Annotated in this window: 43 protein-coding genes, 3 tRNA genes, 2 pseudogenes and 1 riboswitch; of the genes and pseudogenes, 20 read left to right on the top strand and 28 right to left on the bottom strand. The window is 65.5% G+C overall.

Annotated features, from left to right (window positions below; all coding sequences use genetic code 11):
• The 4 genes from CR105_RS25025 to CR105_RS25010 form a co-directional block, all read right to left on the bottom strand.
• The coding region (locus CR105_RS25025; protein ID WP_229414067.1) for a GTP-binding protein at nucleotides 1-226 on the bottom strand (226 nt) is incomplete at its 3' end.
• 87 nt (nucleotides 227-313) lie between these two features.
• Nucleotides 314-388, bottom strand: a tRNA-Thr gene (locus tag CR105_RS25020).
• Nucleotides 389-426: 38 nt separating this feature from the next.
• Nucleotides 427-500, bottom strand: a tRNA-Gly gene (locus CR105_RS25015).
• A gap of 55 nt (nucleotides 501-555) precedes the next feature.
• Nucleotides 556-640 (bottom strand) — tRNA-Tyr (locus CR105_RS25010).
• Nucleotides 641-879: 239 nt separating this feature from the next.
• Here CR105_RS25010 and CR105_RS25005 point away from each other — a divergent pair.
• Complete coding sequence (locus CR105_RS25005) at nucleotides 880-4,140, top strand: EAL domain-containing protein (RefSeq protein ID WP_229414117.1); 3,261 nt, start codon at nucleotides 880-882, stop codon at nucleotides 4,138-4,140.
• 68 nt (nucleotides 4,141-4,208) lie between these two features.
• Here the strand turns inward: CR105_RS25005 and CR105_RS25000 are convergent, their stop codons facing one another.
• The 3 genes from CR105_RS25000 to CR105_RS24990 form a co-directional block, all read right to left on the bottom strand.
• Nucleotides 4,209-5,750 (bottom strand): HDOD domain-containing protein, encoded by a 1,542-nt coding sequence (locus CR105_RS25000; RefSeq protein WP_099793326.1) that lies wholly within the window; start codon nucleotides 5,748-5,750, stop codon nucleotides 4,209-4,211.
• A gap of 46 nt (nucleotides 5,751-5,796) precedes the next feature.
• Nucleotides 5,797-7,428, bottom strand: a complete 1,632-nt coding sequence (locus CR105_RS24995; RefSeq protein WP_099793324.1) for a tetratricopeptide repeat-containing response regulator — start codon at nucleotides 7,426-7,428, stop codon at nucleotides 5,797-5,799.
• 171 nt (nucleotides 7,429-7,599) lie between these two features.
• Nucleotides 7,600-8,634, bottom strand: coding sequence for a DUF3369 domain-containing protein (locus CR105_RS24990; RefSeq protein WP_099793322.1), 1,035 nt, complete (start codon nucleotides 8,632-8,634; stop codon nucleotides 7,600-7,602).
• Between the two features lie 333 nt (nucleotides 8,635-8,967).
• On the opposite strand from CR105_RS24990, the pseudogene CR105_RS28735 reads away from it, so the two are divergent.
• Nucleotides 8,968-10,099, top strand: a pseudogene (locus tag CR105_RS28735) (methyl-accepting chemotaxis protein); the annotation flags it as partial.
• On the opposite strand, the gene CR105_RS24980 reads toward CR105_RS28735, so the two are convergent.
• Both CR105_RS24980 and CR105_RS24975 read right to left on the bottom strand, forming a co-directional pair.
• Nucleotides 10,018-10,989, bottom strand: a complete 972-nt coding sequence (locus CR105_RS24980) for a J domain-containing protein (protein WP_099793320.1) — start codon at nucleotides 10,987-10,989, stop codon at nucleotides 10,018-10,020. The pseudogene CR105_RS28735 and the gene CR105_RS24980 overlap by 82 nt on opposite strands.
• 53 nt (nucleotides 10,990-11,042) lie before the next feature.
• Nucleotides 11,043-12,191, bottom strand: coding sequence for a class I SAM-dependent methyltransferase (locus CR105_RS24975; protein WP_099793318.1), 1,149 nt, complete (start codon nucleotides 12,189-12,191; stop codon nucleotides 11,043-11,045).
• Between the two features lie 69 nt (nucleotides 12,192-12,260).
• Between CR105_RS24975 and CR105_RS24970 the strand changes: the two genes are divergently transcribed.
• From CR105_RS24970 to CR105_RS24950, 5 genes are read left to right on the top strand one after another with little or no spacing between them, the layout of a single operon-like run.
• A complete protein-coding gene (locus CR105_RS24970) occupies nucleotides 12,261-13,037 on the top strand; it encodes an SDR family oxidoreductase (RefSeq protein ID WP_099793316.1) in 777 nt (258 codons plus the stop codon).
• A 9-nt stretch (nucleotides 13,038-13,046) separates the two neighbouring features.
• Nucleotides 13,047-13,445 carry a dihydroneopterin aldolase gene (locus CR105_RS24965; RefSeq protein ID WP_099793314.1) on the top strand — a complete coding sequence of 133 codons (399 nt, stop codon included), beginning with the start codon at nucleotides 13,047-13,049 and terminating at the stop codon, nucleotides 13,443-13,445.
• Nucleotides 13,442-14,362, top strand: coding sequence for a tRNA 2-thiocytidine(32) synthetase TtcA (ttcA, locus tag CR105_RS24960; protein WP_099793312.1), 921 nt, complete (start codon nucleotides 13,442-13,444; stop codon nucleotides 14,360-14,362). Before CR105_RS24965 ends, ttcA begins: the two co-directional genes overlap by 4 nt.
• Before the next feature lie 8 nt (nucleotides 14,363-14,370).
• The gene (locus CR105_RS24955) at nucleotides 14,371-14,787 is read left to right on the top strand and encodes a PPC domain-containing DNA-binding protein (protein WP_099793310.1); all 417 of its coding nucleotides are present in this window, start codon (nucleotides 14,371-14,373) and stop codon (nucleotides 14,785-14,787) included.
• Between the two features lie 8 nt (nucleotides 14,788-14,795).
• Nucleotides 14,796-15,311: a SixA phosphatase family protein gene (locus CR105_RS24950; RefSeq protein WP_099793308.1), complete on the top strand. Its 516-nt coding sequence runs from the start codon at nucleotides 14,796-14,798 to the stop codon at nucleotides 15,309-15,311.
• 138 nt (nucleotides 15,312-15,449) lie between these two features.
• Here the strand turns inward: CR105_RS24950 and CR105_RS24945 are convergent, their stop codons facing one another.
• The 4 genes from CR105_RS24945 to CR105_RS24930 all read right to left on the bottom strand — a co-directional run bounded on the left by CR105_RS24945 (nucleotide 15,450) and on the right by CR105_RS24930 (nucleotide 23,783).
• Nucleotides 15,450-17,600, bottom strand: coding sequence for a TonB-dependent receptor plug domain-containing protein (locus CR105_RS24945; RefSeq protein ID WP_099793306.1), 2,151 nt, complete (start codon nucleotides 17,598-17,600; stop codon nucleotides 15,450-15,452).
• On the bottom strand, nucleotides 17,597-18,787 hold the full coding sequence (gene ampC, locus CR105_RS24940) for a class C beta-lactamase (RefSeq protein WP_370660706.1): 1,191 nt from the start codon (nucleotides 18,785-18,787) through the stop codon (nucleotides 17,597-17,599). The genes CR105_RS24945 and ampC overlap by 4 nt, the downstream gene beginning before the upstream one ends.
• Nucleotides 18,788-18,867: 80 nt before the next feature.
• On the bottom strand, nucleotides 18,868-21,765 hold the full coding sequence (locus CR105_RS24935; RefSeq protein WP_218968752.1) for a TonB-dependent receptor domain-containing protein: 2,898 nt from the start codon (nucleotides 21,763-21,765) through the stop codon (nucleotides 18,868-18,870).
• 254 nt (nucleotides 21,766-22,019) lie between these two features.
• On the bottom strand, nucleotides 22,020-23,783 hold the full coding sequence (locus CR105_RS24930) for a M14 family metallopeptidase (protein WP_099793304.1): 1,764 nt from the start codon (nucleotides 23,781-23,783) through the stop codon (nucleotides 22,020-22,022).
• A 131-nt stretch (nucleotides 23,784-23,914) separates the two neighbouring features.
• Between CR105_RS24930 and CR105_RS24925 the strand changes: the two genes are divergently transcribed.
• Entirely contained in the window at nucleotides 23,915-24,310 is a 396-nt protein-coding gene (locus CR105_RS24925; RefSeq protein WP_099793302.1) for an MAPEG family protein, read from the top strand.
• Between the two features lie 301 nt (nucleotides 24,311-24,611).
• A complete protein-coding gene (locus CR105_RS24920; protein WP_099793300.1) occupies nucleotides 24,612-25,055 on the top strand; it encodes a nuclear transport factor 2 family protein in 444 nt (147 codons plus the stop codon).
• A gap of 54 nt (nucleotides 25,056-25,109) precedes the next feature.
• Here the strand turns inward: CR105_RS24920 and CR105_RS24915 are convergent, their stop codons facing one another.
• Nucleotides 25,110-26,663, bottom strand: coding sequence for a dienelactone hydrolase family protein (locus tag CR105_RS24915; RefSeq protein WP_099793298.1), 1,554 nt, complete (start codon nucleotides 26,661-26,663; stop codon nucleotides 25,110-25,112).
• A 139-nt stretch (nucleotides 26,664-26,802) separates the two neighbouring features.
• On the opposite strand from CR105_RS24915, the gene CR105_RS24910 reads away from it, so the two are divergent.
• Nucleotides 26,803-27,528: an autoinducer binding domain-containing protein gene (locus CR105_RS24910; protein WP_099793296.1), complete on the top strand. Its 726-nt coding sequence runs from the start codon at nucleotides 26,803-26,805 to the stop codon at nucleotides 27,526-27,528.
• A 301-nt stretch (nucleotides 27,529-27,829) separates the two neighbouring features.
• Here the strand turns inward: CR105_RS24910 and CR105_RS24905 are convergent, their stop codons facing one another.
• Together CR105_RS24905 and hppD are read right to left on the bottom strand one after the other, a co-directional pair.
• The gene (locus tag CR105_RS24905; protein WP_099793294.1) at nucleotides 27,830-31,387 is read right to left on the bottom strand and encodes an indolepyruvate ferredoxin oxidoreductase family protein; all 3,558 of its coding nucleotides are present in this window, start codon (nucleotides 31,385-31,387) and stop codon (nucleotides 27,830-27,832) included.
• A gap of 39 nt (nucleotides 31,388-31,426) precedes the next feature.
• On the bottom strand, nucleotides 31,427-32,551 hold the full coding sequence (gene hppD, locus CR105_RS24900; protein WP_099793292.1) for a 4-hydroxyphenylpyruvate dioxygenase: 1,125 nt from the start codon (nucleotides 32,549-32,551) through the stop codon (nucleotides 31,427-31,429).
• 128 nt (nucleotides 32,552-32,679) lie between these two features.
• On the opposite strand from hppD, the gene CR105_RS24895 reads away from it, so the two are divergent.
• Complete coding sequence (locus tag CR105_RS24895) at nucleotides 32,680-33,186, top strand: Lrp/AsnC family transcriptional regulator (protein ID WP_099793290.1); 507 nt, start codon at nucleotides 32,680-32,682, stop codon at nucleotides 33,184-33,186.
• A gap of 91 nt (nucleotides 33,187-33,277) precedes the next feature.
• Nucleotides 33,278-33,907 carry a LysE family translocator gene (locus tag CR105_RS24890; RefSeq protein ID WP_099793288.1) on the top strand — a complete coding sequence of 210 codons (630 nt, stop codon included), beginning with the start codon at nucleotides 33,278-33,280 and terminating at the stop codon, nucleotides 33,905-33,907.
• Between the two features lie 2 nt (nucleotides 33,908-33,909).
• On the opposite strand, the gene CR105_RS24885 is transcribed toward CR105_RS24890, so the two are convergent.
• Entirely contained in the window at nucleotides 33,910-34,836 is a 927-nt protein-coding gene (locus tag CR105_RS24885; protein WP_099793286.1) for a LysR family transcriptional regulator, read from the bottom strand.
• Between the two features lie 108 nt (nucleotides 34,837-34,944).
• Between CR105_RS24885 and CR105_RS24880 the strand changes: the two genes are divergently transcribed.
• Nucleotides 34,945-36,210 carry an SGNH/GDSL hydrolase family protein gene (locus CR105_RS24880; RefSeq protein ID WP_099793284.1) on the top strand — a complete coding sequence of 422 codons (1,266 nt, stop codon included), beginning with the start codon at nucleotides 34,945-34,947 and terminating at the stop codon, nucleotides 36,208-36,210.
• A 55-nt stretch (nucleotides 36,211-36,265) separates the two neighbouring features.
• On the opposite strand, the gene CR105_RS24875 is transcribed toward CR105_RS24880, so the two are convergent.
• The 6 genes from CR105_RS24875 to CR105_RS24850 all read right to left on the bottom strand — a co-directional run bounded on the left by CR105_RS24875 (nucleotide 36,266) and on the right by CR105_RS24850 (nucleotide 43,618).
• The gene (locus CR105_RS24875) at nucleotides 36,266-36,925 is read right to left on the bottom strand and encodes a GNAT family N-acetyltransferase (protein ID WP_099793282.1); all 660 of its coding nucleotides are present in this window, start codon (nucleotides 36,923-36,925) and stop codon (nucleotides 36,266-36,268) included.
• A 43-nt stretch (nucleotides 36,926-36,968) separates the two neighbouring features.
• Nucleotides 36,969-38,486, bottom strand: a complete 1,518-nt coding sequence (locus CR105_RS24870; protein ID WP_099793280.1) for a DAHL domain-containing protein — start codon at nucleotides 38,484-38,486, stop codon at nucleotides 36,969-36,971.
• 120 nt (nucleotides 38,487-38,606) lie between these two features.
• Nucleotides 38,607-39,902, bottom strand: coding sequence for a multifunctional CCA addition/repair protein (locus tag CR105_RS24865; protein WP_099793278.1), 1,296 nt, complete (start codon nucleotides 39,900-39,902; stop codon nucleotides 38,607-38,609).
• A gap of 5 nt (nucleotides 39,903-39,907) precedes the next feature.
• A complete protein-coding gene (locus CR105_RS24860; RefSeq protein ID WP_099793276.1) occupies nucleotides 39,908-40,621 on the bottom strand; it encodes a glutathione S-transferase family protein in 714 nt (237 codons plus the stop codon).
• Nucleotides 40,622-40,660: 39 nt separating this feature from the next.
• Nucleotides 40,661-41,629 carry a complex I NDUFA9 subunit family protein gene (locus CR105_RS24855; protein ID WP_099793274.1) on the bottom strand — a complete coding sequence of 323 codons (969 nt, stop codon included), beginning with the start codon at nucleotides 41,627-41,629 and terminating at the stop codon, nucleotides 40,661-40,663.
• A 30-nt stretch (nucleotides 41,630-41,659) separates the two neighbouring features.
• Nucleotides 41,660-43,618, bottom strand: a complete 1,959-nt coding sequence (locus CR105_RS24850) for a lytic transglycosylase domain-containing protein (RefSeq protein WP_099793272.1) — start codon at nucleotides 43,616-43,618, stop codon at nucleotides 41,660-41,662.
• A gap of 36 nt (nucleotides 43,619-43,654) precedes the next feature.
• Between CR105_RS24850 and CR105_RS24845 the strand changes: the two genes are divergently transcribed.
• From CR105_RS24845 to CR105_RS29525, 4 genes and pseudogenes are all read left to right on the top strand, one after another.
• Nucleotides 43,655-44,260 carry a 5-formyltetrahydrofolate cyclo-ligase gene (locus CR105_RS24845; RefSeq protein ID WP_099793270.1) on the top strand — a complete coding sequence of 202 codons (606 nt, stop codon included), beginning with the start codon at nucleotides 43,655-43,657 and terminating at the stop codon, nucleotides 44,258-44,260.
• 236 nt (nucleotides 44,261-44,496) lie between these two features.
• On the top strand, nucleotides 44,497-44,946 hold the full coding sequence (locus tag CR105_RS28030) for a hypothetical protein (protein ID WP_180288306.1): 450 nt from the start codon (nucleotides 44,497-44,499) through the stop codon (nucleotides 44,944-44,946).
• A gap of 145 nt (nucleotides 44,947-45,091) precedes the next feature.
• Nucleotides 45,092-45,226: a hypothetical protein gene (locus CR105_RS29300; protein ID WP_267873917.1), complete on the top strand. Its 135-nt coding sequence runs from the start codon at nucleotides 45,092-45,094 to the stop codon at nucleotides 45,224-45,226.
• Nucleotides 45,223-45,596: pseudogene (locus tag CR105_RS29525) on the top strand (ORF6N domain-containing protein). The gene CR105_RS29300 and the pseudogene CR105_RS29525 overlap by 4 nt, the downstream one beginning before the upstream one ends.
• Before the next feature lie 339 nt (nucleotides 45,597-45,935).
• Here the strand turns inward: CR105_RS29525 and metF are convergent.
• The 4 genes from metF to metK all read right to left on the bottom strand — a co-directional run bounded on the left by metF (nucleotide 45,936) and on the right by metK (nucleotide 49,957).
• Nucleotides 45,936-46,769: a methylenetetrahydrofolate reductase [NAD(P)H] gene (gene metF, locus CR105_RS24825; protein ID WP_099793264.1), complete on the bottom strand. Its 834-nt coding sequence runs from the start codon at nucleotides 46,767-46,769 to the stop codon at nucleotides 45,936-45,938.
• Nucleotides 46,759-47,109 (bottom strand): phage holin family protein, encoded by a 351-nt coding sequence (locus CR105_RS24820; RefSeq protein ID WP_099793262.1) that lies wholly within the window; start codon nucleotides 47,107-47,109, stop codon nucleotides 46,759-46,761. The genes metF and CR105_RS24820 overlap by 11 nt, the downstream gene beginning before the upstream one ends.
• Nucleotides 47,110-47,205: 96 nt before the next feature.
• Nucleotides 47,206-48,621: an adenosylhomocysteinase gene (gene ahcY / locus CR105_RS24815; protein ID WP_099793260.1), complete on the bottom strand. Its 1,416-nt coding sequence runs from the start codon at nucleotides 48,619-48,621 to the stop codon at nucleotides 47,206-47,208.
• A 26-nt stretch (nucleotides 48,622-48,647) separates the two neighbouring features.
• Nucleotides 48,648-48,712, bottom strand: a riboswitch (S-adenosyl-L-homocysteine riboswitch).
• A gap of 78 nt (nucleotides 48,713-48,790) precedes the next feature.
• Nucleotides 48,791-49,957, bottom strand: a complete 1,167-nt coding sequence (gene metK, locus CR105_RS24810; protein WP_099793258.1) for a methionine adenosyltransferase — start codon at nucleotides 49,955-49,957, stop codon at nucleotides 48,791-48,793.
• A 188-nt stretch (nucleotides 49,958-50,145) separates the two neighbouring features.
• Here metK and CR105_RS24805 point away from each other — a divergent pair, with 188 nt between their 5' ends.
• From CR105_RS24805 to dapF, 3 genes are read left to right on the top strand one after another with little or no spacing between them, the layout of a single operon-like run.
• On the top strand, nucleotides 50,146-50,997 hold the full coding sequence (locus tag CR105_RS24805) for a lysophospholipid acyltransferase family protein (RefSeq protein ID WP_099793256.1): 852 nt from the start codon (nucleotides 50,146-50,148) through the stop codon (nucleotides 50,995-50,997).
• Nucleotides 50,994-51,863 carry an LpxL/LpxP family acyltransferase gene (locus CR105_RS24800; RefSeq protein WP_099793254.1) on the top strand — a complete coding sequence of 290 codons (870 nt, stop codon included), beginning with the start codon at nucleotides 50,994-50,996 and terminating at the stop codon, nucleotides 51,861-51,863. The genes CR105_RS24805 and CR105_RS24800 overlap by 4 nt, the downstream gene beginning before the upstream one ends.
• Nucleotides 51,864-51,922: 59 nt before the next feature.
• Complete coding sequence (gene dapF / locus CR105_RS24795) at nucleotides 51,923-52,786, top strand: diaminopimelate epimerase (RefSeq protein WP_099793252.1); 864 nt, start codon at nucleotides 51,923-51,925, stop codon at nucleotides 52,784-52,786.
• 923 nt (nucleotides 52,787-53,709) lie between these two features.
• On the opposite strand, the gene CR105_RS24790 is transcribed toward dapF, so the two are convergent.
• On the bottom strand, nucleotides 53,710-54,754 hold a 1,045-nt coding region (locus CR105_RS24790; RefSeq protein WP_143752813.1), incomplete at its 5' end, for a tetratricopeptide repeat protein.

Genomic DNA, 54,754 nt, shown 5'->3' with positions numbered 1-54,754 from the left:
GGCGGTTGGCCGTCTCGTACTCGACGTGCGCGGTGTTGATGGTGATGCCGCGCGCTTTTTCTTCTGGTGCCGCATCGATCTGGTCGTATGCTTTTGCTTCGCCGCCGAATTTCTTCGACAGAACGGTCGCGATCGCAGCCGTCAGGGTCGTCTTGCCGTGATCAACGTGACCGATGGTGCCGACGTTGACGTGCGGCTTGGTCCGTTCGAATTTACCTTTTGCCATTTTAGACTCCTAACGATTTTGAGAATTGCCCAGGCACTCGCCTGACTTGTCTGTTGAATTTACTGCGACCTGCGTACTACTGAATTCTGGTGCCCTTTACGTGGATTGAACACGTGGCCTCTCCCTTACCAAGGGAGTGCTCTACCACTGAGCTAAAAGGGCTAATGTATTGCGATGTACTACATGCATTGCAAGACCACTGGAGCGGGTGAAGGGAATCGAACCCTCGTCGTAAGCTTGGAAGGCTTCTGCTCTACCATTGAGCTACACCCGCGAGGTAACGCCTGAACTCTTCTTCACTGTACCGCTACAACTTCCTTGCAACATCTTGGTGGAGGGGGCTGGATTCGAACCAGCGTACTCATAGAGAACAGATTTACAGTCTGTCGCCTTTAACCACTCGGCCACCCCTCCGCGAGGAACCGCAGAGTATGAAGCAAGCACACAACACTGTCAACTAATTTTGCGGGATACTTTCCGCGGAATCGGCGACCAACTTGCTTCGGGGCGTGATTGTAACCGCACCTGCGGCAACAGTGCAAGGGCCGATGAATCGGCCGCAATTTCGTCTAGAATTATCCGCAGCGGCCGGCCATCTCCATCGCATGATTTTTGTGGCTGCAAAGCTACATCGCATTCTCGAGGGTTTTACATTGCACTCCCCTTCCGGCGCGCGGCACAAGGCATTCGCGGCCAACCTGTGGCTGGCATTGGCATGCCTGGCGGCCGAATGGATCGGCCAGTTGCTGGCCGACCACCCGGGCCAGCCGGCGCCGCTGTCGCTGGCCGCCGGCATCGCCGTCGCCGCCCTCTACAGCCGCGGCTGGCTGATGCTGCCCGGGCTGGTCGGGGCGATCTTCCTGCCGGCGCTGCTGCCGGCCTTTCCCGGCGCGGTCGTCACCGGCACGCCCGGCCTGCTGCTGGCGGCAGCGTCACTGCTGCAGGCGATCGTCGGCGCGGCGCTGATGCGGCGCTGGGTCGATCCGGCCATCGCGTCCGGGCGCGCGGTGCTGCGCTTCGTGCTGCTGACGCCACTGATCTGCTGCATCCGCGCGACCGCCTCGATCGTCGTGCTGGCGATGCTGGCGCCGCAGGAAATCGCCGCCGCCGGCGTCGGCCTCAACTGGCTGACCTGGTGGATCGGCGACGCCATCGGCATCCTGCTGGCCGCGCCGGTGTGCTGGGCCGCGATCGGCCGCCCGCGCGCGCTGTGGCGCCCGCGCCGGCTGCTGGTGGCGCTGCCTTTGATCATCGCCGCCGCCGCCTTCATCGCCATCTACCGCCAGGCGCTGCGCTGGGAGCACGAAGAACAGCTGCACACCTTCCGCATGAAGGCGCAGGAGGTCGGCCAGATGATGCAGGCGGCCCTCAGCGAGCATGAGCGCTTCATTGCCGGCGTGGCCCGCGCGATCGACGATCCGGGCGTGGTGCGCACGCGCGGCGGGCCGGCCGGCGTGCTCAATCCGGACAATTTCTTCGACATCGCCGGCGCCTACCTGCACCAGCGCCCGGAGCTGATGGCGATGGCCTGGCTGCCGCGCGTCACCGGCGCCCAGCGCGCCGACTTCGAGGCTTGGGGCAGCACCTATTTCGGCCGCCGTTTCGAGGTGCTCGACATCACCGACGACGGCGTCAGGCGCGCCGCGCCGCGCGCCGATTACTACCCGGTGCTGCTGATCCAGCCGGCCAGCGGCGAGGTGCTGCTGGGGCGCGACTTCATGTCCGAGCCGCTGCGCGGCGCGGCGCTGGCGGCGACGCTGGGCAGCGGCCGGCCGGCCGCCAGCGCGCCGGTCAAGCTGAGCCAGACCGGCACCCGCGGCGTGCACCTGCTGCAGCGCGTGGCCGGCCTCGACACCGAGCCGACGGGCGTGCTGAACCTGGCGCTGCGGGCCGACGCGTATGTCGGACGGGCCCTCGCGCAGTCGGGCTTTGACCACTTCCTGGTCGCCTTTGCCGACATCACCGAGCGCGCCAGTCCGGTCACCATGACCGACACCATCGGCGCGCGCACGGACGGGCCGCGCTACCGCAGCGAGCTCGCATTCGGCGGGCGCCGCTACGAGTTGCGGCTGGCGCCCGACGACGCCTACCAGAGCTCGCAGCCGAGCTGGCAAAGCTGGAGCGTGCTGACCGGCGGCCTGCTGCTGACGGCGTTGATGGGCGCGCTGATGCTGGTCATCAGCGGCGAGCGCACGCAGATCCAGGCCCAGGTCGACGACGCCACCGCGCGCTTGCGCGAACGCGAGGCGCGCCTGCAGGCGATCCTCGACAACGCCGCCGACGCCATCATCACGGTCGACCGCGACGGCGCGGTGCTGTCGGCCAATCCGGCCGCCGGCGCGCTGTTTGTCTACCCGCCCGAACAGCTGTGCGGCCTGCGCGTCGACCACCTGCTCGACATGCCGGAAGGCGACGGCGCCGCCCTGCCGTGCCTGGCGCAGTCGGGCGGGGTCGCGCGCGAACTGGCCGGCACCACCAGCGCCGGCAACCGCTTCCCGCTGTCGCTGTCGGCCAGCCAGGTGACGCTGCGCCACGAAGACATTTTTGTCTGCATCATCCACGACCTGACCGAGCAGCGCCGCGCCCAGGAACACATCTACCAGCTGGCCCACCACGACACGCTGACGGGGCTGGAAAACCGCTTCGCGCTGAACCAGCATCTCGAGCAGCTGCTGGCGCAGGCGCGCCGCGCCGGCCACGCGGTGGCGCTGCTGTTCCTCGACCTCGACCACTTCAAGAAGATCAACGACTCGCACGGCCACCAGACCGGCGACCTGCTGCTCGTCGAGGTGGCGCAGCGGCTGCGCGAACTGCTGCGCGACGTCGACATCATCGCCCGTCTCGGCGGCGACGAATTCATCGTCGTGATGGCCGGCGCGCTGACGCCCGAGCTGGTCAGCGCGGTGGCGGTCCGCATCGTGCAGTCGCTGTCGGCGCCCTACCACTTCTCCGGCCAGACCATGTACAGCGGCGCCAGCGTCGGCATCGCCATGTTCCCCGACGACGCCGCCAACGCCGCCACCTTGCTGCGCCATGCCGACACCGCGATGTACGTCGCCAAGAGCCATGGGCGCGGCAATTTCCAGTTCTATTCGCCGGCCATGAATGTGGCCACCCACGAGCGGCTGCTGATGGAAAACCGCATCTGGGTCGCGCTTGGCCAGCAGCAGTTCGAACTGTACCTGCAGCCGCAGGTGTCGCTCGACAACGGGCGCGTGGTGGGCGCCGAGGCGCTGCTGCGCTGGGACCATCCGGAGCTGGGCCTGACGGGGCCCGAGCGCATCATTCCGGTGGCCGAGGAGTCGGGCCTCATTCTCGCGCTCGGCGACTGGGTGCTGGCGCGCGCGGTGGCGCTGATGGCCGAGTGGAAGCGCGACGGCTTTGCCGGCCTGCGCATGGCGGTGAACCTGTCGGCGCGCCAGTGCCACGGCCGCGAACTGCTGCCGCGGCTGGACCGCCTGCTGGCCGACGCCGGCGTCGATCCGTCGCTGCTGGAACTGGAGATCACCGAGTCGGCCGCGATGCACGACCCGGAGCACACGCGCCACCTGCTGCGCGCCTTGCGCGAGCGCGGCATCAACGTCGCCATCGACGACTTCGGCACCGGCTATTCGTCGCTGTCGTACCTGAAGCTGTTCGCGATCGACCGCATCAAGATCGACGGCAGTTTCGTGACCGACATCGAGACCGATCCGAACGACGCGGCGATCGTCACCGCCACCATCGGCATGGCCCACGCGATGGGACTGACGGTGCTGGCCGAAGGCGTGGAGACGGCGGCGCAGCGCAATTTTCTGCGGCTGCACGTGTGCGACGAAGCGCAAGGCTACCTGTTCGCGCGGCCGATGCCGCCGGCGCAGTTCCGCGAGTTCATGATGCGGGCCAAGGGCCAGGCGCTGGGGCCGCTGTCCTGAAAGCCGCCGGGGTCAGGTCTGACATTCGGACATTTGGAATTTCAAATGTTCGAATGTCAGACCTGACCCTATGGCGACAAGGCGACCAGCACCTGGCCCTTGAGCGCCTTGATCAGCGAGGTCTCGTCCGGCGGCACGCCCTCCGGCGCGGGGTGGATGCGGTCGGCATAGAACAGCCCAAGCTGCACTTTGCCCACCACCAGCGGCAGCACGATGAAGCTGCGCGCGTCGGGCAGCAGGTTGCGGTGCCAGATCGGCAGCAGGTCGCGGATCTTGATGCTGCCGGCATCGGCGATCATCAGGTCGGCGTCGTTCTCCATCGCCAGGTGGAACAGGTCGCGCGTCGGCGCCATCGGGAACACGAAGCCGGCCTGGCGCCGCTGATGGTCTTCGCCGAACGCCACGCGGGCGCGGAACTGGCCGCTGCGCGGGTCCTTCAGGCAAACCGTGGCGAAGCGAAAGCCCATGCTGCGGTACAGCGTCTCGAGCACCGCCAGGATCACGTCATTGAGCTTGGCGTCGCCGCCGGCGCGCATCTGCGTCACGTCCTGCACCCCGGCCAGCAGCAGCTCGCGCGCGTTGTGCGGCTTGCCGCTCGGATGAAAGGTGTCTTCGGCGGTTTCGCCGGCGTCCATCGTCGCCAGCAGCAGCACGTTGGGCAAGCCGTCGCCCATCGGCGCTTCCTCGATGCGCGGCTGCGGCTGCATGTTCATGCTCTGCAACAGGCTCGTCATGTGCGCCTGCACCGACGTGAACATGTCTTCCATCTGGTCGGCGTCAAGATTGAGGGCGACGCCGTAACGGGTCAGCAGCGAGCGCGCATCGGGCGTGGCGGCCGGATTGACCGAGCGCGCCAGCAGCTTCGACACTTCCATGCTGAACGACGCCACCTGGCGCATCCATTCGGCGCGGCTGGCGGCCGACTTGTGGATCCCGGACGGCAGCGGCGCCAGCGAGCGCACGATCGAATCGGGGATCTTCCATTCGGCCAGCACCGCCTCGGTCAGCGCGTCGTAGCTGCAGCCGAGGATCATCTGCGAGGCCTGGCCGATGGTGTGCTTGCCGCCGGCGGCCAGCGCGCTGATCTCGCGGTAGCGCGCATGCTCGTGCGAGGCGACCAGCAACGGCGCCAGGTTCTTGAACAGCGCCGCGATCGACGCCTCCTCGGCGCCCTGGTAGGAACTGGTGCGCGCCATTTCGCGTCCGACCAGGCTGGCGCACAGGGCGTTCTCCAGTTCGAGCCGCACGCTTTGCGCATGCGCGCTGTTCGACAGCGCGTCGACCAGCAGCATCGCCAGCGCGGTGGTCTTGACGTTGTCGAAGCCGAGCAGCGAAATGGCGCGCGAGATGGTCGTCACCGCGGTGCCGGACGCGGTGCGGTAAGTGGGGGTGTTCGACAGGCGCAGGATGCGCTGGGTCAGCGCCACGTCCGACAGCACGTAGTACGCCAGGTCGTGGGTGCCCTTGTCGTCCGACGACGCCATCTGCACCACGCGCGCCACCGACGTGCCGAGCGCGAACATGTCTTCGTCGCCGCAGACTTTATGCAACAGCGCGGCGCGCACGCGGCGCGTCTCGTTCTGGCTCGGCGGATTCGATTCAACTGCCATTACTGTTTCCGTATTCTTCTATGGTCGAATGGCCGCGGCAGGCCGGTCAGGCCTTTTTCACGCGCGGACCCTTGTCGTATTTTTTGAGGATCTGCTGGTGCAGGCCAGCCAGCGCCGGCAGCTTCGGATTGATCGGGTCGAGCCGGCGCACGCTGTCGATCAGGGTCACCGCGGACTGTCCCAGGCGATCTTCCCAGCCGGTGTTTTCGAGGCACTTCAGGACCGCGACGGCGGCGTTGAAGACAACCTGCGGATTGTCGGGCAGCTTGTTGACCGCTTCGATCATCAGCGCCACGGCGCCTTTGTAGTCGCCTTCCTTTGCCTTGTTGGCGCCGGCGGCCACCATGTCGACCACCTGCTGGCGGCTTTCCTGCGCGGTGCTGGCGGCCAGGTCGCCGCGGCCGGCCTTTTCGAACACACTCATTGCCTTGGCCATGACGGCGTTGTTGGAGGCGTTGCGCATGACGTCGCGCATGACGTCGGCCGCGCCGTCTTCCATGTTGTTTTGCAGGCAGTTGCGGGCCAGTTCCATCTTCATGTCGGCCGACAGTCCCGGCGCATCCTTGCAGGCGACCAGCGCCGCCTCGAGCGACTCGTTCAGGCGCACCTCGTTGCCGGTATATTCATGCACCATCGCCGACGAGATCGCGCTGCACACGCTGGTGTTTTTCTGCCCGCCCATCGACTTGTCGAGGTCGCGGATGACCGCCGCCGCCTGCACCGGATCGCCCTTGCGCACCAGTGTCTGCACCAGTTTCACGTGGTCTTCGGGGTCCCGGAATTCGGAATACTTGGCCTTGCTGACGACCTGCTTGAGCACCTTTTCGGCCGTGTCGGTGTCGCCCGTTTCGAGCGCCAGTTCGCCCAGCTTGCGCAGGCGCCGCACCGCGTGCGGCGACACCGCCACCGCCTCGGCCAGTACCGCCTGCGACTTTTCCAGCGCGCCGATGGCGGAATGGGTTTTCGACAGCCAGTCGTAGGCGTCGACGAATTTCTTGTTGCTTTCGACCAGGTCCTCGAGCATGTCCTTCGCTTCGTCGAAGCGCTCGCGCATGAACAGCGTCTTGGCCAGTCCCAGCCTGGCCCAGGCAATCGCCTTCGACTCGAACAGCTGCTGGTAGATCGGTTCGGCTTCGGCCGGCTCGCCGAGGAACATGTGCAGCTCGGCGCGCAGGCGCAGGAAGTCGACCGCGTAGCGCGGGTTCAGCTTCATGCCGTCGATGCAGGCGGTGATGGCGTCGCGCTGGTTACCGCTTTCCATGAACTGATAGACCGGCATGAACACGTTGCGCCGTTCCAGCGCGCGGCCGATCCGTTCGAGCAGGCGGTCGGCGGTGAACGGCTTGAGGATGTAGTCGGTCGGCGCCAGTTCGGCGGCGCTGACGACCTTGCTGTAATTGCCCTCGGCGGTGACCATGAAGAACATCGTCGCCAGCGTGATCAGCTTGTGGTGGCGCAGGTCTTCGAGCAGCTGCTGGCCGTCCTGGCCGCCGTCGAGGTCATACTCGCACAGGATCAGGTCGAACGTCTTCAGGCCGAGGTGCTTGATGGCGTGGTTCGAACTGCTGGCGTGGTCGATCTTGGTCAGGCCGCACAGGTTGAGCATGTTGTGGATACTGGCGCGCATGCCGGCATGCGGCTCGATAATCAGCGCGGAGAGTCCGTCTAGTTCATTCATCAGTTGTTTTTCCTGTCATGCCATTGGCGTTACGCCACGGCGCGCTACTTGGGCACGCCTTATGCTTGGAGTATATAACGGCAAACTCGGAAAAAAATTAAATCAGCCGTGGCGGCCGTGATACAGCCGGCTTTTGACGGCTCGGCGCGACAAATCGACCGCGCCGGCCACTCAATGGGCTGGAAAGATACCCGGCAACGGCGGCGCCGGCGCGCCGGCGCTTTGCCGCAGCGCGCGCAGCTGGTCGAAAAGATAATGGTTGTCGAACGCCGCGGCGGCGAGCTGGCCGAACAGCTCGAGCAGGTCGCGCTGGATCGGCGCGACCTGCAGCGCGGGGATCAGCGCGATGCAGGCGCGCCGCTGTTGTTCGGCTGGCACCAGCAGCACGGTGGCGTCGTCGCCGTGCTCGCTGCACTGCGCCAGCAAGGCGCGCTCGAAGGCCGGGCGCAGCGGATGGCCGGCCGGCAGCCTGGCCTGGCCGGCCAGGTCGGCATACGCGCCGCCGGCGGCCAGAATCGCCAGCTCGCCGCCGTCGGCCGCCATCACGCACAGCATGCCTTCGGCGCCGGCATCGAGCACCGAAGTCAGCTGGCCGAGCATCCCGGCGGCGAAGTCGCGCAGCGAGCCGCCGTGGTAGGCCGCCCGATTCAGATCGCCCGCGCTGGCCAGCACGCGCGACAGCGCCGCGCGGCTGCGCTCGAGCGTGGTCAAGGTATCGTAGGCGCGCAGTGCCGAGATCACGGCGGTAAACAGGCGCTGCGTGGTCAGTTCGGTCTTCGCCTTGTAGTCGTGGATGTCGTAATCGATGATCACGCGCTGCTCCGGCGCCTGGCCCGGCTGGCCGGTGCGCAGCACCACCCGCACGGTGTGGTTGCCAAGCTCCTCGCGGATGCGGCGCGCCAGCACCAGGCCGGCGTCTTCGGTTTCCATCACCACGTCGAGCAGCACCAGCGCGATGTCGGCCGTGTCGCGCAGCAGGGCGAATCCTTCGGCGGCGCTGTGGGCCGAGAACAGTTCGAGCTCGCGCCCCATGAAGCCCACGTTGCGCAGCGCCAGCCGGGTCACCGCATGGACGTCGGTGTCGTCGTCGACCACCAGCACGCGCCAGGGGGGCAGCGTGCCGGCGGCGAGGGCCGCGCTGGCGGCGGACCTGACGGCGTCGTCGTCGTCGATCAGCCAGTCGTCATCGTCCTCTGTGTTACCCATCCAGGCTCCTTTACGGCGGGGGGGTGGAACGCTGCCAAATTCACAAGCTAAGAATATAACCAAAGCGGCGCGCGCGTCCAGTCTTTCGGCGCCCCATTTTCATGCTGCATGCGTGCTGCATGCGCCGGCGCGGTGCGTGACTTCGAACTGCCGGTTGCGTCAAAGGGACGTTCGCGCCGCGCGCTATCATCGGCGTCGGTGATCGACCCGCGCAACCTGACCGGAAACCTCATGATGAACCCTGCGAAGCTCAGCATCACGGCGCGCCTGGCCGCCGCCTTTACCCTGCTCGCGCTGCTGATGCTGGCCATGCTGGCGGCCGGCCTGCAGGGCGCGCGCACGCCGATGATCGCGCTCGGCGCCGGCTGGATCTGCGCGGCCACCGCGCTGGCCGCCTGGCTCGGGCGATCGATATCGGGACCGCTCGGCCAGGCAGCGGCGGTGGTGCGCCAGGTGGCCGCCGGCGACCTGACCGCCAGCGTCGGCCACGAGGGCCACGGCGAGACCGGCGCCCTGCTTGCCTCGCTCAGGCAGATGAACGCGGCGCTGGCGGCCACCGTTGGCGCGGTGCGCACATCGAGCGACACCATCGCCGGCGCGTGCGGCCAGATCGCCAGCGGCAATGCCGACCTGTCGAGCCGCACCGAGCTGCAGGCCAGCTCGCTGGAGCAGACCGCCGGTGCGATGGAGCAGCTGACCTCCACCGTCAAGCAGAACGCCGACAACGCGCGCCAGGCCAACCAGCTGGCCATTTCGGCGTCGACGGTGGCGGTGCGCGGCGGCGACGTCGTCACCGCAGGTGGTCGACACCATGGCGTCGATCAAACAGAGCTCGCGCCGGATCGTCGACATCATCGGCGTGATCGACTCGATCGCCTTCCAGACCAACATCCTGGCGCTCAACGCCGCGGTGGAGGCGGCGCGCGCCGGCCAGCAAGGACGCGGCTTCGCGGTGGTGGCCAGCGAAGTGCGCAACCTGGCGCAGCGCAGCGCGGCGGCGGCGCGCGAGATCAAGGGCCTGATCGGCGACACGGTCGACAAGGTCGACGGCGGCGGCAAGCTGGTCGACGAAGCGGGCGAAACGATGCAGCTGATCGTCACCTCGGTGCGGCAGGTGGCCGACATCATGGGCGAGATCACCGCGGCGAGCCAGGAGCAGCGCTTGGGCATCGAGCATGTGCACACGGCGATCGCCCAGATGGATGCGATGACGGCGCAAAATGCCGCGCTGGTCGAACAGGCCGCGGCGGCGGCGTACGGCATGCAGGAAGAAGCCAGGGCGCTGACCCGGGCGGTCGGCGTGTTTACACTGCACGCGCCGGCCGCTGCGCCGGTCGCCGTCGCGGCGCGGCGTGCGGCGGCGCCAACCCATTCGGCATGGTTCTACGGAGCGGCGGTGGCGGCCGGCGCCCTGGCGCGCGCGGCGCAGTCGGCCTTGCCGGCGCCGGGGTCGACGTTCTGGTAGCGCACCTCGTATTTGCCGGCGGCCAGCTTGTCGATCGCCAGCGTCGCGTGCGCCAGCACATACGCGTGGCGCACATTGGCGCGCCGATCGAGGTCGTACAGCTTGACGAACACCGCCGACGGATTGGCCGTGTTATCGACTTTCACCTGCATCTCCTCGCCCTGGTTGCCGACCGGGTAGCCGTCGACATAGCCTGAATTGAGCGGCCAGCTCTCGCCGTTCGGCGCCACCAGCGACTGCAGGTCGGTGTCGCACTCGGGCGCGTGCGCCGGCACGATCAGCTGGGTTACCGCCAGCGCCTTGATGTCGGGCGGGCGCGCGGCCGGATTGTCGGGCAGGTACGCCTTGCCGACCGCCCAGCTGTCGATGGCCGGATCGGTGGCCGGCTCCGGCACCACCTGCGGCTGCACCCGCGGCACCGCCGGCGCGCCCAGCACCGAGGCCAGCGCCGCCGGCAGCACGCGCGGCTGGTCCACCGCCAGCAGGCCGACCGCGCAACCGGCGGCGAAGCTGGCGCCCAGCGCCAGCCACCACTTGGCGTCGCGCAGGCGCCGATACGGCGTTGGCGCCGCGACCGGCTGCGGCTCCCAGGCATGCGCCGGGGCGCCGTCGCGCGCCTTGTGGCCGTCGTCGGCGCGGGTGCTGTCGAGCCAGGCGATCTCCCATTCCTCGGCCGCGATCCACTCGTCGTGCTCCTTGCGGCGCACCGGGTCGGACAGGATGCCGTAGGCGGTGTTGAGGATGGCCATGATGCGGGCCGCTTTCTCGTCGCCGGGGTTCTTGTCGGGATGATACTTCTGGGTCAACGCCTTGTAGGCCGCGCGAATGACTTCCGGCGGCGCCAGGCGCGCCACTTTCAGGTTGTCATAATGAGTGTGAATCTTGGCCATGGCTTCATGATAAGCGATACTGAGCGATACCAGAAGCCTCCGCGATAAGACCCCTACAGCCGGTGACTGCGGTCGGCGGCGGCGATCGGCGCCGGCAGGTCGATGCCCTTGCCGACCACCAGCACCTTGAACAGCTCGCCCATCTCGCTTGGCGACACCAGCTTTTGCACCGCGTTCGCCTGCGGCAGGTAGCGCAGCGCGTCCTGCGGGTCGGTACGCAGCAGCAGCTCGCCGATGCCGGCGCCAAGCAGGAAGCCGGCCTGGCTCATGTAGGCCAGCACGTCGGCGCCGGCGTCCTGCGCGGCCAGCGCCATGGCGGTGAAGTCGACGTGGGCGGTGACGTCCTGCAGGCCTGGCAGGTAGAACGGATCGGCATGGGCGTGGTGGCGGTAGTGGCACATCAAGGTGCCGCCGGTGCGGTCGTCGACATAGTATTCGTGCGCCGGGAAGCCGTAGTCGAACAGGATCGCCGCGCCGCCGCCGCCAGCCAGCATGCGCGCGAGCGTCGCCATGAAGGCGCCAGCGACCGGATGGACTTCGGTCAGGTAGCCTACCTCCAGCAGGTCGGCGTCCGGGATCTGGCGGCCGATCTGCGCGGCCAGCGCGGCGTCCGGGGCGCGCTCGGCAAAGGCGAAGCGGCCGTCGTCGATCGTCACCATCACCTGGCGCCAGCCGGCCGGCGTCTTCGTCACCAGTTCCACCGGCATCGCGTCGAGCACCTCGTTGGCCAGCACCACGCCGCTGAAGGTATCGGGGAAGCCGTCCAGCCAGCGCACCTGCGGGAAATCCTTCAGCGCCTCCTGCTGGCGTGCGCGCAGTTCGCCCGACAGTTCGACGATGGCGTAGCTGTCGACGGCAACGCCGTCGGCGGCCAGCGCGGTGAGCACGTCGCGCGCCAGTTTGCCGGTGCCGGCGCCGAATTCGAGGATGTTGGGCGCGCTTTGGGCGATAATAGAGGCTGTGACGCGGGCCAGCGCGGCGCCGAACAGCGGGGTGATTTCAGGCGCCGTTGTAAAATCGCCGTCCCGACCCAGCTTGGCCGCGCCGCCGCTGTAGTAGCCCAGGCGCGGCGCGTACAGCGCCAGCTCCATGAAACGGGCAAACATGATGCTGCCGTCGTGCTGCGCGATCTCGGTGGCGATCAGCTGTTGCAGCGCGTGGGACGCGGCCAGCGCGTCGCTATCGGGTTCAGGTAAGGACATTCCGGCATTGTAGCGACAACGGCAGACACTAACAATTTATGCAGCTTTGCGCATAATCGAAACGACAACATGACTTCATCCACAAGCGGACGGCAGCAAACCGCGCTCGTCACCGGCGCCGGCCGGCGCATCGGGCGCGCCATTGCGATCGCGCTGGCGCAGGCCGGCTGGGACGTCGCCGTCCACTTCCGCCATTCGCGCGCCGAGGCGCAGGAGACGGCCGACGCCATCACGGCGCTGGGCCGGCGCGCCGTGCTGCTCGAGTGCGACCTGGCCGACAGCGCCGCGGTGCGTACGCTGGTGGCGCGCGCCGCCGAGGCGCTCGGCCCGGTCGGCTGCGTGATCAACAACGCCGCGCTGTTCGAGTACGACAGCGCGGCCGATTTTTCGCCCGAGCTGCTGGCCGCGCACATGCAGGCCAACGTCGGCGCGCCGATCCTGCTGGCGCAGGCGCTGCACGCGGCCACGCCGGCCGGCAGCCAGGCAGTGGTCATCAACCTGCTCGACCAGAAGCTGGCCAACCTGAATCCCGATTTTCTGTCGTACACGCTGTCGAAAGCGGCGCTGCAGACGGCCACCACGATGCTGGCCCAGGCGCTGGCGCCGACGGTGCGCGTGGTCGGCGTCGCCCCCGGCATCACGATGGTCTCGGGCGAGCAGACCGAGTCCGGCTTCGCCAGCGCGCACCAGGCCACGCCACTGGGCCGATCGAGCACGCCGCAAGACGTGGCCGACGCGGTCTGCTACCTGGCCGGCGCGCGCGCCATTACCGGCACCACCCTACTCGTCGACGGCGGCCAGCACCTGATGCCGCTGCCGCGCGACGTGATGTTCCTCACCAAATAAGGCTTAACCATGTTGTCCGCACTGACCCACCCAAAGCTGGCCGATTGCCGCCGGCTGTTCCTGCGCAATTACGAAGTGATGATCAACATCGGCGTGCACGACTTCGAAAAGCGCGGCGAGCAGCGCGTGCTGATCAACGTCGACCTGTACATTCCGCTGGCGCAGTCGACGCCGAAGTCCGACCAGCTCGAGGAAGTGGTCGACTACGACTTCATGCGCGAGACGGTGTCGCGCCGCATGGCCCAGGGCCACGTGCACCTGCAGGAGACGCTGTGCGACGACGTCGCCCGCGCGATGCTGGCGCACCCGCGGGTGCGCGCGGTGCGCGTATCGACCATGAAGCCGGACGTCTATCCCGACTGCGAAGGCGTCGGCGTCGAGGTTTTCCAGATCAAGGAAGAAGCATGAACGGCGCAGCGGCAGTGATGGAACCGAACACGCGCGACATGGAAAAGACCGCGCACGAGAACAACAAGCTGCACAAGCGGCTGTGCCGCCTGGTGGGCCAGGCGATCGGCGACTTCAACATGATCGAAGACGGCGACAAGGTGATGGTGTGCCTGTCCGGCGGCAAGGACAGCTACGCGCTGCTCGACATCCTGATGACGCTGCGCGAGCGCGCGCCGATCCACTTCGACATCATCGCGGTAAACCTCGACCAGAAACAGCCGAACTTCCCGGCCGATATCCTGCCAGCCTATCTGACCAAGCTGGGCGTCGCCTTCCACATCGAGAACCAGGACACCTACAGCATCGTCAAGCGCCTGATCCCGGAAGGGAAGACCACGTGCTCGCTGTGTTCGCGCCTGCGCCGCGGCATCCTGTACCGCGTGGCCGATGAACTGGGCTGCAACAAGATCGCGCTCGGCCACCATCGCGACGACATCCTCGAGACGTTTTTCCTGAATATGTTCTTCGGCGGGAAGCTGAAGGGCATGCCGGCCAAGCTGCAGTCCGACGACGGCAAGCACATCGTGATCCGGCCGATGGCGTATGTGAAGGAAGCCGATTCGACCCGCTACGCCGAGGTCAAGCAGTTCCCGATCATCCCGTGCGACCTGTGCGGCTCGCAGGAGAATTTGCAGCGCAAGCAGATCAAGGGCCTGATGCGCGAATGGGAGAAGAAGTATCCGGGCCGCGTCGAGAGCATCTTCTCGTCGCTGTCGACAGTGGTGCCGTCGCACCTGATGGATCCGGCCATGTTCGGCTTCAAGGACCTGAAGGCCGATGGCGTGGCCAGCCCACTCGGCGACATCGCGTTCGACGACGAGCCGTGTTCGACGCCGGCGCCTGGCGTGTTTTCGATCCAGCCAGCGGCCGACTGAGGCCGGCCATGCAACCGCTGCCGCTGCGCCTCAATCCCGGTGACGACCTGCGCCTGTCGCTCGAGGCGGTGCTGGCGTGGCACAGGGTGAGCGCCGCCTTCGTCCTGCAGGGCATCGGCAGCCTGAGCGTGGCGCAACTGCGCCTGGCCGGCGCCGCGCAGCCGACCGAGATTGGCGGCGACCTCGCGATCCTCACGCTGGCCGGCTCGCTGGCACTGGACGGCGCCCACCTTCACATGTCGCTCGCCGATGCGCAGGGTCGCGTGGTCGGCGGCCATGTCGCCCCCGGCTGCATCGTCCGCACCACCGCCGAGATTTTGCTGGCGCTGCTGCCCGACCACGAATTCACACGCGAGCTGGACGCCGGTTCGGGTTACCCAAAACTTGTCGTGCGCCCGCGTTCAACGTCGTTACCACCACCATGAGGGCAGCCATGCACCTGCGATTTCTCTCCGCTGTTTTCGTTGCGCTGGCGGTGCTGGCGCCCTGCTCCGCGCTGGCCGAACCGAGCATGATCTACGTGGTGCGCCACGGCGAGAAAGCGCCGGCGGGGAAGGACCCGGAGTTGAACGAGCAAGGCAAGGCGCGCGCGCAGAACATCGCCACCACGCTGCACCGCGTTGGCATTGCCAGCATCTTCAGCAGCACCACCGCGCGCACGCAACAGACGGCGCAGCCGCTGGCGCAGCGCAGCAGCCTTCCGGTTCAGACTTATGACCCGGGCGCGCCGAAGGCGCTGGTGGAAAAAGTGAAGGCGCAAAGCGGCGTGGTGCTGGTGGTTGGACACTCGAACACGGTGCCGGACCTGGTGCGTTTGTTTGGTGGCGCGCCGGGCAGCGATATCGCGGACAACGAATATGACCGGATGTACCAGTTGATCGTTGGGCCGAATGGCGCGGTGACTACCGTGCTGCTGACGTCACTGCCGGCGACTGGCGCGGCGCCATAAGCACAAGAATCCCCGCTTGCGCGAGGATGACGGGTGCTTTCGATTGTTTGGCGCGGCGGAAGGGTGCTGAACTGGCGGTGAGCTTGTGAAGTACGGGTCTGACCTAGGTCAGACCACAAAGACAGCCGGTTAGTTCAATCAGATCTTGTGTTCGAGGGTGAGGCGGATGCCGCGGTTGCTGCGGGCGCGCGCGCTGCGCAGCAGGCTGCCGTCCTCGTTGGCGAACCGCGTCGCGTTGCAGCTGTCCTGATGCAGCAGGTTGAAGGCCGACGCGCGCAGCTGCGTCGCCGCCGACAGCTTCATCACGCCATACACGTCGAGCGTGCGCGTCGGCCAGGCATAGCTACTGAGAAAAGCGGACAGGTTCACCGGTCCCGCCCTGCGAAAGCCGAAATTGCCGCCGGCGGTGAACCCCTCGCCCACCCGGTAGTCGAGTCCGACGTTGGCGCTGAACGGGGTTTGCGCGCCGAGGCGGTTGTGCGGGCCGGGCACCGAATCGAGCGAGGACCAGTTGCGCGCGAGGTTGATCTTGATGTCGATGGCCGGCGCATTCGCCACCACCAGCGCCAGCGGCAGCGCCGCTTCGAATTCGATCCCGCGAACCAATGCCTTGCCGTCGTTGACCGGGCTGGCGATCCACACGCCGCTTTCCTGGTACAGGCGCTCGACCGTGACGTCGTCGATGCGTCGCACGAAGGCGCTCGCGCTGATCATGCCGGACTTGCTGAAGTAATGTTCGTAAGCGGCGTCGAGTCCCCACGCCAGTTCGGGCCGCAGCTGCGGATTGCCCTGGCGGTCGGGATTGGTGGGACCGTTGTCGTTGTTGGCGGTGTAGCGGCGCGGGATCAGGCTGGGCGTGGTGGGCGCCTTGTAGGTGCGGCTGACGCCAAGGCGCAGCTGGTCTTTCGCGGTGCCGGGCAGCTTCCACACTGTCTGCAGCACCGGACTCCATACGCCGGAGCGGTTGTGCACTGGCGCTACGACGTTGCTGAGGCTATCGGTGAACAGGCCTTCCCAGCGCAGGCCCAGGTACATCTGCCAGCGCGCCGTGATGTCCCACTCGTCCTGCACGAAGAAGGCCAGCCGCTTGACCTTGGCGTCGTAGCTTTCGTCGAGGTCGACGCCGCGTGGCGCGCCGGCGCCATCGCGGTCATGCTGCAGGCGGTACTCGCCGCGCTCGGTGTAGGCGCTGTCCCAGCCGGCTACCAGGCTGTGTCCCTCGAAGAACGGGATCGAGTACTTGCCGCTCGATGTCAGCTGGTCGTCGCGCGCTTCGGAGTCGACCGCCCGCTCGAGGCTCAGCGCACGGCTGGCGCCAGTGCCCATGAAGACGAAGTGCGTCTTGCGGCCGGTATGGTTGATGCCGACCTTGGCTTCGATGCGGGCGCCGTTCGCGCCGCGGTGGCTCCAGGCCAGGTCGCTGCGCACAGTTTCGACCCGTGCGGCGGACGTGAAAGCGTTGTCGGGATAGTCGCTCGGGGCGCCGAGCAGCGTCGTTTCCACGGTGTTGCCATGCCGCGCCGAGTCGTTGATCTCGATGAAGGTTTGCGAACTGATTGTGTCGCCGCCGGCCAGCGTCCATTGCAGGCGCGGCGCCAGCGACAGGAAGCGGTTGTGGATGCGGTACTGGTAGTACAGGTCGCGCCGCAGATTGACCGCGCCGTCCGGGCCGGCGCCGGTGACCTGCTCGGTGTCGCCCGGTCCCGACGCTTTTTCCTGCCTGGCCGCGCCGGTGACGGTGTACGAAAAGCCTCCAAGCCGATCAGCCATCCGCAGCGACAGATTCGGCGTGACGCCGGCGCGGTCGCTGACGACGCCGAACTTGGCTTCGCGCTGGCGCCGGCTGGTGGCTTTCCTGAGCACGATGTTGATGGTGCCAGCGATCGCCTGCGTCCCATATTCGACCGTGGGCGAGCGCATCAGCTCGACCCGCTCGATCAACTCCGGCGAGATCGAATCGATCGAGAAACCCGGCGCCACCGGATCGCCATTGAGCAGGATCTGGGTGTAGCCACTGCCAAGTCCGCGCATGCGCACTTCGCCGGCGACGGTGACCCCGGGCAGTCGCTTGAGCACATCGGACATGCTGGTGTCGCCGAAGCGAACGATGTCGGCGTGGCTGATGACGACCTTGCCGGTGGCGTCGCCCTGGCGCTGCCGATCGGGCCAGGCGGTGATCTGCACCGCTTGCATCGGCACGGGAGGATTGGTGACTTCTTGCGCCGTGGCAGCAGCGGCGAAAACTGCAAAGACGGTAAACGGAACGAACGTGCAGCTGGCTGATTTCACGGTGCGAGCTGCTCCGAAATGGCATGCGCGGCGGTGACGCGCGCGGGAATCGGATAGCCGCGGTTTGCCAGCATCACGATGCCGATTTTCTTTGCCGGCACGAAGGCGACATAGGTGCCGAATCCGCCGGTGGAACCGGTCTTGTTGAACAGCGTCGGCCCGACTGGGGCGCGGGGCGGCGTGAGCTGCCTGGCTGTGTTGGCTTCGTTGATCATCGTGACGGAGTTGCCGGCCAACAGACGCTCAAGCGCGATTGGATAAGGATACTGTTCCCAGCCGAGGCCCTGCACCATTTCGCCGACCTGGAAGTAGCCGGTGTGGGTGCCGGCGACAGCGCGGCGCATCGGCTCGGCCAGCTGGCCGGGCGCCATGTTGACCTGCACGAAGCGGATCATGTCGGCGGAGGTCGACTTGACGCCGTAAGCTTCGGCGGCAAACACGCCGGGGTTGACGCGCACCGGCTTGTTGGCGCGGTTGTAGCCCCACGCATAGCTGGCCTTCGCGCTGTCCGGTACGCGCACGAAGCTGCGCTTCAGGCCCAGTTGAGGGAACAGCTGGTTCTCGACGGCGTCGGCAAAATCTGTCTTCAGGGCCAGCGCGGTGAGGTGGCCGAACAAGCCGAGGCTGGGGTTGGAATACAGGCGTTGCGCGCCAGACGCGGCGCCTGGTTTCCATTGCTGAAAATAGCCGGGCATCTGGCCATCTTCGCTGACTTCGTCGGGGAACTGCAGCGGCAGGCCGCCGGCGCTGTAGGTGCCGAGGTTGAGCAGGCTCGCCTTGTCAATCGGGCGGCCTTTCAGCTGCGGCATGTATTTGCCGGGATGGTCGTCCAGCGCCAGCTTGCCCTGCACTTGTGCATACGACGCCAGGGTTGCGGTGAACACCTTGCTGATCGATCCGAGCTCGAACAAGGTCGACTCGCTGACCGGCGTGCTGGTCTCGCGCGAGGCGACGCCGTAGTTGAAGAAGGTGGTGCGGCCATCGACGGTGACGGCAACGGCCATGCCTGGCACGTCGTGCTGGGCCATCAACGGGCGGATGGCGGCGTCGACCGCGCGCGCGGGCGGGCGGAGTCGTCGGCATGGCTTGAAAAGGGAAAGGAAGCGATGAGGGCAACCGCCATGCAGCTGCCGAGTTTTGGCCGGGAGATCAAACGATGCGTCCTTGAATGTTCTAGAGAGAATCATTCATTTTCTCATAATGTTACCAGGACAAAAGATAAAAAAATGGCGGGCCGAAGCCCGCCATTTCTGGTTGATGCTTGCTATTAGAAAGTCAGCGAAGCGCCGAACGTGATGTAACGGCCGACCACATCGTAGTTCTGCGGGAACGTATTGCCGCTGTTGGTACCGGTGCTGCCGATGGTGCCGCCGACGATAGGCGGTTTCTTGTTGGCCAGGTTGTTGATGCTGACGGTCACGCGCAGGTTCTTGTTGACCTTCCAGGCACCGCTCATGTCGACATAGTGATACGCGTCGATCGCAGAATACGCCGGCAGGAAATTGGTGCCGCCCGGCTCCTCAGTCACAGCGCTGACATAACGCCAGTTGTAGCCGAGCGAGAAGGCGCCCACGTTCCAGTTGGTACGCTGGTTGAACTTGCGCTTGTAGTTCGGCGCGCCGCAGGCCACGCTGTAGTAGCCGAGGCAGTCACGATCGACCGACGCCGGCGTCGGGCGGAACTTGTAGCTCTGCACCTGGTTGATGCCCATGCTCAGGTCGAGGCTGCCCCACTTCGGATCCATCCCCAGTGCCGTGGTGTTCATACGGTAGGCGATGTTGACGTCGATGCCGCTGGTGTTTTGCGTACCGAGGTTCGACGACGCGGTCTGCACGCCCTTCGACTCGTTGCCGTTGAAGGTGCCGTTGATCGTATTACGTCCGATCAGGCCGCACGCCGCGTTGAGCGTCAGGCTCGGGTTGAACGCGGTGCTGTAGCAACCGTCGAGGACGTCGGTGGTGGTCGGGCTCGAGACTGCCTTCTCGATGTCGATCTTGTAGTAGTCGACCGTCAGTGCCAGCTTCGGCATTGGTTCCCACACAAAGCCGATGGTTTTCGTCTTCGCTTCCTCAGGTCCCAGCGCCGGGTTGCCGCCGCTCTGGTTGTTGATCTGGCCAGCCGACGGTGCCGGCAGGCTGCCGATCTCGCCTTGCGGCACGCCGGTCAGGCGGCACAGGTTCGACAGGGTGCCGGCCGTGGTGGCGGCGCCCTGGCTGACCCGATTGCCCTGGCAAGGATCGATCGCCAGGTTCGACAGGCCCGTCACCACCGGCGCGAACAGTTCGTTCACGTTCGGCGCGCGGGTTGCCTTCTGCACCATGCCGCGCAAACGCAGCGACTGGATTGGCGCCCATTCGCCGCCAACCTTCCAGCTGCCGTAGTCCCGTGAATTGCCGGCGGTGGAAAACTCGGTCTGGCGATAGCCCAGTTCGAGGTTCAGCGCCTTGATGAACGGTTTGTCCGCCACCAGCGGCACTGCCATCTCAACGGCGTATTCCTTCAGGTTGAACTGGCCGGTACGGTCCGGGGTCGGCGCGCCGGTGCCCAGCACTTCGCCCTGGATCTGCGAGGCGCCGTCCGATTTCGTGTTGGCCGCTACCTTGCGCTGCTCCATCGTCAGCGCCATGTTGATCGGCGTGCCGGCGAACGGGCTGACCAGTTTTTCGCCGAGGTCGCCCGAGACCGACACGGCGGCGACATCCTGCTGGACCGATTGCAGCAACAGTGCGCTCTGGTTGATGAATCCTGCCTGCGCGGGCGTGATCGAGCCTTCGGCGCCGAACACGTTGAGCGGCACGCAGCCGTTGGCGGTGTTGACGCAGGTGGTGCGGTTGAGCGCGTTGAGCGCCTGGCCGACTTTTGCCAGCGAACCCCAGTTGCGGCGCACCTGTACCTGGTCCGCGTTGCCGCGGCTCCAGTAAGCGTCGTAGGTCCAGTCGTACGCGATCTCGCCCTTCAGGCCGAGCGTAAACTGCAGCGTCTTGTTGTCGAAGTCGTTGAAGCGCGGTCCCAGCTCGGTGATGCGGCGGTTGACCAGCAACGGCACCATGGTCGCATTGCCTTCGACGCAGCTGGCGGCCGGAATGCCACGGCGCTCGCACAATTGCTGACGGGCGGCAGCAGGAATGTACGGATTCCCGATAGGCACGTTGAAGGTATTGCCAAAGGTACCGGTCGAGGCCAGCGTGGAAGCGACCTTGCTGTTGGTGTAGAACAGCTCGGCGTATGCCTCGGCGTGGTTGTTGATCTTGAAGTTACCCAGCGCGGTGGCCTGGGTGCGCTCGAGGCCGGTCACGTAATAGTTGACCGGATTGAAGTTGAACGCCTCCACCGGCTGGATCAGCGCGCCGGTGGTAGGGTTGATCTGCCAGGCGCCGGCCAGCGTATCGGTGCCGCCGGTGCCTTTGCTGGTCGAGAAGGCCGATGGCACGGTGGTGCCCGAACCGCTCGGTGCGCCGTTGGTCGAACTGAGGCTGGTGACGCCGAACGGACGCTCACCCTGGGTCAGCGGATCGGCGACGGTCTTGCCGACGCTCAGCACCACGTTGCCGCGGTTGTCGGCCAGGTTGGCGCCGATGGTCAGGTCGGTGCGGCGGCGCTTGGTGTCGCGCTCGTCCATGGTGGCGCCGTACGAGGTCGTCAGGTCGACGCCAGTGAAGTTGCGCTTGAGGTTGAAGTTGACCACGCCGGAGACAGCGTCGGCGCCGTACACGACGGACGCGCCGCCGGTGACCAGGTCAACGCGGCTGAGCAGGGCGATAGGAATCGAGTTGGTGTCGACGGTGCCGCCGAGGTTGAACGGGACCAGCCGGCGGCCATTGATCAGGACCAGCGTGCGGTTGGTGCCGAGGCCGCGCAAGTCGATGGTGGCGCCGCCGCCGGTGCCGTTGTTGGTGCCCGGACCGATCGCAGGCACTGCTGCCGGCAAACCTTTGAAGAATTCTTCCACCGCGATCGGCTGCGAGGTCTTGATTTCTTCCGCAGTAATCGATGAGATTGGACTGTTGGAAACGGTGCCTGGCGTGGTGATCCGGGTACCGGTCACTTGCACAACTTCCATTTTTTCCTGTGCATACAGCGGCTGGGCGACGACCGCCATGCCAACCAGCACACTGCCGGAAAACATCAGTCGCATCGATCGCGACAACACCTTTTCTTGAATCATTTGATAGCCCCTGGAAATTATTATGGTTTTACATTTGCCGCAAGGATCACTTGCTACAAAGGCAATTTTTATGTTTCTTCCCGCTTGGGAAAGAAGTTAACGATAAAACCATAGCCGCGAGGCAACTGTCAATTTATACGTATGTTGTTGCATGCCTTGTATGTATATTGTCACGTATGTACAACAAATAGCGCTTTTTGGGCCGAAAAACGCACCGGAACGGCCCGGACAGTGGACCGGCACGGTGCAACGCGTCAGCGCGGCGCGACGTTGGTGCGCATGACCGGATACAGGTTGTAGCGCTCGTCCCACGAGGCGTGGCGGCGGGCGAAGAACTCCAGGCGCGCGCGGGCGTTGTTGGCGAACGCCGGATCGCTGTCGACCTGTTGGCGGAACTGCGCCGCCAGCGCCGGATCGGCCGCCATCTGTTCGCGCGCCACGTCCTCGGCGACGTACTCCTCCATGTACTCCTTGCGCTCGAAGGCGTTGTTGAACGCGCCCCAAGCCAGCAGCGAATCGGGCGCCTGCGGCTCGAGCATCGCCATCACCAGCCGCGCCTTCGGCTGCGCCACCGGCACGAACAGGTCGCCCGTGGCCAGCGTGCGCGGCTCGGCGCGCCAGGCGCCCAGCACCGTCAGGCGCTGGCGCGATTCGAACGAGCCGGGCGTAAAGGTCGTCTTATCGGCACGGAAGGTCTCGACGTCGGCCTTGCCGTCGCTGGCGCCGATGGTGCGAAAAGTGACCGCGTGCTGCTGCAGCTTGGCCGCCACCATCTTCGCGAACGCGGCAGGCACGATGTAGCCGGCGCCGGGCGCGTTGACGACCAGGTCCGGCAGCACTTCGTCGCGCAGCGGCACGGTCCACAGCTGCGGGCGGGTTTCGTCGTAGCGCGTCATCAGGATGCCCGACACGTCGGACGGCGTGCGCGTGTATGCATAACCCTTGAAGTCGACCATGCGGACCTTGTCGGTCGTCTTCCAGGTCAGCGGCACCGGCGCGCCGGCGATCTGCATGGCGCGCGCATCGGCGTCGAGCGCGGCCTTGCGCCACTGGGCGCCGTTGGCGGCCACCTGCGCCAGCACCGACACCACCGTGTTGCGGGTGATGCGCACGCGGGTCGGGTAATCCTTCCACGCATGGGTCTCGACCAGCACCGCCAGGCGGTTACGCAGCTGGAAGTAGCCGGTCGAAAAACGCGGGTCGGACACGCCGTCGACAAAGCCGGACTGCGGGTTGTCGGTGTCGGCGAACGACATGTAGTAGGCCTGCGGCATCGAGCCCTGTTTGGTGATGTCGTCGATGACGTTGGTGCGCAGCGCCAGGCCGACCTGGCGGAACTGGCTGTCGCCCGAATACACCGGCTCGACCTGGATCGATATGTCGTGCTCGAACTTGGCGCCGTTGGTCACGTGCAGGTCGACGTAGGCCAGCGGATCCCACGCGTTCACCAGCGCCAGCATGGCCTGCATCTCGGGGGCGTCGGCCTTGACATAATCGCGGTTCAGGTTGAAGTTCTGCGCGGTGGTGCGCCAGCCCATCGCCACCGGGCCGCGCTGATTGGGGCGGTTGTTCGGCGTGAAGCGCTCGTGGCCGTCGGCGTTGAACACCGGGACGAACAGCAGCACCTGCTTGTCGAGCGCACCCGGCGCGGCGCGGTTCTCCAGCACTTCGCGCAGCGCCAGGAAGCCGGCGTCCTTGCCGTCGATCTCGCCGGCGTGGATGCCGCCCTGGATCAGCACCACCGGCAGGCCGCGCCGCTGGGCCGCCTGCGCCGTCATGGCGCCGGTGCGGGTGACCACCAGCGCCTTCATCGGCCGCCCTTCCGGCGTGACGCCGAAGTCGATGCAGCGCACCTGCTTCGGATACGCCTGCTGGAACGCCGCGCACAGCTTGATCACTTCGTCGTAGCGGCCGGTGCTGGTGAAACCGGAACGCTCCGAGACGGTGGTGAGGTCGGGTGCGGCGTGGGACAGCGGAACGGCGGCGAACAGGGCGAGCAGCAGCGCAGAACGAATCATCGGTAAGACTCCGGCGAAAAAGGATGGAAGGCCAGGCCTGGTGGGCTTGGCGACCGGAAATTATAGTCGGGATTGTGTGCGTCGATTTGCTATCCTCACGCTTGATCAATAACCCGACAACAAGGAACACAATGACAATCGAACTGACCATCCTCGGCTGGACGCTGGTGCTGGCAATGGTGCATATCGCCCTGGCGGGGACGTTTCGCACGATCGAGACCGGCCTGTGGCGCAACGTCAGCGCGCGCGACGGCGACGGGCCGCCCGTCGGCAAGGTCACGGCGCGCCTTCAGCGGGCCCAGGCAAACCTGTTCGAGACCTTGCCGCTGTTCGCCGCCGCCGTGCTGATCGCCCACGTCGCCGGGCACCACAGCGAACAAACCGTGCTCGGCTGCCAGCTGTTCCTCGCCGCGCGCGTGCTGTATCTGCCGCTGTACGCCGCCGGCGTGCCGGTCGTGCGCACGCTGGTGTGGACTGTCTCGATCGTCGGCATGGTGATGCTGTTCAAGGTCATTCTCGCCGGCTGAGCCGTGAGCCTGCCCCCCCGCCACCCCAAGTTCTAGAATCGGTGTCAGACCCAGGTGCTACAAGTTTTGGGCGAGTCCTCATGCCAGGGCGCATGTCGCTACTCCCCTGCGCATCGGCAGTTCTACAACCGGGGGCTGACCCAGGGTCAGACCCTGGGTCAGCCCCCGGTTCTCGAAGTTCTTGAGAGTTCCTCCACACCATTGAAAAACGCGCCGTTGCACCTAATATGAAGCATGCAACGCACTGTCCTTCGCCGCAGTCTTACCCCGAGGCAGTTCGTTGCGTTTCAAGGAGATAGTCATGAACACCCAACAAAACAAACAGCTGATCATGCAGTGCTACCAGCTGTATAAGGACAAGAATGTCAAGGGCCTGCTCAACCTCTTCCGCGACGATATCGAGTGGATCGCCAACGATTCCGACGACATACCGTTCGCCGGCAGCTTTCACGGCAAGGATCAGGTAGCGCAGTTTTTTAGCAAGCTCGAGCAGGCGCAGGACGTCATCAAGTTCGAGCCGCAGGACTTCATTGCCGAAGGCGATAAAGTGGTCGCCACCGGCATTTCAAGCTGGCACGTTAAGTCGACCGGGCTGACATACGACAGTCCGTGGACGCACATCTTCACCGTCCGCGATGGCAAAGTGGCGCGGCTGCAGCAATACAACCACACCGCAGCGGCCGAGGCTGCTTACAGGCCGATGCGAGAGGCGGGCGTAGCACGAGGCGCGCCGATGCAGCACTGATTGGCTAGCACGACCGGATGGCGTCCGCGCGCAAGCCATCCGGTTCGCCGATCCTTATTGCGCGGCTTCGAGCCGTTTGACATGGCGCGCCACCGTGGCATTGTCCGGTTCCAGTTCAAACGCACGGCGGTAGTATTCAAGCGCGCGCTGCTTGTCGCCGCCAGACTCGCTGGCGTCGCCCAGGCTGTCGAACAGCGCCGCGCTGTCCGGGTAAATCGCCACGCCTAGCTTGAAGATCTCGACCGCTTCGTTGCGCCGGCCGGCCCGCACCAGCGCGCCGCCCCAGTCGTCCATGCCACGCTCGCTCACTTCGAACTTCGGATCCTGCTGCTTCATCTTGCGGTACAGCGGCAGCGCATGCTGGTAGCCCTGCTGGTTCAGCTCCAGCGCAAGCATCTCGAAGCGCGGCGCCTTGCCTGTCGCGGGTCGCTGCTCGATCGTCATCAGGTTGCGCGGCGCGCCATTGGCGCTGGCCGGCTTTTGCAGGAACGCGCGCGCCGGCGCGTTCTCCTTCAGATAGGCGTCGAGGAACTGATGGACGTAGCGCACGGTCCATTCGTAGGCGGTCAGCGCCTCCCGCCGCGTGTATGGCTGCGCTGGATCGGGCGCCGACAAGCGTTGGCTCCAGGACGAAAAATCGCGGTGGATCATCGGCTGCATCGACGCCACGTAGACGTCCGAATACTTCATGCTGTTGATGAAGCTGTATGCGAGGCTCATGTCGGGCGAACTGGCCAGCTGCTCGACCGACTTCGGCCGCGCGCCGATGAACAGGAACGGCACCGCAACCCGCGCCGGCGTCACGTAGGCCAGCGCCTCGGCGCCGCCATCGATGAATTTCGGATATGAGCGCACCGAGCCGTCCAGGCTCACCACGGCGCCGATGCGGTCATCGCTGGCGGCGGCGGCGACATTGATGAGGCCACCCCAGCTGAAACCGACCACGCCGATGCGGCTGGTATCGGCCTGCGGCAGCGTGTGCGCCGTCGAAATCAGGAAGCGGACATCGGCGGCGCCGGTTTCGAGCCCCTCGCGGTCGGTGTTCATCGCGCGGGTGCGGGTACCCATGTCGGCGCTGGAGATGACGACATAACCCTGGCTTGCCAGGAACTCGCACATTTCCACGTTCTCATGGGCCGGCGCGCTGCGGCTCGGTGCGTACACCACCACCGGAAACTTGCCCGCCGCCGGCTTGGCATCGCGGGTGGCCCACATCACCTGGCGCAACTCGCGCTGCAGCACCTCCTTGTCCATTCGCTTCGAGCGCGCCTCGATCCAGGCGCTGGTGCGCAGCTCGATTTCCTGCGGCGTGATCGCCAGATCTTCTTCGGTCGCCATCGTCCGGACATAGTCGAGATAGGTCACTGCCTTGCCGCCCTGGCGCGCCGGGTACCAGACCAGCGCCTGAACCGGCCTGGCGCGTTCGCCACTGTTGGCGCGTCCGGTCAGCACGTCAAAACGGGTGCGGTATACGCGCGAATGATCATATTGTTGCAGCACGCGCAGGCCGACCGAGTAGGGGCCAACATTCAGGTCGAACTGGAAGTAGGTGTCGGCATGCGCTGACGTCGAGATGAACAGGGCGGCAATCAAAACAATCGGGCGCATGGGAAAACTCCAACAGGTAAATGAGGAATTCGGGCCCGATGGCGGCCCGAGATGTTGCCGCAGTGTATGGCATCTGTTAGTGTATGCACACTGCTAGAAATGACAGCCGGCGGCAGTTGACAGCAATAACGGAGCGCAAATGTTGCATCACCAGATCGTCGATTGGCAGGAGTCCACCTCAGCGTCGTTCGCCGCGGCGAAAACGCAAGCGGAATTTCTCGATGTCTTGAAGAACGCCGCGCTCGACGTCGGGTTTGAGTACTGCGCGCTGGGCTTGCTGTTTCCGCTGCCGTTTACGAAGCCGCAGATGTTCATGATGAACAACTACTCGGCCGCCTGGCGCCAGCGCTATGTCGACGGCGACTACCTGCGCGTGGACCCCACCGTCGCGCACGCCAGGACGTCGAGCAAGCCGGTGATCTGGTCGGACTCGGTGTTTGCAACGGCGCCGGCCATGTGGGACGACGCGCGCGATCACAAGCTGCACGTCGGCTGGGCGCAACCGACCCACGACAAGAAAGGGGTCGCAGGACTGTTCACGCTGGCCAGGGGGGGCGGGCCGATCAGCGCCGGAGAACTGCGCGGCAACGTGATCCGGATGACGTGGCTGGCGCAGGCGGCGCACGAGGTGCTGGCGCAGCTGGTCGATTCACGGCCGAACGCGGCGCCGCAGGTGGACCTGACGGAGCGCGAGCGCGAAGTATTGCGCTGGACCGCGGACGGCAAGACGTCCGGCGAAATCGGCGACATCCTCAACGTTGCCGAGCGCACGGTGAACTTCCACGTCAACAACGCGATGGCGAAGCTGGGCACGTCGAACAAGACGGCGACGGTGCTGCGCGCGGCGATGCTGCGGCTGCTCTGACTCCGAAACGCTGGTGTCAGGTCTGACATTCGGACATTCACACAGCCAAATGTCCGAATGTCACGGACCACCGTCGGGCTCGACCACCGTCGGAGTCCGACCACCACCGCCGGGGTCAGTGCCGGCAATCGTACACGAGCTCATGCGTATGGCGCGAAATCCGGCCAGAAAACATGAGGTATAGATGAGGCCGTGTGCGATTGCCGGCACTGACCCCGGGGGGGGGGGTAGAACTTACCGCGCAAAAAAACTGGATGGCGTCCTTGCGGAGGCCATCCAGTTTGCCGTCACCGCGCTGCTATCAGGCGGCGTGGCTCGCGCCGCCAACCGGCGCATCGAACGCGGCCAGCAGCGCCGCTTCCTTCGCCTTGGCGGCGCGCAGGTGGCGCTCCTTCACGTGGCCATAGCCGCGGATGTCTTCAGGGATGCTGGCAATGGCCACCGCCGACAACAGGTTGTCGGCGGTGAGTTTCGCCAGCAGCGCGCCAACGGTCTGGCGGTACTCGCCGATCAGCGCGCGCTCCATGCGCCGCTCGGCCGTGTAGCCGAAGACGTCGAGCGCGCCGCCGCGCAAGCCCTTCAGCTTGGCGAGCAGGCCGAACGCCTTCATCATCCACGGGCCGAACTCCTGCTTGATCAGGTGGCCTTCCTTGTTGTGCTTGGCCAGCAGCGGCGGCGCCAGATGGAACTTGAGCTTGATGTCGCCTTCGAACATGGCGGCGATCTTCTCCTTGAAGGCGCCGTCGGTGTACAGGCGCGCGACTTCGTACTCGTCCTTGTATGCCATCAGCTTGTAGAAGTAGCGCGCGACCGCTTCGGCCAAACGCGTGCCCTTGCCCAGCTTCGCTTCGGCAGCGCGCACCTGGTCGACGAAAGCGAGGTACTGCTGCGCGTAGGCGGTATCCTGGTACGCGGTCAGCAGTTCGACGCGGCGCTTGACGACGTCGTCGAGCGTTTGCGTGCGCTTGAATTCGATGACCTTGGCCGGCGTCGTCATCTTCACCAGCGAGGGCAGGTCGTGCGCGGCGGTGCGGCCCCACGTGAACGCGGTCTTGTTGAACTGGACCGACACGCCATTGAGTTCGATCGCCTTCATGATCGACGTTTCAGCCAGCGGCACATGGCCCTTCTGCCACGCGAAACCGAGCATGAACATGTTGGTGGCAATGGCGTCGCCCATCAGCGCGGTGGCGATCTTGCCGGCGTCGACGAAATCGACGCGGCCTTCGCCGCACGCGCGCACGATCTCGGACTGCGAGGTCGCGCCCGGGAACTGCCAGTCTGGATTCTTGACGAAAGCGGCGGTCGACGAACCGGTCGAATTGATGGCGGCGAAGGTGCGCCCCTCGCCCATGCGCGACAGCGCATCGCGGCTGGCGGTGACGATCAGGTCGCAACCGACCACCAGGTCGGCGCTGCCGGTGCCCACGCGCGTCGAGTGCAGGTCGGCCTGGTTGTCGGCCAGGCGCACGTGCGACATCACCGGGCCGCCCTTCTGGGCCAGTCCGCTCATGTCGAGCACGATGGCGCCCTTGCCTTCGACGTGCGCCGCCATCGCCAGAATCTGGCCGACGGTGACGACACCGGTGCCGCCGATACCGGTGATCAGGATGCCGTACGGCTGCGCGGTCGACGGCAGGCTTGGCGCCGGCAGCATCGGTGGCGCGGCATCGCCGGCGGCAGCCTTCTTCGGCTTTTTCAGCGCGCCGCCTTCGACCGTGACGAAGCTCGGGCAAAAGCCGGTGACGCACGAGAAGTCCTTGTTGCAGGACGACTGGTTGATCTGGCGCTTGCGACCGAGTTCGGTCTCGAGCGGCTCGACCGACAGGCAGTTCGATTGCACCGAGCAGTCGCCGCAGCCTTCGCAGACGGCTTCGTTGATGACGGCGCGCTTGGCCGGATCCGGGTACTCGTTGCGCTTGCGGCGGCGGCGCTTCTCGGACGCGCAAGTCTGGTCGTAGATCATCGCGGAGACGCCCGGGCACTCGCGCAGTTCGCGCTGCACGTCCATCAGTTCGCTGCGGTGGCGCACGGTGACGCCTTCGGCCCACTTGTAGTCGGACGGGTACTTGTCCGGTTCGTCGGTGACGACGATGATCGGGCCGACGCCTTCGGCGGCGATCTGGCGGCTGATCATGCCCGGGTCGAGCGGACCGTCGAATTGCTGGCCGCCAGTCATGGCGACGGCGTCGTTGAACAGAATTTTGTAAGTGATGTTGACCTTGGCCGACACCGCCGCGCGGATCGCCAAAATCCCCGAGTGGAAGTAGGTGCCGTCACCGAGGTTGGTGAAGACGTGCTTCTCGTTGGTGAACGGCGCCTGGCCGACCCAGGTCACGCCTTCGGCGCCCATGTGGGTGAAGGTCGACGTTTCGCGGTCCATCCACAGCACCATGTAGTGGCAGCCGATGCCAGCCAGCGCGCGCGAGCCTTCCGGCACCTTGGTCGACGAATTGTGCGGGCAGCCGGAGCAGAAGTACGGCGTGCGGTCGGTATCCGGGTTCGGTTTGCTGCTGACGTTTTTCAGCACCAGCTCTTTCGCTTCGAGGAAGGCGATGCGTTCCTTGACGCGCTGCTCGACCGGATGGCCGGCGCAGTAGTGCGAGATGCGGCTGGCGATCGCGCGCGCGATCAAGGCCGGGTTCAATTCGTAGGTGGCCGGCAGCAGCCAGGCGCCGTGGCCGGCGCCGTCCTTGTTGGACCATTCGCCGGTGTCGTCGAACTTGCCGACCACGCGCGGACGTTGGCCGTCGGGCAGGTTGTAGAGCTCTTCCTTGAGCGCGTACTCGAGGATCTGGCGCTTCTCTTCGACCACCAGGATTTCGTCGAGGCCCTTGGCGAATTCGTGCACGCCTTCGGATTCGAGCGGCCAGGTCATGCCGATCTTGTAGAGGCGAATGCCGATGTCGGCGGCGGCCTGCTCGTCGATGCCGAGGTCGGCCAGCGCCTGGCGCGTGTCGAGGTAGGATTTGCCGGCGGTGATGATGCCGATCTTCGGCTTCGGGCTGTCCCAGATGATCTTGTTGAGCTTATTGGCGCGCGCGTACGCCAGCGCGGCGTACCACTTGAAGTTGTTCATCCGGACTTCCTGGTCCAGGATGGTGTCCGGCCAGCGGATGTTCAAGCCGCCTTCGGGCAGCGCGAAGTCGGTCGGCACGACGATCTTGACGCGGTCCGGGTCGAAGTCGACCACGGCGCCGGACTCGATGATGTCGGTGACGCACTTCATCGAAACCCACAGGCCGGTGTAGCGGCTCATGGCCCAGGCGTGCAGGCCGTAGTCGATGTATTCCTGCACCGACGCCGGATACAGCACCGGGATGCCGCAGGCGTTGAGGATGTGGTCCGACTGGTGCGCGGTGGACGAGGACTTGGCGGCGTGGTCGTCGCCGGCCAGCACCAGCACGCCGCCGAACTTGGCGCTGCCGGCGTTGTTGGCGTGCTTGAAGACGTCGCCGCAGCGGTCAACGCCGGGCCCTTTGCCGTACCACATCGAGAACACGCCTTGGTACTTGGCGTCCTTGAACAGGTTGGTCTGCTGCGTGCCCCACACGGCGGTCGCGGCCAGGTCCTCGTTCATCCCGGGATGGAACTTGACGTGGTGCTCGTCGAGGTACTTCTTGGCTTTGACCGCCGTCATGTCGACCGAGGTGACGGGCGAGCCGCGGTAGCCGGTGATATAGCCGGCGGTATTGAGGCCGGCTTTGATGTCGCGCTCGCGCTGCATCATCGGCAGGCGGATCAGCGCCTGGGTGCCGGTCATGAAGGCGCGGCCGCGCTCGAGCGTCCATTTGTCGTTCAGCGAAATCTCGTGCGCCGGTTGCGGCTCTAGCTGCGATCGGTCCAGTGGTGCATTCATCAGGTGTCTCCGTCTTCTATACTGTTTGACTCGTTATGCTTACGCCGGTTCAGGTTTTACCTGGAGGACGCCGCGCTTAATCTGATCGAGTTCGATCGACTCGAACAGCGCACGGAAATTGCCTTCGCCGAAACCCTGGTCGCCCTTGCGCTGGATGATCTCGAAGAAGATCGGGCCGATCACGTTCTGGGTGAAGATCTGCAGCAGCAGTTCGCGCTCGGTGTCGCTGCTGTGGCCATCGACGAGGATGCGCAGGCGCTTGAGTTCATCGAGGTTTTCGCCGTGGTGCGGCAGGCGGCGGTCGACCAGCTCGTAGTAGGTCTCGATGGTGTCCTGGAAGACGATGCCGGTGTCGCGCATGCGCTGGATCGATTTGTAGATGTCGTCGCTGCCAAGCGCAATGTGCTGGATGCCTTCGCCGTGGTACTGGTCGAGGTATTCGGCGATCTGCGACTTGTCGTCGGAGGACTCGTTGATCGGGATGCGGATCTTCCCGCACGGCGACGTCATCGCCTTCGATTTCAGGCCGGTGTGCTTGCCGGCGATGTCGAAGTAGCGGATCTCGCGGAAGTTGAACAGGTTCTCGTAAAAGGTCGCCCATTCCTTCATGCGGCCGCGGTGGACGTTGTGGGTCAGGTGGTCGATGTAGGTCAGGCCGTTGCCGACCGGGTTGGCCTGCGCGCCCGGGATGGCGACGAAGTCGACGTCGTAGATGCTGATGTCGCCGATCGAGCCGGCCGGCGCGCCCTTGGCGGCGTTCTTGCCGCGCCAGCGGTCGACGAAGTACAGCAGCGAATCGCCGACCCCCTTGATGGCCGGGATGTTGAGCTCCATCGGGCCGTTCTTGTTGTCGAAGCCCCAGGCGCCCAGTTCGAGCGCGCGGCGGTAGGCAAAGGCGGCGTCGTCGACGCGGATGGCGATGGCGCACACGGACGGGCCGTGCTGGCGGGCGAAGCGCTGGGCGAACGAATCCGGCTCGGCGTTGATGAGGAAGTTGATCTCGCCCTGGCGGTACAGGGTGACGTCCTTGTGGCGGTGGCGCGCGATGGCGGTGAAACCCATCTGTTCGAACAGTGCGCCCATCGCGCGCGGATCCGGCGCCGCGTACTCGACGAACTCGAATCCGTCGGTCCCCATCGGGTTGTCCCAGGGCTGGAATTGCATGGCTTGTCTCCGTGATTTTTGTAGCCGCCAGTATAGTCCGGACCCCCGGGCATTAAATTTCAAACACTGCCCCCACGCCCCTCCCCTGCGCAATAAAATTGCGTAGAATGGCGCGATTCGGAGGGAATATGTCAAAAATTGAGCTCGATAAAACAGATCGCAAAATTCTGGCGATTTTGCAGGCGGACGGACGGGCCTCGAACCAGGACGTCGCCGACCAGGTCAGCCTGTCGCCGTCGCCATGCCTGCGGCGCATCAAGCGGCTGGAAGAAGCCGGCGTGATCCGCCAGTACGTGGCGCTGCTCGACCCTGGCCAGATCGGCCTCGGGCTGCTGGCGTATGTGAACGTGCGGCTCGAAAAGCACAACGACGGCGCCAACGCGGCCGGCGCCAAGCGCACGTCGAGTTCGCCGCACGCCGACTTCGCCACCTCGGTCGAGGCGTGGCCGGAGGTGGTGGCGTGCTACGCGATGACCGGCGAGATGGACTACCTGCTGCGCGTGCACGTCGAGGACATGGAGCATTTCTCGCGCTTCATGATGAAGACGCTGCTGATCCATCCGTCGGTGGCGGATGTGAAGTCGAGCTTTGCGCTGCAGCGGATCAAGGATACGACGGCGCTGCCGCTGATGTGAGGGGCAGAAACGTGTCGGGAAATTGAGTGCGCCGGCACGGTTTGCGGATTCCCGGTACGCTGATGGCTTTCCGCCTGACAATTAGAAAACCATGAGCTTCGCCATCTGGCTTTCCTTTCTGAGTATTTCGCTGATCACCGCCTTCAGTCCCGGCCCGGCGATCTTGCTGGCCATGTCCAACGCGAGCCAGGGCGCCGGCAAGGCGATGCTCAGTTCGACGGGGAATGCGCTCGGTATATTTCTCGTGTCAGGTGCGGCGATGATTGGCCTGGGCGCCTCGCTGCGGACATCGCTGCTGCTGTTTACTGTACTTAAAATTGCCGGCGCCCTGTACCTGATTTACCTCGGCGTCAAGCAGTGGCGGGGCGCCGGCAAGGCAGCGCCGACGACGAGCCAGCAACCGGCGCGGCCCACAGCAAGCGCCAGGCAGCTGTTTCGCGAAGGACTGCTGGTCGCGTTGACCAATCCAAAAAGCATTATCTTTTTCACGGCGCTGTTCCCACAATTTATCCAGACGAACGCACCGATCGTGCCGCAGTTCTTCGTGCTGACGTTCACGTTCGTCGGATGCTCATTGCTGTCCCACGCGACGTTCGTCTTCATTGCGCGTCGCGCCAGCGCGCGCCTCACCGCCGGAAAAAAGCTGCGTGCGCTTCAGCGGGCTTCGGGCGCGCTATTCATGTCGCTGGGCGTGGCGCTGCTGGCCGTCAAACGAAGCTGACGTCAGGCCGGCGTTGACGGAGCGTCTGTGCCGCCAAAGCAGTCCAGTGCGCGCAAGGCGCCGGCGACGTAATCGATGAACAACCGCGCCCGCAGCGGTTGATAGCGGCGCGAAGGACTGAGCAGGTCGAGTTCCTGCGGCACGCCGCACCAGTCGGGAAGCACGCGCACCAAGGCGCCGCCGGCGACGAGATCTTGCACCAGCCACGCGGGGCAAAGGCCGATGCCATCTGCGGCGAGCAGCGCTTCGCGGATCGACAAGGCATTGTTGACGCGGAATCGGCCGTGCGTCTCCACCACCACCGTGCGTGCGCCATTGTGCAGCTCGACCCGGTCACCCCCAGTCAGCCACGCGAAGCGCACATAGTCGTGCTGGGCGACGTCTTGCGGCGCCCGCAGCGGCGCATGGCGCGCCAGGTAGGAAGGCGCCGCGACCAGATGACGCGGCGACACCGCAATATGGCGCGCGACGGCGTCTTGCGGCAGCGCCCCGCCCAGGCGCAACGCGACATCGACACCCTCTTCCACCAGGTCGACCATGCGGTCATCGAAGATCAGCTCAAGTTGCACGTCTGGATAGAGACGCAGGAAATCGCGGCAGAGCGGCGCGAGCAGCAACTGGCCGATCGCGAGCGGCGCGTTCACGCGTAACAGCCCCACCGGACGTTCGTTCAGGCCTTGCGCTTCAGCGACCGCATCGTCGAATTCTTCCAGCACCTGGCGCGCGCGCTGGTAGAAACGCGCACCCTGCATAGTCGGGGCAAGGCTCGTGGTGCTGCGGTCGAGAAGGCGCACGCCCAGCTTTTTTTCCAGCGCACTGACCGACTTGCTGACGGTCGGCTGCGTGACGCCAAGCTCGCGGGCGACGGCAGTCAGGCTTCGCAGTTCCACCGCGCGGATGAAAATCCGCATGTCTTGCAGCGTATCCATCGGTCCCCCATTCCATATCGGAATGAAGTATATGCCACTTAGCGATCTTCCCCGACTCTCTGGAATGACCTACCGTGAACGTCTCTTCACTTTAATGGTATCGAAGTCATGCAAATTCTATTTCCGGCAATCGGTGCACTCGCCCTTGCCTGCGCCGCATGTCCAGCCGCCGCCACCACCAACAACTGGGTGACATCATGGATGGCCAGCCCGCAGCCAGCCTGGCAGAGCGGCTTCGTGCTGCCGCTTAACGTTCCGCGCACGCTGGACAGCGTCTCGATCAGGGAAGTGGTTCAGTTGAGCAGTGGCGGCGAATCGCTACGGCTGGTGTTTTCGAACCGCTACGGCAGCGCGCCGCTGATGATTGGCGAAGTGCGGGTCGCGCTGGCGCTGCGGGAAGCGGAAACGGTCGGCGGCACCGATCGGGCGGTCACATTCGGCGGCAAGCGCTCGGTCACCATCGCGCCGGGCGCGAACGGCATCAGCGACCCGCTGCGAATGTCAGCCCAGCCGCTGGCGCGGCTGGCGGTCTCCAGCTATTTTCCGCAGCCGACGAGCGTGTCGAGTTTTCACTGGGGCGATCAACAGACTGCCTACGCGATGAAAGGCAATGCGACGGGCGCCTCGACGCTGCCGAAGGCGGACCGGGTGAAGGGCCGCCTGTTCCTCAACGCCGTGCTGGTCGATGCGGCGGCCGGCGCGCGCACTGTGGTGGCGCTCGGCGATTCGACCACCGACGGCAACGGCTCGACGCCCGACCGCAACCGGCGCTGGCCTGACCACCTGGCGCAGCGCCTCGCCGGCGCCGGCGTGGCGGTTGCCAATGCCGGCATTTCGGGCGCGCGCCTGCTTGACGACATGATGGGCGTGAACGCGCTGGCGCGCTTCGAACATGATGTGCTGGCGCAGCCGGGCATTTACACCGTCGTGGTCTACATCGGCATCAACGATATCGGCTGGCCGGGCAGTCCGTTCGCACCCTCCGCGGCACCGGTGGGCGCCGAACAGCTCATCGCCGGCTATCGCCAACTGATCGCCGCAGCCCGGGTGCGCGGGGTCCGTATTGTCGGCGCCACCATGACGCCATTTGCGGGCGCGCTGCAGGGCACTGCCCTGGAGGGTCACTACAGCCCGGCGAAGGATGCAGTGCGGCGCAAGGTCAACGATTGGATCCGCACCAGCGGCGAATTCGATGCCGTCGCAGATTTTGACAAAGTGCTGCGCGATCCGCGCGATCCGGCACGCCTGCTCGCGGCGTACGACTCGGGAGACCACCTGCACCCGGGTGATGCGGGATATGCGGCTATTGCGCAGTCGCTCGATGACGCCACGCTGTTTGGAACGGCGCCGCGGGCCAGCAAGGGACGTCGATGACGACGGGGTCAAACCCTGGCGGCACACAGGTCATCACCCAGGTCACCCAGGTCGCTTACTTCTCGAACCACTTCACGGCGGCGCGGGTGTTGGCCTTGAGCGTGTAGTCGATGGTGGCGAACTGCTCTTCGAGCGCTTCTTGCAGCATGGTGCCGGGATTGGCCGGCAGCAGGCGCAGGTGGGCGTCGGCCTCGCCGTACTCGCGCTGGATCTCCATGCCCGCCTTCTTGGCAATGTGCATCATCGTCTTGTTGGACGACAGGCAGTGCATGTACAAGGTGTCGACATCGGCGTTGCGGCAGTGGATGGCGGCGCGCTCGAACAGCTTCGAGCCAATCCCCAGCCCGCGCGCCGACTTCGATACCGAGACGCCGAATTCGGCCACCCGCTCCTTCTCGGTGACCGCGCCGCCAGGGGAGAGCTGCTCTTTCGGCGCGAACGCCAGGTGGCCGACCGCGACCAGCTTGAAGACCGGATTGTAGACGCCGTAGACGGTGTCGCGATCGAGGTCGATCTTGTTGACGTAGGCGGTCAGCTGCTCGTCGGGCAAGACGGTGCCGAAGCGCAGTAAGCGGTCACTATCGTCGAGCGCCATGAAGTGCTTGAGCATGCGGCGGCGATCGCGCTCCTCGAGCTGCTTGACCATCACCGGCGCGCGCGACCTGGCGCCCTTGCGGCCGCCCAGCCAGCCGCCCAACTTCTGAAAGATCGTCATGGCCTACCCGGCCTCCCGCGTTATTGTGCACTGCACCAAAACGTCATTGTAGCGTATTTGCCGGTTCCGGCGCGGCGGCCCATTGCGCCTGGGGGCTGAAGCTGAAGCCGGCCTTGCCTGCCTGCTTGGTGCGATACATGGCCTGGTCTGCCTCGGCCAGCAGTGCCGCGGCGCCGCGCGCGGCACCGGCGCGGCCATGGGCGCTGCTGATGCCGATGCTGGCCGAAATGTTCACCGCGTGGCCAGCGGCTTCGGTGATGCCGCAGATCTGGTCGAGCGTGAGCTGGGCCACGCGCATGGCGCCCTCGCGCGAGACGACTTCTTCGAGCAGGATGACGAATTCGTCGCCGCCCAGGCGGGCCAGCGAATCTTCCTTGCGCAGCTTGTCCTGCACCCGCCGCGCCACTTCCTTGAGCACCAGGTCGCCGGTGCCGTGGCCGTAGGTGTCGTTGACGGCCTTGAAGCCATCGAGGTCGAAGAACATCACGACGACGGTGGAGCCGCGCCGGCTGGCGCGCACCAGCGCGTGCTCGAGCAGGCGCGTCAGGTAGCCATAGTTGACCAGGCCGGTGAGGCCGTCATGATGGGCGAGCTGCTCGAGCTTGGCCGACTGCGCCTCGAGTTCGGCGGTGCGCTCGGCGACCCGCACTTCCAGCGTTTCGTTGGACGCCTGCAAGCGCTTGTTGGCCACGCCGAGCAGCCGGTAGGTACGCACCAGGCGCCGCGCCGCCCCGATCAACAGCAGCAGCAGCAGGCCGGAATAGGCGAACAGCCAGGTGCGATAGCGCTGCTTCTGGGCCTGCACGTCGTCGAAGGCCTTGTCGTAGGCGCGGCTGAGGCGCTCGATCGCCTCGGTGGTGGCGGTGCGGCCGATGGCAATTTCGATGGCGTTTTCGAGCGGCCGGTAACGCAGCACGGCGCGCGCGCGCCCGATCAGCTGGTCGATGCGCTCGCCGACGGCCGGCGAGAACGCCGACTTCTGAATCAGGATGGTGCCAAGCGTGGTTTCGATGCGGTTGGCCTGCGCCACGTCGGGCGACAGGTTGAAGCGCAGGATATCGGTGAGCAGCGCGTTGAGCGCGCTGTCGAGCGCGAGCACGGTGCGCGCCGGTACCAGCGCGCCTTCGATGCCGTTCAGTTCTGTCTTGAGGTCGGTGATCGCCGGCGGCATGTAGACCAGCGCTTCGCGCAGCACCGCGTTGCCGGCCTTGAACTGTTCGACGAGCCGTTCTTTCTCGCTCAGCGCGGCGCTGAGCTGCTGGTAGGCCTGGGTGGCGGTCGGCCCGCGCGTCATGCCGAGCGAGTCGCGCAGGCTGTCGGTCAGCTGGTGGATGCGCGGCAGCGGACGCGCCAGCGCCTGGTAGTCGTTATCGAGGCCGATGCGCGCGCGCAGGATGTTGACGTTCCACCCGGCGTCGAGCTTTGCCAGTTCGCGCAGGTTCAGCGTCACGCGGTTCTGAGCATCGAGGTCGACCGCCGTGGTGCGGTTGAACAGGAAGCCGAGCACCAGCACCAGCAGGATCAGCAAAACGATGACGGCGGTACGGCGTCGTGGGGTCATCAGGACAGAGGCAGTTGAGTGAAAATCATGATCGTCGTTTGGGATCCATGCCGCCGGACCGGCGGAAGCAACCAGAGCATAGCAGCAATGGCGCGTCCCAGCCGCACCGATTACGTGTGCTTACAACCGCGCGTCGGGGCGGCCTTCGTGATCGCCTTCGGCGCCGTCATCGTCGTCGTGCGGGGCGGCGCCGCGGGCCTTGACGGCGCGCACCCGCGCCGCGTGCACCGCCTCGCGGATGCGTTCGGGCTTGTCGACGTGGCGCGATGCGACCTCGCCGGCGTTGACGGCGCGCGCCGCCTGCAGCGCGGCGAGCAGGTACGGCGCCTGCGGATAGGGCCGGGTGCGAAAATCGTCGTCCGCGGCGTCGACGCCGCGGCCGCGGAAGTCGCACTCGGAAGCGAGCAGCATCTGCTCGAAGCGCTGCGGCTTGCGGAACGCGTCGCAGCGCTCGAACAGCGCGACGATGGTGTTCGGGCGCAGTATCTCGGCGCGACTGACGTTGCCGTGCTCGCGCGCCGTCATCAATGCCAGTTCGCGGCACTCGTTGGGCACTTTCAGGCGTTTGCACAGCGTCTCGATCAGCTTCAGGCCGAGGCCTTCGTGGCCGTGGTGGCTCGGCCAGGCGGCCGGCGGCGTGGCACCCTTGCCGAGATCGTGCATCAGTGCGGCGAAGCGCACCGCCAGGTCGAAGCCGCGCGAGGCGGCGTAGTCGATCACCAGCATCATGTGCACGCCGGTGTCGACTTCCGGATGGTGCAGCGGCGGCTGCGGCACACCCCACAACTTGTCCAGTTCGGGCATGATGCGCGCCAGCGCGCCGCATTCGCGCAGCACCGCCAGCATGCGCGACGGCGCCGCCTCCATCAGGCCGCGCGCCACTTCCTGCCATACCCGCTCGGGCACCAGCGCATCGACTTCGCCCTGCAGGGCCATCTGGCGCATCAGCGCCATCGTCTCCGGCGCCACGGTAAAGTTGGCCAGGCGCGCGGCGAAGCGGGCCAGGCGCAGGATGCGCACCGGGTCTTCGGCGAAGGCGCTTGAAACGTGGCGGAACACGCGGTCGCGGATATCGGCCTGGCCGCCGAACGGATCGGTCAGGGCGCCGTCGTCGGCGCGCGCGATGGCGTTGATGGTGAGGTCGCGCCGCACCAGGTCTTCCTCGAGCGTGACGTCGGCGTCGGTATGGAACACGAAGCCGTGGTAGCCGGGCGCCGTCTTGCGCTCGGTGCGCGCCAGCGCGTATTCCTCGTGCGTCGCCGGATGCAGGAACACGGGAAAGTCCTTGCCGACCGGGCGAAAGCCCTGCCGCAGCATGTCGTCCGGGGTAGCGCCGACGACCACCCAGTCGCGGTCCTGCACCGGCAACCCGAGCAGCGCATCGCGCACCGCGCCGCCGACGACATAGCTTTTCATGCGGCCTACTCCGGCAGGTCTTCGTGCTTGGCCGCGACCTCGGTCTCGGCCAGCGCCTCGCGCACCCAGCGCGCCACTGCCGGATGGGCCAGCACGCGCTCGCAGTAAGCCTGCAGCGCCGGCGCCAGCGACACGCCGTAAGTTTTGAAGCGCATCACCACCGGCGCATAAAACGCGTCGGCAATCGAGAAATCGCCGAACAGGAACTGGTGGTGGCCAAAGCGCGACAGGCACTCTTCCCAGATTTCGCAGACGCGGCCAATGTCGCCCTGCGCCTCGGTGGTGCGTCCCCGTCCCGGCAGGCTCGCCTTGATGTTCATCGACATCGCGTTGCGCAGGCCAGCAAAGCCCGAGTGCATCTCGGCGCTGACCGAGCGCGCCATCGCGCGCGCAGCGACGTCGGCCGGCCACAGGTGCTTGTCGGGGAACTGCTCGGCGACGTATTCGCAGATGGCCAGGCTGTCCCAGATCGTCATCTCGCCGGCCACCAGCACCGGCACCCGGCCGGCGCCGGAATAGTCGGCGATGCGGGCGGCCGTGTCGGGCATGTCGAGCAGCACCCGCACTTCATGGAACGGGATGCCGAACGCGGTCAGCGCCACCCACGGCCGCATCGACCACGACGAATAATTCTTGTTGCCGATGACGAGCGTGAGGCCAGGCTGGCCGTTGCCGCTGAGGGTGTTCGAAAGAGTCGGATCGAGTTCGGTAGTCTGCATGGGGTGTTCAGTGGGGGGTCGGTGGGTGGTCAAACAAGGCTAGCGGCCGGCGCGCGCGCGGAAGTCGTCGAGCCGTTCGTGCGGCGACAGGTACTGCGGCGCCACCGCTTCGAGCGCCACCGGCTTGATGCCGAGCGTGGCCGCGGTGAGCGCCTGGATGGCCGGATCGACCACATTGTCGCACTTCATGGAGTCGAGGTTATCGCGCGTCATCAGCGGGGTGCCGGGCATCATTTCGAAGATCGCCGCCTGCAGCCGGCCGAGCCAGTTGGGCAGCTCGATGATGGGCCGTTCGTGGTGCGACCAGCGGCCGGACAGGCGCACCAGTTCGGCCAGCGTGTAGATGGCGGGGCCGCCGAGCGCGTACACCTGGTGGCGCGTTTTCGGGTCGCGCAGCGCATGGACGAATGCCTGGGCGACGTCGCCGACGAACACCGGCTGGAATTCGGCGCCGGCACAGGCGAGCGGCACCACCGGCAGCCAGCGCTGCATCTTGGCGAACATGTTGAGAAAATTATCCTCGGGCCCGAACACGACCGACGGACGGAAGATGGTGGCGGCCACCGACGCTGCGCCGCGGGCGGCGATTTCGCCGTCGGCCTTCGAGCGCTGGTACATCGACGGGCCGTCGCGGTCGGCGCCAAGGGCGCTCATGTGCAGGTAGCGCGGCACGCCGGCGGCGGCGCAGGCGGCGACGATGGCGGCCGGCAGTTCGACGTGGGCGCGGCGAAACTGCGGGCCGTACGGCGTGCCGGGTTTCGAATGCAGCACGCCGACCAGGTTGATGGCGGCGTCAGCGCCGTGCAGCAGGCGCGCCAGCTGCGCGGCGTCGGCGCGGCCGACATCGGCCTCGATCGCTTCGACCATCGGCAGCGTTGCCAGGTGCCTGGCGCGCACCAGCCGGCGCGTCGGCACCAGCGTGCGCACGCCGGCGGCCGACAGCTGCGCCACCAGGTGGCTGCCGATGAAGCCGGTACCACCGAACACCACTACCGTCATTTGTCGCATCTGGCCTGCCTCGTTGGGGTGCGTTCTAGTTCAGGGAAGCTGGTTGGCGCGCGCGCCGGACGGCGTCACCACGCCGAGGCGCGCCTTCAGCGATTGCGGCTTGTTCTCGAACAGCGCCGCGTAGTTCGTTGCGTTCGCCAGCACGTTCTTGACGTAGGTGCGCGTCTCGGTGTACGGAATCGACTCGGCGAAGATGGCCCCCTCCATCGGCGCGTTGAGCGTGGCGCGCCAGGTGCGCGCGCGGCCCGGGCCGGCGTTGTAGGCGGCGCTGGCGAGCGGCTGCGAACCGTCGGCGTTGGCCAGCACCATGTTCATGTAATTGGTGCCGAGCAGGATGTTGGTGCGCAGGTCGTTGAGCATGCCCTGCGCGAAGTCGGTCAGGCCGATTTTCCTGGCGACGTACTGGCTGGTGGCCGGCATCACCTGCATCAGGCCGGACGCGCCGACGCCGGAGCGCGCATCGGTGATGAAGCGCGACTCCTGGCGGATCAGGCCATACACCCAGGCGCGGTCGAGGCCCAGGTTGGTGGTGGTCGGCTGCAGGATCTCGTTGTGCGGCGACGGGAAGCGCTGGGTGTAGTCGAATTCGGTGCGGGTGCGCTCGGACGTGTTGACCATGCGGTCGAGGATATCGTTCTGGCGCGCGAATTCGGCGGCGGCGAGCAGCTCGCGCTCGTTAAATTTGCGCAGCTCCCAGTTCCATTCGCGGGTGCCCTCAAAGCGCAGGCGCATGCTGAAAAACTTCATCGCGCGGCGCAGACCCGGGTTCGCCGCAATCGGTGCGATTTCGAGAGGCGTGAGTGCGCGCGCCGGCGTCGGGATCGACACTTGCTGACCGAGTTCTTCCATCGCCAGCTGGCCATAGAAATTGTTCTGGTCGGCGATGCGGGTAAACAGCGCCTGCGCCAGCTCGTGGTTGGCGCCGGACAGCTTGGCCATCGCACGGCCCATCCAGTAGGTCCAGGCCGGGTCGCTGCGCAGCTGTGGCGGCATCGCCTCGATGGTATCGGCGACCATCTTCCAGTCGCCCTGGCGCAGCGCGGTGCGGGTTTTCCATTGCAACTGTTCCTGCGACAGCGGCGCGCCGGCGCTGCGCTGCCACAGGCCATAGGCCTCGGGCGAAAGCGTCATGGAGGCGGCATACGCGATGCTGGCCCAGCCGGTGGCCTGCTCCTGCAGGCTGAGTGTGCCGAGGTTTTTTTCCAGCGCGACGGTGGCCAGCCTGATGCTGGTGCGGGCCATGCGGCCGATGGCGACGAGGTAGATTTCGCGCTCGACGCGGTCGGCGCCGACGCCGCGGGCCATCGCCAGCGCGGGCACGTCGACTGCCTGCGCGGCGCGCGTTTCGGAGGCGCCCAGCAGCACCGCGGCGCGGCGCGCCGGACCGGTGGCATGCTGTTCGCCGGCCAGGCGCAGCTGCGCCAGCAGGTCGTCGGTAGAAAACTGGCCGGCCTGCGCCAGCGTGGCCACCAGCGAGGCGCAGGCTTCGCCGTAGTTGGGCGGATTGATCAACAGGGTGCGAGCGTCGGCGGCGACTTTTTCACCTTTGACCGCGCGCGACATCAGGTGATAGCACTTGACCTGGGTGTCGTCGTTAAGCACGAACAGCGGCAACTGCTGGTCGAAGTTGACCCAGTCGCGCGCGCGCCCGAGTTCGAGCAGCCAGTCGTTGCGCATGCGGTCGGCGATGGCGCTGCCCTGGTGGCGCGTGAGGAATTCGCGCACTTCGTCGGCGGACGCTTCGCGCAGGCGCGGTTTAAGCCGATAATAGTCGACATACGACGGGATGGCATACTGCGGCAGGCGCGCGGCGTAGGCGGCCGCGGTGGCGGCATTGTCCTGGCGCGCCGCTTCGCGCAGCAGCAAGAACAGTTCGTCGTCGGCGCGCATTTGCGCAGCGGCGGCCGGACTGTCGGGCGCGGCGGCCGACGACGACAAGCAGGATCCGGCAAGGATGGCGACAACGACCAGTTTCGGCGAAAAAAACATCAATCTATTACTCTCTTTTTACCTGCATACGAGCCCATGACCGGCGACCCTAGAATACCATGCGGCCCCGCCGCACTGCCAGCATCCGACACACACGACGCGCGATCGGCCAAGGATGTGTTGCGCCGTTCGCTCGCGCTGGCCCGCGCCAGCATCGACCCGGCCCGCAAAGCGCGTTGGGACGCCGCAATCGGCGCGCAGCTGCTGGCGTGGTGGCGCGCGCAACCGGTGCCGGCGCTTGGGGTGTACTGGCCGCTGCGCGGTGAGGCTGACTTGTCATCAGCATACGCTGAGCTGGCGCAAGCGGGCGTACGGCTGGCGCTGCCGGTGGTGCTGGCGCGTGACGCGGCACTCGGCTTTGCGGACTGGCAGCCGGGCGAAGCGATGGTGAAGGACACGATGGGGGTCGCGGTGCCGGCCGACCTGCGCATGGTGGCGCGGCCGCCAGCGCTGCTGGTGCCTTGCCTGGGGTTTAACGAAGAAGGCTATCGGCTAGGCTACGGTGGTGGGTATTACGACCGCACGCTGGAACTGGAACCGCGGCCCGTCACGCTCGGGATTGCGTATGCGTGCCAGGCGGCGCAGTTTGCCAGCGCGGCGCATGATGTGGCGTTGGACCGGATCATTACCGAACTCGCTTAGTCACCGGGCCGCATGTCCCAGTCATTATTAACGCTCAATGTTGGCAATTCTTCAGCAAGTAAGCTGCGTCGGGTCTGTACTTCACAGAATGTGGCGGCAACAAGGTCGACCATGGAAAACGATAGAGAAATGCCACCTGATCGGCCTAGAAACGAGGATGAACTTGCCTCGATCTTGACGACGGCATACGCACATGCCAGTAGCGGCGATTACGACAAAGCAATCGAATTGTGCGATTGGCTGCTCCAGGATTCTGCGACCGAAATCGCCGGCCGCCGCCAGCGTTCGGCAGTGAAAACGCACTGGGCGACATTGACGGCGCAATTGCCGATCTACAAAGTGTTCTTGAAGCCGACCAAGTGGAACCGGCCGACTTGCATGCGCTGGGCATTCTACTTCTCCAAAACGGATCGACCACTGAAGCAATCGAGCGGTTCGGTGACGCTGTGAAAATTGGCGGAGCGCTTAAGAATCACTACTACACGAATTCATCCCTTTTATTTGGCGCCGAAGGGAAATTGAAAGTGTGCGACTTTGATGGGGCATTGACAGATGTTTCAGCACTTCCAGACGGGTATAAGGCCCATTTCTCCGGCACCGGCATGCGAACGAAGGAAGATATTGCTGGCGAAGCGAAAGCGGCCATGGAGCGCAAGGCGCAATCCAAGTTTCAGTTCAAGCGATAGCGAACGGCGCAAAATGCGCACTGAACTGCCGGCGGCCGCGAGGAATTGCGGGCCCGCTGAGACGTGCACCTACCCGACTAACGTCGTCATGTTCAAAAAAGCGCACTTACACGCTAAGGTCTGCATGGATGAAAGGGTCCGCCTAATGAGGAGTCACGAACACCGTAAAGAACAGAAAGCGGTGATCCGTCTCGTCGATGCCGTCGAGGTCAAGCATCGGGTGAGAATGAGCATGCAGCCGGCTGGCAAGGCGCGTGGCCTGGCCAAGGAAGCGGGATGAGCGTCAAGCCGGTCGCGCACTTGCCGGTGGGAACCGTCACCAGCCACATCCGTATCCTCCGCGAACAGAAGGTGTTGCTCGATAGCGACCTGGCCGCATTGTATGGCGTCACTACTAATGTTTTGGTGCAGCAGTCAAGCGTAATGCCGACCGCTTTCCCAGCGACTTCATGTTTCAGCTCGACGCCGCAGAGTGGGAAGCTTTGAGATCACAATCTGTGATCTCAAACAGCGGTCGTGGCGGCCGGCGGTACTCGCCCTGTGCCTTCACCGAACAGGGTGTGGCGATGCTCTCGTCCGTGCTGGGCAGCCCGCAGGCCATCGCCGTCACATCAAGATCATGCGCGCTTTCGTGCGTCTGCGCGAAGTGATTGCCTCGAACAAAGAACTAGCGCTACGTCTGGACGACCTGGAGAAGAAAACCGAATTGATGTCACTGAAGCACGACACCTTCGAGCAGAACACGCGCGTTCAGCTGAGACAGATTTTCGAGGCTATTCGTGCCTTGATGGCGCCCGCAGAGCCCGTCCAGAAGCGCCCCATCGGCTTCGTAACGCCAGGCGATGCGCCGGCCAAACCGAAAGCAGCTAAAGGAAAAAGACAGGTCGGCAGCGGCGTACATAAGGGCCGCGGATCGCAAGGCACAATCGAAGTTTGCGGCCAAGAAGTAAAAAAGGAGGCGCCAAGTCGGTTCCCCCTTTATCTAGCGACTAGCTGTTGGTCAGCCGCTTCCACAATTCCGTCGTCGGCCCGGCCTGGTTCATGCTGTAGAAGTGCAGCCCAGGGGCGCCGCCTTCCATCAGCTGCTGGCACAGCTCGCTCACGACATCCATGCCGAACGCCTTGATCGACGCGCTGTCGTCGCCGAAGCTGGCCAGCTTCAGGCGCACCCAGCGCGGGATCTCGGCGCCGCACATGTCGGAAAAACGCATCAGCTGCGTGTAGTTCGTGATCGGCATGATGCCGGCGACGATAGGCACATCGACGCCCAGCTTGCGGGCATTGTCGACGAACTGGAAGTAGGCGTCGGCGTTGTAGAAATACTGGGTGATGGCGGCGTTCGCGCCGGCCTGCACCTTGCGGGCGAAGTTCTGCAGGTCGTCTTGCGGCGAGCGCGCCTGCGGATGCATTTCAGGGTACGCCGCCACTTCGATGTGGAACCAGTCGCCGGTTTCGGCGCGGATGAACTCGACCAGGTCGCTGGCGTAGCGCAGCTCGCTGCCGCCGCCGTAGCCGCTGGGCAGGTCGCCGCGCAAGGCCACCAGGCGCTTGATGCCGTGCGACTTGAACTGCGCGAGGATGGCGCGGATCGCTTCGCGCGAGCCGCCAACGCACGACAGGTGCGGCGCGGCGTCGTGGCCTTCGGCGAGAATCTCGAGCACCGTGTCGAGCGTGCCCTGCTGGGTGCTGCCGCCGGCGCCGAAGGTGACCGAGAAATACTTCGGGTTCAGGGTGGCGAGCTTGGCGCGGGCAATGCGCAGCTTGTCGGCGCCCTCGGCCGTTTTGGGCGGGTAGAACTCGATGCTGAAGTTATTAGTTTCCATCTTTTCGCAACAGTAAGGTGGACAGGGCCCAGGAAATCACGCTGTAGACGATTGCGGCGAGCATCGCCGACAGGAAGCCATCGACGCGGAAACCGCTGACCAGTTGCGCCACGCCCCAGAACAGGAAGCCGTTGATGACGAGGATGAACAGGCCGAGCGACAGCATCGTCACTGGCAAGGTCAGCAGCACGAGCACCGGGCGGATCAGCGTGTTGACCAGCCCCAGCACGAGGGCGGCAATCAGCGCGGCGCCGACATTGGTGACGGTGACGGAACTCATCAGGTAAGGCAGCGCCATCAGGGCGGCGGCGTTGATAATCCAGGTCAGTAACAGGCGCATGGGTACCTTTGGTTGTTGGTGTTTTGTCTGGTGAAAAATGCCGGGCGCGGCAGCGCGGCGCCCGGCGGTATTGCCGTACTACTGACTACTGACTAATTAATAGCGGTAGTGCTCCGGCTTGTACGGACCTTGCTTGCTGACGGTGATGTAAGCGGCTTGCTCATCGGTCAGTTCGGTCAGCTGCGCGTTGAGCTTTTTGAGCTGCAGGCGCGCCACTTTTTCGTCGAGGTGCTTCGGCAGTACATAGACGCCGACCGGGTACTTGTCGATGTTGGCGAACAGTTCGATCTGGGCGATCGTCTGGTTGGCGAACGACGAGCTCATCACGTACGACGGGTGACCGGTACCGCAACCGAGGTTGACCAGGCGGCCTTCGGCGAGCAGGATGATGCGCTTGCCCGATGGGAAGATGACGTGGTCGACTTGCGGCTTGATGTTGTCCCACTCATATTTCTTGAGCGATGCGACATCGATCTCGTTGTCGAAGTGGCCGATGTTGCAGACGATGGCCTGGTCTTTCATGGCCAGCATGTGCTGCTCGGTCAGGATGTGATAGTTGCCGGTGCAGGTGACGAAGATGTCGCCATGCTCAGCCGCGTAATCCATCGTGACGACGCGGAAGCCTTCCATCGCCGCCTGCAGCGCGCAGATCGGGTCGATTTCGGTGACCCAGACCTGGGCCGACAGCGCGCGCATGGCCTGAGCCGAGCCCTTGCCGACGTCGCCGTAACCGGCGATGACGGCGACCTTGCCGGCGATCATGACGTCGGTGGCGCGCTTGATGCCGTCGACCAGCGACTCGCGGCAGCCGTACAGGTTGTCGAACTTCGACTTGGTGACCGAGTCGTTGACGTTAATGGCCGGGAACGCGAGCTTGCCGTCCTTGTGCATCTGGTACAGGCGGTGCACGCCGGTGGTGGTCTCTTCCGTCACGCCCATGATCGCAGGCAGGCGCTTGGAGTACCAGGTCGGATCCTTGGCCAGGTGGTTCTTGATCGAGTTGAACAGGCAGATCTCTTCTTCCGAGCCTGGATTGTTCAGCACCGAACTGTCGGTCTCGGCGCGCGTGCCCAGGTGCAGCAGCAAGGTGGCGTCGCCGCCGTCGTCGAGGATCATGTTCGAGTAGACGCCGTCGCCGGGCCACTCGAAGATGCGGTGGGTGTAGTCCCAGTATTCGTCCAGCGTTTCGCCCTTGACGGCGAACACCGGGGTGCCGGCGGCAGCGATGGCGGCGGCGGCGTGGTCCTGGGTCGAGTAGATATTGCACGACGCCCAGCGCACTTGCGCGCCGAGCGCTTCCAGGGTCTGGATCAGCACGGCGGTCTGGATGGTCATATGCAGCGAACCGGTGATGCGCGCGCCCTTGAGTGGCTGGCTGGCGGCGAATTCTTCGCGAATTGCCATCAAGCCCGGCATTTCGGTCTCGGCGATCTTGATTTCTTTGTTACCCCATGCAGCCAGGCTGATATCGGCGATGTGGTAGTCGTTGATGCTTTTGAGTACGGCGTTCATCACGCCCTCCTTTCAGTTAGAAAAAAGTAACGTGAGCGCAGTGTAGTCCGAGCCTGGCGAAATTGAATTCGTCGCAACGCTCCTCGGAATGGAACAGTTTATCACAGCTAGGTGACAGGGTCTGACCCAAAATACGGGTCAGACCTGGGGCGGGCCCCGGTGTTGCAGATTAGGACAGGCCGGCTTCGGCGCGCAGCAGCGCGACCTTGTCGGTGCGCTCCCACGTGAACTCGGGCTCTTCGCGGCCGAAGTGACCGTAGGCGGCGCTCTTCTGGTAGATCGGGCGCAGCAGGTCGAGCATCTGGACGATGCCTTTCGGACGCAGGTCGAAGTGCTCCATCACCAGCTGGGCGATCTTCTCGTCGGAGATGACGCCGGTGCCTTCGGTGTAAACCGTGATGTTGATCGGCTTGGCCACGCCGATCGCGTAGCTGACCTGCACCTGGCACTGGCGCGCCAGGCCGGCGGCGACGACGTTCTTGGCGACGTAGCGCGCGGCGTAGGCTGCCGAACGGTCGACCTTGGACGGATCCTTGCCGGAGAAGGCGCCGCCGCCGTGCGGGGCTGCGCCGCCGTAGGTGTCGACGATGATCTTGCGGCCGGTCAGGCCGCAGTCGCCCTGCGGGCCGCCGATGACGAAGCGGCCGGTCGGGTTCACCAGGTAGCGGGTGCCGACGAGCCACTCGCGCGGCAGCACCTGCTTGATGATTTCTTCGATGACCGCTTCTTCGATCTGGGCATGGCTCACTTCCGGCGCGTGCTGGGTCGACAGCACGACGGTGTCGACGGCGACCGGGCGGCCGTCGACGTAGCGCAAGGTGACCTGCGACTTGGCGTCCGGACGCAGCCACGGCAGGCGGCCATCCTTGCGCAGCTGCGACTGGCGCTCGACCAGGCGGTGGGCGTAGTGGATGGCGGCCGGCATCAGCTCGGCGGTCTCGTCGCAGGCGTAGCCGAACATCAGGCCCTGGTCGCCGGCGCCCTGGTCGAGGTCGAGACCGGCGCCTTCGTCAACGCCCTGGGCGATGTCGGGCGACTGCTTGTCGTAGCAGACCATCACGGCGCAGCCACGATAGTCGATGCCGTAATCGGTGTTGTCGTAGCCGATGCGCTTGATGGTCTCGCGCGCGACCTGAATATAATCGACATTGGCGTGGGTCGTGATCTCGCCGGCGAGCACCACCAAGCCGGTGTTGCACAGCGTCTCGGCGGCCACGCGCGCGCGCGGATCCTGTTCGAGGATGGCGTCGAGGATGGCGTCGGAGATCTGGTCGGCGACCTTGTCCGGATGACCTTCGGACACGGATTCGGAGGTAAAGAGGTATTCGTTGGACATTCTGGCTCCCATTACTGTTGAACAAAGTTGTTGTCGCAGTAAGGGCTTTCGCCTGCGACGCTTTAGCGACATTTATATTCCGCTTCGCAAGTTGTCTATTAACTCGGCGGATCCTTCAACGTGGTATTTTACGCTCCTTACGAAATTTTGGCTGGGCAACCCGCCGAATCTGAACATTTATCAAGCCCATGCTAGTCCTCCTGTTTCGATTACTGTCGACCCTGCCGCTGCCGCTGCTGCATTTTTTCGGCGCCGCGCTCGGCTGGGCGGTGTACCTGGCGTCGCCGTCGTACCGGCGGCGCCTGCGCGCCAACCTGGAAGGGGCCGGCTACGGACACGAGCTGGGGCGGGCGGTGGCAGAATCGGGCAAGGCGATCGTCGAGCTGCCGTTCGTCTGGTGCGCGCAGCCGGAACGGGTGGCACGCCACGCCGTCGTCGAAAACTGGGAACACGTGCAGGCGACGCTCGACGCCGGCCGAGGCATTGTGTTTTTGACGCCACACCTGGGCTGTTTCGAGATGACGGCGCAGCAGATCGCGCTGCGCACGCCGCTGACCGTGATGTACCGGCCGCCAAAAAAAGCGGCGCTCAAGCCGTTGATCGAGGGCGCCCGCGCGCGCCACAACCTGCACCTGGCGCCGGCCAACCTGTCGGGCGTGCGCATTCTGGCCAAGACGCTCAAGAAGGGACAGCCGGTCGGCATCTTGCCGGACCAGGTGCCGCAGGAAGGCGAAGGGGTTTGGGCGCCGTTTTTCGGCCGCAGCGCTTACACGATGACCTTGCCGGCCAAGCTGGCGCAGATCGGCAACGCCGCCGTGATCCTGGTGTACGCCGAGCGGCGCGCGCGCGGCGCCGGCTTTATCGTGCGCTTCGTGCCGTTCGACGGCGAACTGGCCGGCAGCGCCACCGAACAGGCCGGCGCCATCAACCGCGCCATGGAGCAGCTGATCGCGCGCTGCCCGTCGCAGTATTTCTGGAGCTATAACCGCTACAAGCAGCCCGACGGCGTGGCCGCGCCGGACGCGCAGGTGGCGGCATGAAGCTCCTGCTCGGCGTGATGTGGCTGCTGCACTGGCTGCCGTTGCCGGTGCTTGGCCGCTTCGGCGATGCGGTCGGCAGCCTGCTGTTCATGGTGCTGCGCGCGCGCCGCCATGTGGCGCTGACCAACCTGCGCCTGGCGATGCCGGAACTGTCGGAGGCGGCGCGGGTGACATTGGCGCGCCAGCATTTCCAGGCCTATTCGCGCAGCGTGTGGGAGCGCGCCATCCTGTGGTGGGCGCCCCAGGCCCGGCTGCGCCGGCTGATCAAGGTCGAGCCGGCGGTGCCGCTGGCGGACATCGAGGCCGGCCCGGTCATCCTGCTGTGCCCGCATTTTGTGTGCCTCGATGTCGCCGGCGTGGCCGTGATGTTCGAGACCAACCTGTGCTCGATCTATGTGCAGCAGAAGAACCGCACCTTCGACGAGGTGCTGCGGCGCGGCCGCTCGCGCTTTCGGCCGGTGCAGCTGTTCTCGCGCCAGGAAGGCATCAAACCGATCCTGCGGGCGATGCGCGACCGGCTGCCTTACTTCATGCTGCCGGACATGGACTTCGGCGACAAGGACGCGCCGTTCGTGCCGTTTTTCGGTGTTCCGGCGGCCACGCTGACGGCGCCGGGGCGCATCGCGGCGGCGGCAGGCGCCAAGGTGATTCCGGTGGTGGCGACCTTTTTGCCGGGCTACCGCGGCTGGAAAGTGACGTTCTACCCGGCGTGGGAAAACTACCCGGGCGACGACGTGGTGGCCGCGGCGCGGCGCATGAACGAATTCATCGAGGAACGCGTGCGCGAGGCGCCGGCCGAATACTTCTGGACGCACAAGCGCTACAAGACGCGGCCCGAGGGCGAAGTGTCGCCGTATGCGAAGTGAGCCAACAAGTAAAATGAGCAAGTAAGTAAGCCCTGCCTTTAGCCGATATACTGGTTGCCATGAAACTCAAATTCACCAAAATGCACGGCGCCGGCAACGACTTCATCGTCGTCGACGCGGTCAACCAGCAGGTCGACCTGGCGCCGGAACAATGGGCGCGGCTGGCCGACCGCCGCTTCGGCATCGGCGCCGACCAGATTTTAATTGTGCAAAAGAGCGACACCGACGGCTGCGACTTCCGTTACCGCATCTTTAACAGCGACGGCGGCGAAGTTGAACAGTGCGGCAACGGCGCGCGCGCCTTCGTCAAGTTCGTTACCGACAAGGGCCTGAGCGACAAGCGCGCGCTGCGGGTGCAGACCATGAACGGCGTCATCGCGCCGCGCCTGGAAGAAGACGGCAGCATCACCGTCGACATGGGCGCGCCGCGGCTGGCGCCGGCAGCGGTGCCGTTCGACGCGGACGGGCTGGCCGGCGTGGCGCAAGGCGAGGATACCTTGTGGCCGCTGTCGATCGCGCAGCCGGGCGGCAGCCAGACGCTGCTGTTTTCGGTCGTTTCGATGGGCAACCCGCATGCGGTGCAAGTGGTCGACGACGTCGACCAGGCGCCGGTGGCGGAGTCCGGGCCGCTGATCGAGCATCACCCGCGCTTTCCGCAGCGCGTCAACGCCGGCTTCATGCAGGTGCTCGACCGCGGCCACATCCGGCTGCGCGTGTTCGAACGGGGCGCCGGCGAGACGCTCGCCTGCGGCACCGGGTCGTGCGCGGCGGTGGTGGCCGGCATCCGGCGCGGCCTGCTCGATTCGCCGGTGCGGGTGACGGCGCGCGGCGGCGAACTGTCGATCGCGTGGGCCGGCGGGGCGGCGCCGGTGTACCTGACCGGGCCGGCGGTGACGGTGTTCGAAGGTGAAGTGACGGTGTAGATGAGCCTGTTGCAGGAATTGGCGCGTGCACAAAACAGGTCTGGGCCAGTTGGCTGGCCCCCGCGGGCAGAGCGGCCACTGCAATAAGCTGAGCCGATTATTGTCATTGCGGGATGAGCTTGACGGTGACTTCTTTCGTTCACATCTCCATTGTGAAGGAACCTTGGCGGAATCATCCCACCAAGGCTAACTCAACTACGGCTGATTTACGTCACCGCTTGGGCGCCAGATCAAATAACTTTCACCATCGTATGCGCCAACAACAATGCATTCTGCCTGTTGAACGATTGATTTGAGGGTGTGCTTCGCCTCAATCGGATAGGTGACTACCAGCAGCAGGAAATGCCAGCTATAGGTATTCCTGCGGATGGCGCGCTCGCAATCGGCCTCAGATCGAAGGCAGTAGCGGTCCAGGTAAAACAGCGCATTGTCGATCAGGAGTGGGGGGCCATCCTGCGCGCTTGCCTCCTCGATTTTTTTGTAAAGGATCGTGAATCAGGCAGTCCCCCTCCGAGCAGAGTATATGGAAATTGTCGCACCAACTCTGCGGGAACCACGGCGTCTGCCCTGGTAGCTGCAGCGGTTCGCCACCGATCACCGGCAGGCCGCCTCTGCCGCCACATTCAATCGTCCACGCATTGACCGGCCGACAGCCGACTGTCTCAGTTTCTTCCGGCTGCTCTGGGTGCTGACCTGTGATGACGACCAACTGGCAGATGTTCTGGCCGGCGGAGTCGAGGCAAGGGTCCCATCGGCATTGTCGTTGCCGGACGGGTAGTCGCAGTTGAACTGGCAGTCGTTGGTCGCAGGAACCTGTGTCAGCATTCCTTGGAAACGCGCTGGTTAGACGCAAGACCAGCTTGGCTTGCGGTTTCTGCACCTAAGCAAATGCCTGCAACGGCCAAGTCGCAAGGCACCGAATTTTACGCCGCCAGGTCGTAGCGCTGGCCGCCCGCGCCACCCGTTCGGGGCGCCGCGACGGCGACCGTCCCCAGCGTCTTGAGCCGGTACAGCCGCTGGCGATAGTTTCCTTCCGGGCCGCCGGGGCCGCAATCGACGTTGTCGAACACGCGCCCGATGCGGTCGAGCGCCTGGCGCTGCTGCACCGTGTCGACCAGCACCAGCCGGCGCTTGCTGCGCCCGTAGCTGGCGCGGATGTCGACCACCAGGCAATGGCCCTGGTCGGCGGACCTGACGTCGAGCAGCAACGCTTCGGCGCGGCTCAAGTGGAACAACGCCGCCAGTTCGAGCCGCGCCGCCAGCAGCGGGTGGCCGGCGCGCACGGCCAGCGCCGGCGTGCCGGCCAACGCACCGGCGAGACCGTGCGGAGCGATCTTGTGCAGCGCCGATGCCGCCTGGGCGCAGCCGCCGGCGGCCGCTTTCTGCATCCAGTACACGGCGCGCACATCGTTGGTTTCATTCCCGCGGCGCGCGCGCCAGGCGGCGTTGCCGCACTCGAGCTGGGCGTCGCGGTAGCCCATTTCGGCGGCCCGCTCGAGGAAGCGGTGGGCGTCGAGCACATTACGCTGCGAAAATTCCGGCTTTATATAGATGCGCGACAGCGCGTACCAGGCTTCGGCCAGGCCCTGCTCGCCGGCCATGGTCAGCCAGCGGATCGCTTTCTTGAAGTTGGCCGAGCCGGCGCCGACGGCGGTACGGGTGCCGTCGGCCCGCATGCGCGCGCACCACAGGCCCAGCGCCATCTGGGCGTGGCGGTCGTGGCCGGCGGCGGCCAGCTCGCGAAAGCGGCGCGCTTCGCGCTCGCCGGCGGGGTTGTCGGCGGCACCGTCGAGCGCGCAGGCGCAGCGCGACAGCAGCTTGATGTCGGCGCCGGCCAGCGCCGGCGCCGCGGCCGAGTCGGCGGCCAGCACCAGCGCGCGCGCCAGCGGCAGCGCCCGTTGCAGGTAGAGGTCGCGCTGGCCGGCGGCCCAGGCGGCGTCGAGCAGCGCCGATGGGGCGCGCGGCAGC

This window comes from Massilia eurypsychrophila, from assembly GCF_002760655.1.
GTDB lineage: Bacteria > Pseudomonadota > Gammaproteobacteria > Burkholderiales > Burkholderiaceae_D > JAFCUW01.
Note: the sequence above shows the minus strand (reverse complement) of the source record. Positions and strands in the feature narration are given on the sequence as shown.

Coding starts and splice junctions, on each gene's coding strand:
- CR105_RS25000 (WP_099793326.1), bottom strand. CDS start 5,750: ATGGCAGTTGAATCGAATCCGCCGAGCCAGAACGAGACGCGCCGCGTG.
- CR105_RS24995 (WP_099793324.1), bottom strand. CDS start 7,428: ATGAATGAACTAGACGGACTCTCCGCGCTGATTATCGAGCCGCATGCC.
- CR105_RS24990 (WP_099793322.1), bottom strand. CDS start 8,634: ATGGGTAACACAGAGGACGATGACGACTGGCTGATCGACGACGACGAC.
- CR105_RS24980 (WP_099793320.1), bottom strand. CDS start 10,989: ATGGCCAAGATTCACACTCATTATGACAACCTGAAAGTGGCGCGCCTG.
- CR105_RS24975 (WP_099793318.1), bottom strand. CDS start 12,191: ATGTCCTTACCTGAACCCGATAGCGACGCGCTGGCCGCGTCCCACGCG.
- CR105_RS24970 (WP_099793316.1), top strand. CDS start 12,261: ATGACTTCATCCACAAGCGGACGGCAGCAAACCGCGCTCGTCACCGGC.
- CR105_RS24965 (WP_099793314.1), top strand. CDS start 13,047: ATGTTGTCCGCACTGACCCACCCAAAGCTGGCCGATTGCCGCCGGCTG.
- ttcA (WP_099793312.1), top strand. CDS start 13,442: ATGAACGGCGCAGCGGCAGTGATGGAACCGAACACGCGCGACATGGAA.
- CR105_RS24955 (WP_099793310.1), top strand. CDS start 14,371: ATGCAACCGCTGCCGCTGCGCCTCAATCCCGGTGACGACCTGCGCCTG.
- CR105_RS24950 (WP_099793308.1), top strand. CDS start 14,796: ATGCACCTGCGATTTCTCTCCGCTGTTTTCGTTGCGCTGGCGGTGCTG.
- ampC (WP_370660706.1), bottom strand. CDS start 18,787: ATGATTCTCTCTAGAACATTCAAGGACGCATCGTTTGATCTCCCGGCC.
- CR105_RS24935 (WP_218968752.1), bottom strand. CDS start 21,765: ATGATTCAAGAAAAGGTGTTGTCGCGATCGATGCGACTGATGTTTTCC.
- CR105_RS24930 (WP_099793304.1), bottom strand. CDS start 23,783: ATGATTCGTTCTGCGCTGCTGCTCGCCCTGTTCGCCGCCGTTCCGCTG.
- CR105_RS24925 (WP_099793302.1), top strand. CDS start 23,915: ATGACAATCGAACTGACCATCCTCGGCTGGACGCTGGTGCTGGCAATG.
- CR105_RS24920 (WP_099793300.1), top strand. CDS start 24,612: ATGAACACCCAACAAAACAAACAGCTGATCATGCAGTGCTACCAGCTG.
- CR105_RS24915 (WP_099793298.1), bottom strand. CDS start 26,663: ATGCGCCCGATTGTTTTGATTGCCGCCCTGTTCATCTCGACGTCAGCG.
- CR105_RS24910 (WP_099793296.1), top strand. CDS start 26,803: ATGTTGCATCACCAGATCGTCGATTGGCAGGAGTCCACCTCAGCGTCG.
- CR105_RS24905 (WP_099793294.1), bottom strand. CDS start 31,387: ATGAATGCACCACTGGACCGATCGCAGCTAGAGCCGCAACCGGCGCAC.
- hppD (WP_099793292.1), bottom strand. CDS start 32,551: ATGCAATTCCAGCCCTGGGACAACCCGATGGGGACCGACGGATTCGAG.
- CR105_RS24895 (WP_099793290.1), top strand. CDS start 32,680: ATGTCAAAAATTGAGCTCGATAAAACAGATCGCAAAATTCTGGCGATT.
- CR105_RS24890 (WP_099793288.1), top strand. CDS start 33,278: ATGAGCTTCGCCATCTGGCTTTCCTTTCTGAGTATTTCGCTGATCACC.
- CR105_RS24885 (WP_099793286.1), bottom strand. CDS start 34,836: ATGGATACGCTGCAAGACATGCGGATTTTCATCCGCGCGGTGGAACTG.
- CR105_RS24880 (WP_099793284.1), top strand. CDS start 34,945: ATGCAAATTCTATTTCCGGCAATCGGTGCACTCGCCCTTGCCTGCGCC.
- CR105_RS24875 (WP_099793282.1), bottom strand. CDS start 36,925: ATGACGATCTTTCAGAAGTTGGGCGGCTGGCTGGGCGGCCGCAAGGGC.
- CR105_RS24870 (WP_099793280.1), bottom strand. CDS start 38,486: ATGACCCCACGACGCCGTACCGCCGTCATCGTTTTGCTGATCCTGCTG.
- CR105_RS24865 (WP_099793278.1), bottom strand. CDS start 39,902: ATGAAAAGCTATGTCGTCGGCGGCGCGGTGCGCGATGCGCTGCTCGGG.
- CR105_RS24860 (WP_099793276.1), bottom strand. CDS start 40,621: ATGCAGACTACCGAACTCGATCCGACTCTTTCGAACACCCTCAGCGGC.
- CR105_RS24855 (WP_099793274.1), bottom strand. CDS start 41,629: ATGCGACAAATGACGGTAGTGGTGTTCGGTGGTACCGGCTTCATCGGC.
- CR105_RS24850 (WP_099793272.1), bottom strand. CDS start 43,618: ATGTTTTTTTCGCCGAAACTGGTCGTTGTCGCCATCCTTGCCGGATCC.
- CR105_RS24845 (WP_099793270.1), top strand. CDS start 43,655: ATGACCGGCGACCCTAGAATACCATGCGGCCCCGCCGCACTGCCAGCA.
- CR105_RS29300 (WP_267873917.1), top strand. CDS start 45,092: ATGAGGAGTCACGAACACCGTAAAGAACAGAAAGCGGTGATCCGTCTC.
- metF (WP_099793264.1), bottom strand. CDS start 46,769: ATGGAAACTAATAACTTCAGCATCGAGTTCTACCCGCCCAAAACGGCC.
- CR105_RS24820 (WP_099793262.1), bottom strand. CDS start 47,109: ATGCGCCTGTTACTGACCTGGATTATCAACGCCGCCGCCCTGATGGCG.
- ahcY (WP_099793260.1), bottom strand. CDS start 48,621: ATGAACGCCGTACTCAAAAGCATCAACGACTACCACATCGCCGATATC.
- metK (WP_099793258.1), bottom strand. CDS start 49,957: ATGTCCAACGAATACCTCTTTACCTCCGAATCCGTGTCCGAAGGTCAT.
- CR105_RS24805 (WP_099793256.1), top strand. CDS start 50,146: ATGCTAGTCCTCCTGTTTCGATTACTGTCGACCCTGCCGCTGCCGCTG.
- CR105_RS24800 (WP_099793254.1), top strand. CDS start 50,994: ATGAAGCTCCTGCTCGGCGTGATGTGGCTGCTGCACTGGCTGCCGTTG.
- dapF (WP_099793252.1), top strand. CDS start 51,923: ATGAAACTCAAATTCACCAAAATGCACGGCGCCGGCAACGACTTCATC.